This window comes from Coprobacter tertius (genome assembly GCF_024330105.1).
Lineage (GTDB): Bacteria > Bacteroidota > Bacteroidia > Bacteroidales > Coprobacteraceae > Coprobacter > Coprobacter tertius.
The window spans coordinates 403,701-461,371 of sequence record NZ_JANDHW010000001.1; the positions used below are offsets into that span (position 1 = coordinate 403,701).

At 37.4% G+C, this 57,671-nt stretch carries 61 protein-coding genes and 2 tRNA genes (2 of these 63 cut by a window edge); 16 read left to right on the forward strand and 47 right to left on the reverse strand.

Translation table 11 applies throughout. The annotated features are described in order from the left end of the window. A protein-coding gene (locus NMU02_RS01525) for an acetate kinase (RefSeq protein ID WP_255025353.1) crosses the window boundary here: on the forward strand, nt 1-1,077 show its 3' portion. The gene continues 126 nt to the left of window position 1, outside the view; only the last 1,077 of its 1,203 coding nucleotides appear in the window; the start codon falls outside the window, past its left edge; its stop codon occupies nt 1,075-1,077. 176 nt (nt 1,078-1,253) lie between these two features. Here the strand turns inward: NMU02_RS01525 and NMU02_RS01530 are convergent, their stop codons facing one another. From NMU02_RS01530 to NMU02_RS01545, 4 genes are all read right to left on the reverse strand, one after another. Then, nucleotides 1,254-2,168: a magnesium transporter CorA family protein gene (locus NMU02_RS01530; RefSeq protein ID WP_435522002.1), complete on the reverse strand. Its 915-nt coding sequence runs from the start codon at nt 2,166-2,168 to the stop codon at nt 1,254-1,256. 182 nt (nt 2,169-2,350) lie between these two features. Continuing rightward, nucleotides 2,351-3,097, reverse strand: a complete 747-nt coding sequence (locus tag NMU02_RS01535) for a UDP-2,3-diacylglucosamine diphosphatase (RefSeq protein ID WP_255025355.1) — start codon at nt 3,095-3,097, stop codon at nt 2,351-2,353. A gap of 12 nt (nt 3,098-3,109) precedes the next feature. After that, nucleotides 3,110-3,427, reverse strand: a complete 318-nt coding sequence (locus tag NMU02_RS01540) for a metal-sulfur cluster assembly factor (RefSeq protein WP_255025356.1) — start codon at nt 3,425-3,427, stop codon at nt 3,110-3,112. Between the two features lie 155 nt (nt 3,428-3,582). After that, nucleotides 3,583-5,535 (reverse strand): sialate O-acetylesterase, encoded by a 1,953-nt coding sequence (locus NMU02_RS01545; RefSeq protein WP_255025357.1) that lies wholly within the window; start codon nt 5,533-5,535, stop codon nt 3,583-3,585. A gap of 300 nt (nt 5,536-5,835) precedes the next feature. Between NMU02_RS01545 and NMU02_RS01550 the strand changes: the two genes are divergently transcribed. Further along, on the forward strand, nt 5,836-6,501 hold the full coding sequence (locus NMU02_RS01550; RefSeq protein ID WP_255025358.1) for a porin family protein: 666 nt from the start codon (nt 5,836-5,838) through the stop codon (nt 6,499-6,501). 97 nt (nt 6,502-6,598) lie between these two features. Then, nucleotides 6,599-9,061, forward strand: a complete 2,463-nt coding sequence (gene priA / locus NMU02_RS01555; protein ID WP_255025359.1) for a replication restart helicase PriA — start codon at nt 6,599-6,601, stop codon at nt 9,059-9,061. A 90-nt stretch (nt 9,062-9,151) separates the two neighbouring features. Here priA and mdh read toward each other — a convergent pair whose 3' ends face one another. The 7 genes from mdh to NMU02_RS01590 all read right to left on the reverse strand — a co-directional run bounded on the left by mdh (nt 9,152) and on the right by NMU02_RS01590 (nt 18,360). Further along, nucleotides 9,152-10,093 carry a malate dehydrogenase gene (gene mdh / locus NMU02_RS01560; protein ID WP_255025360.1) on the reverse strand — a complete coding sequence of 314 codons (942 nt, stop codon included), beginning with the start codon at nt 10,091-10,093 and terminating at the stop codon, nt 9,152-9,154. Between the two features lie 601 nt (nt 10,094-10,694). Continuing rightward, nucleotides 10,695-11,768, reverse strand: a complete 1,074-nt coding sequence (locus tag NMU02_RS01565) for a TlpA disulfide reductase family protein (protein WP_255025361.1) — start codon at nt 11,766-11,768, stop codon at nt 10,695-10,697. A 27-nt stretch (nt 11,769-11,795) separates the two neighbouring features. After that, nucleotides 11,796-12,275, reverse strand: coding sequence for a 2-C-methyl-D-erythritol 2,4-cyclodiphosphate synthase (gene ispF, locus NMU02_RS01570; RefSeq protein WP_255025362.1), 480 nt, complete (start codon nt 12,273-12,275; stop codon nt 11,796-11,798). 17 nt (nt 12,276-12,292) lie between these two features. Next, nucleotides 12,293-13,504, reverse strand: a complete 1,212-nt coding sequence (porV, locus tag NMU02_RS01575; RefSeq protein WP_255025363.1) for a type IX secretion system outer membrane channel protein PorV — start codon at nt 13,502-13,504, stop codon at nt 12,293-12,295. 75 nt (nt 13,505-13,579) lie between these two features. After that, nucleotides 13,580-17,029: a type IX secretion system sortase PorU gene (gene porU, locus NMU02_RS01580; RefSeq protein WP_255025364.1), complete on the reverse strand. Its 3,450-nt coding sequence runs from the start codon at nt 17,027-17,029 to the stop codon at nt 13,580-13,582. Nucleotides 17,030-17,046: 17 nt separating this feature from the next. Then, on the reverse strand, nt 17,047-17,664 hold the full coding sequence (locus NMU02_RS01585) for a fumarylacetoacetate hydrolase family protein (RefSeq protein WP_255025365.1): 618 nt from the start codon (nt 17,662-17,664) through the stop codon (nt 17,047-17,049). Between the two features lie 45 nt (nt 17,665-17,709). After that, on the reverse strand, nt 17,710-18,360 hold the full coding sequence (locus NMU02_RS01590; RefSeq protein WP_255025366.1) for a redox-sensing transcriptional repressor Rex: 651 nt from the start codon (nt 18,358-18,360) through the stop codon (nt 17,710-17,712). A gap of 152 nt (nt 18,361-18,512) precedes the next feature. Between NMU02_RS01590 and NMU02_RS01595 the strand changes: the two genes are divergently transcribed. Next, nucleotides 18,513-18,860 carry a translation initiation factor gene (locus tag NMU02_RS01595; RefSeq protein ID WP_255025367.1) on the forward strand — a complete coding sequence of 116 codons (348 nt, stop codon included), beginning with the start codon at nt 18,513-18,515 and terminating at the stop codon, nt 18,858-18,860. A gap of 22 nt (nt 18,861-18,882) precedes the next feature. Continuing rightward, a complete protein-coding gene (locus NMU02_RS01600; RefSeq protein ID WP_255025368.1) occupies nt 18,883-22,128 on the forward strand; it encodes a UvrD-helicase domain-containing protein in 3,246 nt (1,081 codons plus the stop codon). Between the two features lie 64 nt (nt 22,129-22,192). On the opposite strand, the gene rpmH is transcribed toward NMU02_RS01600, so the two are convergent. After that, nucleotides 22,193-22,345, reverse strand: coding sequence for a 50S ribosomal protein L34 (gene rpmH / locus NMU02_RS01605; protein ID WP_055097481.1), 153 nt, complete (start codon nt 22,343-22,345; stop codon nt 22,193-22,195). A gap of 322 nt (nt 22,346-22,667) precedes the next feature. Between rpmH and efp the strand changes: the two genes are divergently transcribed. After that, nucleotides 22,668-23,231 (forward strand): elongation factor P, encoded by a 564-nt coding sequence (gene efp / locus NMU02_RS01610; RefSeq protein ID WP_255025369.1) that lies wholly within the window; start codon nt 22,668-22,670, stop codon nt 23,229-23,231. 224 nt (nt 23,232-23,455) lie between these two features. Here efp and NMU02_RS01615 read toward each other — a convergent pair whose 3' ends face one another. After that, on the reverse strand, nt 23,456-23,695 hold the full coding sequence (locus NMU02_RS01615) for a hypothetical protein (RefSeq protein ID WP_255025370.1): 240 nt from the start codon (nt 23,693-23,695) through the stop codon (nt 23,456-23,458). Between the two features lie 278 nt (nt 23,696-23,973). Between NMU02_RS01615 and queC the strand changes: the two genes are divergently transcribed. The 3 genes from queC (at nt 23,974) to radC (ending at nt 26,414) form a co-directional block, all read left to right on the forward strand. After that, complete coding sequence (queC, locus tag NMU02_RS01620; RefSeq protein ID WP_255025371.1) at nt 23,974-24,654, forward strand: 7-cyano-7-deazaguanine synthase QueC; 681 nt, start codon at nt 23,974-23,976, stop codon at nt 24,652-24,654. Nucleotides 24,655-24,743: 89 nt separating this feature from the next. After that, the gene (locus NMU02_RS01625; RefSeq protein WP_255025372.1) at nt 24,744-25,700 is read left to right on the forward strand and encodes a glycosyltransferase family 2 protein; all 957 of its coding nucleotides are present in this window, start codon (nt 24,744-24,746) and stop codon (nt 25,698-25,700) included. A 15-nt stretch (nt 25,701-25,715) separates the two neighbouring features. Then, nucleotides 25,716-26,414: a RadC family protein gene (gene radC, locus NMU02_RS01630; protein WP_255025373.1), complete on the forward strand. Its 699-nt coding sequence runs from the start codon at nt 25,716-25,718 to the stop codon at nt 26,412-26,414. A gap of 66 nt (nt 26,415-26,480) precedes the next feature. Here the strand turns inward: radC and NMU02_RS01635 are convergent, their stop codons facing one another. Then, the gene (locus NMU02_RS01635) at nt 26,481-28,526 is read right to left on the reverse strand and encodes a protein-disulfide reductase DsbD family protein (protein ID WP_255025374.1); all 2,046 of its coding nucleotides are present in this window, start codon (nt 28,524-28,526) and stop codon (nt 26,481-26,483) included. A gap of 150 nt (nt 28,527-28,676) precedes the next feature. Continuing rightward, nucleotides 28,677-29,492 (reverse strand): 7alpha-hydroxysteroid dehydrogenase, encoded by an 816-nt coding sequence (hdhA, locus tag NMU02_RS01640; RefSeq protein ID WP_255025375.1) that lies wholly within the window; start codon nt 29,490-29,492, stop codon nt 28,677-28,679. A gap of 203 nt (nt 29,493-29,695) precedes the next feature. Here hdhA and NMU02_RS01645 point away from each other — a divergent pair, with 203 nt between their 5' ends. Continuing rightward, complete coding sequence (locus NMU02_RS01645) at nt 29,696-30,109, forward strand: pyridoxamine 5'-phosphate oxidase family protein (protein ID WP_255025376.1); 414 nt, start codon at nt 29,696-29,698, stop codon at nt 30,107-30,109. A gap of 6 nt (nt 30,110-30,115) precedes the next feature. Here NMU02_RS01645 and NMU02_RS01650 read toward each other — a convergent pair whose 3' ends face one another. The 17 genes from NMU02_RS01650 to NMU02_RS01725 all read right to left on the reverse strand — a co-directional run bounded on the left by NMU02_RS01650 (nt 30,116) and on the right by NMU02_RS01725 (nt 45,171). Then, nucleotides 30,116-30,580: a TspO/MBR family protein gene (locus tag NMU02_RS01650; RefSeq protein ID WP_255025377.1), complete on the reverse strand. Its 465-nt coding sequence runs from the start codon at nt 30,578-30,580 to the stop codon at nt 30,116-30,118. Nucleotides 30,581-30,713: 133 nt separating this feature from the next. Continuing rightward, entirely contained in the window at nt 30,714-31,631 is a 918-nt protein-coding gene (locus NMU02_RS01655) for a DMT family transporter (RefSeq protein WP_255025378.1), read from the reverse strand. A gap of 66 nt (nt 31,632-31,697) precedes the next feature. Continuing rightward, nucleotides 31,698-32,456, reverse strand: a complete 759-nt coding sequence (locus NMU02_RS01660; protein ID WP_255025379.1) for a TIGR03915 family putative DNA repair protein — start codon at nt 32,454-32,456, stop codon at nt 31,698-31,700. 11 nt (nt 32,457-32,467) lie between these two features. Further along, nucleotides 32,468-33,730, reverse strand: coding sequence for a putative DNA modification/repair radical SAM protein (locus NMU02_RS01665; protein ID WP_255025380.1), 1,263 nt, complete (start codon nt 33,728-33,730; stop codon nt 32,468-32,470). A gap of 113 nt (nt 33,731-33,843) precedes the next feature. Further along, nucleotides 33,844-35,373, reverse strand: a complete 1,530-nt coding sequence (locus tag NMU02_RS01670) for an endonuclease NucS domain-containing protein (protein ID WP_255025381.1) — start codon at nt 35,371-35,373, stop codon at nt 33,844-33,846. An 881-nt stretch (nt 35,374-36,254) separates the two neighbouring features. Further along, nucleotides 36,255-37,970 carry a DUF2326 domain-containing protein gene (locus NMU02_RS01675; RefSeq protein ID WP_255025382.1) on the reverse strand — a complete coding sequence of 572 codons (1,716 nt, stop codon included), beginning with the start codon at nt 37,968-37,970 and terminating at the stop codon, nt 36,255-36,257. Next, nucleotides 37,961-38,200 (reverse strand): ABC-three component system middle component 6, encoded by a 240-nt coding sequence (locus NMU02_RS13700; RefSeq protein WP_353845120.1) that lies wholly within the window; start codon nt 38,198-38,200, stop codon nt 37,961-37,963. Before NMU02_RS13700 ends, NMU02_RS01675 begins: the two co-directional genes overlap by 10 nt. Continuing rightward, on the reverse strand, nt 38,175-39,149 hold the full coding sequence (locus NMU02_RS01680; protein ID WP_255025383.1) for an ABC-three component system protein: 975 nt from the start codon (nt 39,147-39,149) through the stop codon (nt 38,175-38,177). Before NMU02_RS01680 ends, NMU02_RS13700 begins: the two co-directional genes overlap by 26 nt. A gap of 123 nt (nt 39,150-39,272) precedes the next feature. Next, a complete protein-coding gene (locus NMU02_RS01685; protein WP_255025384.1) occupies nt 39,273-40,232 on the reverse strand; it encodes a DUF5712 family protein in 960 nt (319 codons plus the stop codon). 4 nt (nt 40,233-40,236) lie between these two features. Continuing rightward, complete coding sequence (locus NMU02_RS01690) at nt 40,237-40,821, reverse strand: BfmA/BtgA family mobilization protein (protein ID WP_255025385.1); 585 nt, start codon at nt 40,819-40,821, stop codon at nt 40,237-40,239. Nucleotides 40,822-41,105: 284 nt separating this feature from the next. Further along, complete coding sequence (locus NMU02_RS01695) at nt 41,106-41,438, reverse strand: helix-turn-helix domain-containing protein (RefSeq protein WP_255025387.1); 333 nt, start codon at nt 41,436-41,438, stop codon at nt 41,106-41,108. Nucleotides 41,439-41,592: 154 nt separating this feature from the next. Next, nucleotides 41,593-41,973, reverse strand: a complete 381-nt coding sequence (locus NMU02_RS01700; RefSeq protein ID WP_255025451.1) for a hypothetical protein — start codon at nt 41,971-41,973, stop codon at nt 41,593-41,595. 19 nt (nt 41,974-41,992) lie between these two features. Further along, the gene (locus NMU02_RS01705) at nt 41,993-42,220 is read right to left on the reverse strand and encodes a hypothetical protein (RefSeq protein ID WP_022210399.1); all 228 of its coding nucleotides are present in this window, start codon (nt 42,218-42,220) and stop codon (nt 41,993-41,995) included. An 82-nt stretch (nt 42,221-42,302) separates the two neighbouring features. Further along, a complete protein-coding gene (locus NMU02_RS01710) occupies nt 42,303-42,827 on the reverse strand; it encodes a hypothetical protein (protein WP_255025388.1) in 525 nt (174 codons plus the stop codon). After that, nucleotides 42,824-43,546, reverse strand: a complete 723-nt coding sequence (locus NMU02_RS01715; protein ID WP_255025389.1) for a DUF2271 domain-containing protein — start codon at nt 43,544-43,546, stop codon at nt 42,824-42,826. The genes NMU02_RS01710 and NMU02_RS01715 overlap by 4 nt, the downstream gene beginning before the upstream one ends. A 64-nt stretch (nt 43,547-43,610) precedes the next feature. Continuing rightward, entirely contained in the window at nt 43,611-44,567 is a 957-nt protein-coding gene (locus NMU02_RS01720; RefSeq protein ID WP_255025390.1) for an Acg family FMN-binding oxidoreductase, read from the reverse strand. Beyond that, nucleotides 44,557-45,171 (reverse strand): TetR/AcrR family transcriptional regulator, encoded by a 615-nt coding sequence (locus NMU02_RS01725; RefSeq protein ID WP_255025391.1) that lies wholly within the window; start codon nt 45,169-45,171, stop codon nt 44,557-44,559. Before NMU02_RS01725 ends, NMU02_RS01720 begins: the two co-directional genes overlap by 11 nt. 221 nt (nt 45,172-45,392) lie before the next feature. Between NMU02_RS01725 and NMU02_RS01730 the strand changes: the two genes are divergently transcribed. The 5 genes from NMU02_RS01730 (at nt 45,393) to NMU02_RS01750 (ending at nt 47,220) form a co-directional block, all read left to right on the forward strand. Further along, nucleotides 45,393-45,707, forward strand: coding sequence for a helix-turn-helix domain-containing protein (locus tag NMU02_RS01730; protein ID WP_122203690.1), 315 nt, complete (start codon nt 45,393-45,395; stop codon nt 45,705-45,707). After that, complete coding sequence (locus tag NMU02_RS01735) at nt 45,694-45,987, forward strand: DUF3876 domain-containing protein (RefSeq protein WP_255025392.1); 294 nt, start codon at nt 45,694-45,696, stop codon at nt 45,985-45,987. The genes NMU02_RS01730 and NMU02_RS01735 overlap by 14 nt, the downstream gene beginning before the upstream one ends. Nucleotides 45,988-46,064: 77 nt before the next feature. Further along, the gene (locus NMU02_RS01740) at nt 46,065-46,358 is read left to right on the forward strand and encodes a helix-turn-helix domain-containing protein (RefSeq protein WP_255025393.1); all 294 of its coding nucleotides are present in this window, start codon (nt 46,065-46,067) and stop codon (nt 46,356-46,358) included. A gap of 256 nt (nt 46,359-46,614) precedes the next feature. Further along, complete coding sequence (locus tag NMU02_RS01745; RefSeq protein ID WP_255025394.1) at nt 46,615-46,911, forward strand: helix-turn-helix domain-containing protein; 297 nt, start codon at nt 46,615-46,617, stop codon at nt 46,909-46,911. Between the two features lie 6 nt (nt 46,912-46,917). Then, on the forward strand, nt 46,918-47,220 hold the full coding sequence (locus NMU02_RS01750; protein ID WP_255025395.1) for a helix-turn-helix domain-containing protein: 303 nt from the start codon (nt 46,918-46,920) through the stop codon (nt 47,218-47,220). A 65-nt stretch (nt 47,221-47,285) separates the two neighbouring features. Here NMU02_RS01750 and NMU02_RS01755 read toward each other — a convergent pair whose 3' ends face one another. Together NMU02_RS01755 and NMU02_RS01760 are read right to left on the reverse strand one after the other, a co-directional pair. After that, nucleotides 47,286-48,512: a site-specific integrase gene (locus tag NMU02_RS01755; RefSeq protein ID WP_255025398.1), complete on the reverse strand. Its 1,227-nt coding sequence runs from the start codon at nt 48,510-48,512 to the stop codon at nt 47,286-47,288. A gap of 237 nt (nt 48,513-48,749) precedes the next feature. Then, nucleotides 48,750-48,822, reverse strand: a tRNA-Phe gene (locus NMU02_RS01760). Nucleotides 48,823-49,006: 184 nt separating this feature from the next. Here NMU02_RS01760 and NMU02_RS01765 point away from each other — a divergent pair. Beyond that, nucleotides 49,007-49,079 (forward strand) — tRNA-Pro (locus tag NMU02_RS01765). Nucleotides 49,080-49,353: 274 nt separating this feature from the next. Here NMU02_RS01765 and NMU02_RS01770 read toward each other — a convergent pair. The 13 genes from NMU02_RS01770 to NMU02_RS01830 all read right to left on the reverse strand — a co-directional run. Next, a complete protein-coding gene (locus NMU02_RS01770) occupies nt 49,354-49,854 on the reverse strand; it encodes a hypothetical protein (protein WP_255025399.1) in 501 nt (166 codons plus the stop codon). Further along, on the reverse strand, nt 49,844-50,539 hold the full coding sequence (locus tag NMU02_RS01775; RefSeq protein ID WP_255025400.1) for an RHS repeat-associated core domain-containing protein: 696 nt from the start codon (nt 50,537-50,539) through the stop codon (nt 49,844-49,846). Before NMU02_RS01775 ends, NMU02_RS01770 begins: the two co-directional genes overlap by 11 nt. Then, complete coding sequence (locus NMU02_RS01780) at nt 50,536-50,679, reverse strand: hypothetical protein (protein WP_255025401.1); 144 nt, start codon at nt 50,677-50,679, stop codon at nt 50,536-50,538. The genes NMU02_RS01775 and NMU02_RS01780 overlap by 4 nt, the downstream gene beginning before the upstream one ends. A 14-nt stretch (nt 50,680-50,693) precedes the next feature. Beyond that, nucleotides 50,694-51,206: a DUF4738 domain-containing protein gene (locus tag NMU02_RS01785; protein WP_255025402.1), complete on the reverse strand. Its 513-nt coding sequence runs from the start codon at nt 51,204-51,206 to the stop codon at nt 50,694-50,696. Nucleotides 51,207-51,216: 10 nt separating this feature from the next. Further along, nucleotides 51,217-51,720 carry a hypothetical protein gene (locus tag NMU02_RS01790; RefSeq protein WP_255025403.1) on the reverse strand — a complete coding sequence of 168 codons (504 nt, stop codon included), beginning with the start codon at nt 51,718-51,720 and terminating at the stop codon, nt 51,217-51,219. Nucleotides 51,721-51,786: 66 nt separating this feature from the next. Further along, entirely contained in the window at nt 51,787-52,287 is a 501-nt protein-coding gene (locus NMU02_RS01795) for a hypothetical protein (RefSeq protein WP_255025404.1), read from the reverse strand. A 68-nt stretch (nt 52,288-52,355) separates the two neighbouring features. After that, entirely contained in the window at nt 52,356-52,856 is a 501-nt protein-coding gene (locus NMU02_RS01800; protein WP_255025407.1) for a hypothetical protein, read from the reverse strand. Further along, nucleotides 52,846-53,541 (reverse strand): RHS repeat-associated core domain-containing protein, encoded by a 696-nt coding sequence (locus NMU02_RS01805; protein WP_255025408.1) that lies wholly within the window; start codon nt 53,539-53,541, stop codon nt 52,846-52,848. The genes NMU02_RS01800 and NMU02_RS01805 overlap by 11 nt, the downstream gene beginning before the upstream one ends. Nucleotides 53,542-53,722: 181 nt before the next feature. Then, entirely contained in the window at nt 53,723-53,884 is a 162-nt protein-coding gene (locus NMU02_RS01810) for a hypothetical protein (protein WP_255025409.1), read from the reverse strand. A gap of 60 nt (nt 53,885-53,944) precedes the next feature. Next, nucleotides 53,945-54,766 (reverse strand): hypothetical protein, encoded by an 822-nt coding sequence (locus tag NMU02_RS01815; RefSeq protein ID WP_255025411.1) that lies wholly within the window; start codon nt 54,764-54,766, stop codon nt 53,945-53,947. 270 nt (nt 54,767-55,036) lie between these two features. Further along, nucleotides 55,037-55,378 carry a hypothetical protein gene (locus NMU02_RS01820; RefSeq protein ID WP_255025412.1) on the reverse strand — a complete coding sequence of 114 codons (342 nt, stop codon included), beginning with the start codon at nt 55,376-55,378 and terminating at the stop codon, nt 55,037-55,039. Nucleotides 55,379-55,387: 9 nt separating this feature from the next. Continuing rightward, nucleotides 55,388-55,657, reverse strand: a complete 270-nt coding sequence (locus NMU02_RS01825) for a hypothetical protein (protein WP_255025413.1) — start codon at nt 55,655-55,657, stop codon at nt 55,388-55,390. 4 nt (nt 55,658-55,661) lie between these two features. Continuing rightward, nucleotides 55,662-57,671 carry the 3' portion of a hypothetical protein gene (locus NMU02_RS01830; RefSeq protein WP_255025415.1) on the reverse strand. The gene runs 906 nt beyond the window's last position, so the window shows 2,010 of its 2,916 coding nt (coding positions 907-2,916); its start codon lies beyond the right edge, outside the window — the gene reads right to left on this strand; its stop codon occupies nt 55,662-55,664.

Sequence of the window (57,671 nt, forward strand, 5' to 3'; positions counted from 1 at the left end):
TTGACTTTGCCGAATGGAGAAAAGGTTGTTCTCGAAAAGGACATCCCGGAACACACAGTCGGTATAGATTTTATTCTGAGCACCCTCACCAGTGATAAATATGGTTGTATAAGCTCTTTGGAGGAAATAGAGGCTGTAGGTCATCGTGTCGTACATGGTGGTGAGAAGTTCAATCAGTCGGTATTGATTACTCAAGAGGTAAAAGATATGATTGTTGCCTGTATCGATATCGCACCTTTACATAACCCGGCCAATTTGAAAGGGATTGATGCTGTAGAAGCGATTCTTCCTCAGGTTCCCCAAGTTGCTGTATTCGATACGGCTTTCCATCAGACTATGCCTAAATACGCATATATGTATGGTATACCCTATGAATTGTACGAAAAATATGCGATACGACGTTATGGTTTCCATGGTACGAGTCATCGGTATGTTTCGCGCCGTGCTTGCGAATTTTTGGGTGTACCTTATGAGTCTCAAAAAATTATAACTTGTCATATCGGAAACGGTGGTTCCATTACAGCCGTAAAAGATGGTAAATCGGTTGATACTTCTATGGGGTTGACTCCGGTCGAAGGCCTGATGATGGGCACTCGTTCGGGTGATATAGATGCGGGGGCGCTTTCTTATATTATGGAAAAGGAGAACCTGGATGCTGCCGGCCTTTCTAATTTGGTGAATAAAAAAAGCGGTGTACTGGGGGTGTCTGGCGTTTCGTCCGATATGCGTGAGATAGAGGCTGCTGTGGCTAACGGCCACGAGAGGGCTATTTTAGCTTTGAATATGTATGATTATCGTATCCGTAAGTACATAGGGGCATATGCCGCCGCTATGGGAGGTGTGGATATAATCGTATTTACCGGCGGAGTCGGTGAGAACCAGACGAAGACTCGAGAAGTCGCTTGCCAGGGACTCGAATTTATGGGTATTAAAATAGATACGATATTAAATGCAAAAATACGAGGTACCGAGACTATAATCAGTACCCCCGATTCGAGAGTCAAAGTTGTCGTTATTCCTACCGACGAGGAATACATGATTGCTTCGGATACTCAGGAAATTCTTTCGAAATGTTAATAATAAAAACTGCTGGTGAGAAATGAATCACCGTATAGGTTCTATTCTAAGGAAAGAAATTACGCCCTGATACAATTCTGTATCAGGGCGTAGTTCTTTTATGAAGTGTTGTTATAGAGACTTTTATATTTTTGAATTAACCGGATTGTGTATTTACAGGAGGTTTATTATTTTATTCATAATATTTTTCTGAGTTTAAATAACCAGGCACAAGCAGCTGATACAATCAGTGAAATTGATAGGATAATGGCTATTGCATGAGGATTATCTTGTAAAGCATTAGGTACATTCATTCCATAAAAACTGGCTATTAGAGTGGGTATCATCATGATGATCGAGATGAGCGTGAGTTGCTTCATAATATTATTCATATTATTTCCGATAACCGAGGCATAAGCATCCATCATGCCCGAGAGAATATCACTATGTACGTTAGCCGTTTCCAAAGCCTGTTTCATTTCAATTTCGACATCTTCAAGAAGGTCTGAATCGATGCCGGCCCTTCCTTTTATACGTGTAAGTAAGATGGCATTTCCTTTGAGTGCCGTAATGAAATAAACGAAACATTTTTCGATTTTCAATAATGATTGCAGTTCTCTGTTTTTTATGGATTTTTCCAGCTCTTTTTCACAAGATCGTATACAGTTATTCAGTTGTTTCAGGTATTTGAGATACCAGACGGCTGAAGAAAGCAGGAGTTTGAGCACCAGGTCGAATTTATTACTGAATCCGATACCTTTGTGGTTGTTGTATGAGATAAAATCGGCAATCATTTCGGTCTTATAATAACAAAGGGTCGTTATGACATCATCTTTGAAAATTATTCCTAAAGGTATGGTATAAAAAGGTGTATCTTCGTTATTATTCCGTATGGGTATACGTATTATAATCAGTTGCCAGTCATTCTCATATTCTATGCGAGGGCGTTCGTCTACATCTTCGATATCATGAATAAATGAATGGGGTATTTTAAGTTCTTCGGTAAGGTATCTGATGTCTTCTTGAGTTGGTATTTCAACATTTATCCAGCAGTTAGCTACTTGTTTCTCAACAGAGGTGAGACCATTGGTCCCAATAATAAAATTTCTCATTTTCGTTCCTCCCATAATTTTCCGGGCGGAACTCTCTCATGAATTCCTGCCGGAGTTAATAATCGTATGAATGATGATCGTCCATCTTTAAATTTTTATTTTTGCGTTGCAAATTTAAGAAAGTATATCTATCTGGGAGATTTCTATTAAAGAAAAAATAATTAATTTTATTTTTTTGGCTTTTACAAATTTTCAAACTGACATAAAATCATATTCTCACCATCGAAGACAGCATAAGAGTAATGATGTATCCAATCGCCCAGAATAAGAATTCGGCTGGTACGACTCAACATAAGATCGAGCATGATATGACGGTGTCCGAAGATAAAGAAATTTATGCTACTGTCTTTCGATAGGTATTGTTTCGCAAAATTTACGAGATATTCGTCATTTTCTCCGTTATACTCGTGATCGTCGGAAGCTGTAAGGCGACTGTGTGATGACCATCGATGGGCGAAAGATACTGTCCATCTGGGATGTATAGCAGAAAATAATTTTTGACAAATCCGGTTGTGAAAAATCGAGCGTATCAAGCGGAAAGACCGCGATGTTTCTCCCAATCCGTCGCCATGAGCAAGAAAAAACTGTTTCCCTTCGATGATGACGATTTTGGGTGTTTTATGTACGATGACCCCGAGTTCGGAAGGTAGATAATCGAATATCCAGATATCATGATTGCCGATAAACCAGTGAATCTCGATTCCACGATCGGTAAGCTCGGCTATTTTCCCGAAGAAACGGGTAAATCCTCTGGGAACGACGGTTTTATATTCATACCAGTAATCGAGGATATCTCCCATGAGATATATTGCACGAGCGTTTTCTTTAATCGAATCGAGAAATCGTACGACTCTCTTTTCGTTTTCCCGAGGATTTTTGAAAGTACGGGCTCCCAAATGCAGATCCGAAATGAAATAAATATTTTTCATGTGGGAAAAGTTTTAGAGAAATCCGAGTTCCAGTTTTGCTTCTTCACTCATCATATCTTTGTCCCATTGGGGTTCGAAAACAAGTTTTATATCGACGTTTTTTACTTCATCTATACTTTCGACCTTCATCCTTACATCTTCTATGATAAAATCGGCAGCGGGGCAATTGGGTGCAGTAAGAGTCATGTCTATCGTAACATTTTTTTCTTCATCGACATTTACATTATAGATAAGCCCCAAATCGTAAACGTTTACGGGTATTTCGGGATCGTAAACGGTGCGAAGCATTTTTACTATTTTTTCTTCTATTGTCAATTCGGTTGTTTCCATAAAAGTATATTTTCTAAACGAAGATACTTTTTTTATTGGAAAAAGATAGAAGAGAGTATCGAAAAAGTATAACCGTGAAGTAAAATTCATTCCGGTATTTTACTTCACGGTTATATTCTTGCAGTTTTAAAATTTCAGTAATTGTAAATCTTAAATTAATTTGCAGATTCGGTTATTCCTTTCCACTGGTCGGTCCTAAACGGAACGGCGGGAAGCCCTTCTGTATCGAAAAGGTTGATATCGGGGTTATTTCCCCAACCGTATCGAACAGCAACAGGATCGATGACATCATCACTCCAGACAATTACTTTTCCGTTTTTAAGGGTTGCTTTTGCCCAAACGAATTTTTGATCTTTACCTGCGATGGCAAAGCCTTCGATGTATCCGTATTTATTTTTTATCACGAGTTGCGAATCTTGAGTATCGAAGGTAACGATTATTTTATTCCCTTTTTTCTCCATCGAAGAAAAAGTCGGGCCTGTATAATGGATATCTGTTTTTCCGTAATCTTTATTTAAAGCGATCAGGGCTAAACGTCTCCCTACTTCCTGTTTATTTTTAGGATGTATATCACCGGCTTCGCCTATATCTATTATAACGGCTTGTCCGGTATGGGGAGTTGAGAGAGTCATGGATTGAGCTTCGCGTACTTCCGCCCATTGGCTTTCGGAAGGTTCTATGTCTTTAGCCATGAAGTTAGCGAGTTGAACCCAATAGAAGGGAAAGTCATATCCCCATTTTTTACGCCAGTTTTGTATGAGGCTCGGGAATAAAGTCCGGTAGGCATGAGCATTGTCGGCATTCGATTCACCCTGATACCAGATAACCCCTTTTATCGGGAAACCGATAAAAGGATTTATCATTGCATTATACAGTATTGAAGGCATAGAATTGGGGCCGATGCTGGCTTTATAAAATTCTTTATTAGTGAGGGCGGTTCTATACTTCCATGTCCCTGCGAGGGATACTTTTTCGTTATCTCCCGTTTTAATATACAATTGTTGTGGCTCGCTTGTAAATCCGCCATAACTTGTTTCATCGGTAATTCTGACGGTTATATTGTTTTTCCCCGGTTTAAGTACTTCTGCCGGAATGGTATAAATACGATCGGTATTGCATCCGTTAGTCTGTCCTATTTCGGTCGAATTTACCCATGTAACGTCATTATCGTCTATTTTCCCGAGTGAAAGCCGTGCCTGTTTGCCGGCCATATCCTTTGGTAAAATAATATCGTAACTGAACCAAACGACACCGTCGGTACCGGCAAGAGGCGTATTACTCCATTCACCCGGAATCTGCATTTCATCCCAAGCAGAGGTCGCGGTATTATTGTTATACCATTTTTCGGTAAGACCTTTGTCTGCGAGGACCGAATTCTGGTATTCTTTAATTCCTCCTTTTCCCGCTTTGTTAAAATCCATAACGTCTTTAATCTGTTGGGAATCGAAATCCCTTTTTTTATTTTCCGGCACTTGAGCATAAGCATCGGAGCTTATCCAGGTTTCAATGATCGTACCTCCCCAGGAAGAATTTATAACTCCTAAAGGAATGCCGGTTTCACGGTAAATATCCCGGGCAAAAAAATAGGCTACGGCCGAGAAATTACCTGCGGTTTCGGGAGAACATGGTTCCCATTTTGCATTTATGTTGTTCATGGGAACAATTTCCATTTTCTGTGGAACATTATATAATCGAATATTGGGATAGTCGGCACTCTTTATTTCTTCTTTTCCATTCAGGGCAAAACTTACGGGCCATTCCATATTCGATTGGCCACTGCATAACCATATGTCGCCGATCATGATATTCTGTAAAGTAATCGTATTTTTTTTACCTTTTATTTCCAAGGTGAACGGACCTCCGTGAGACATTGCCGGAAGGGTTACCTGCCATTCGCCTTTTGAATTCGCTCGTGTTTTGTATTTTTCTCCTTTAAACGTAATTTCAACCGGTTCTTTTTTATCGGCTGTTCCCCATATCTTAACTGGAGAGTTGCGTTGCATAACCATATTATTGCTGAAAATGCCGGGTAGCTTTATTTGGGCATTAATTAAGGGTGATATGGCAAATGTTAATAAGAAAATTAAGACTGTGAGTTTTATTTTCATGGTATTAGTAATGGATTAGATTGATTTTTTATTCAGATGAATTCAGAAAGCTAAATTAATAATTTATTTTTTTACTGAAAACCGGAGGACGGATATTTTTGTTATTTTATTGAGTCGGTAGTCAGGGAAAATTTATCTACAGACAAAGAATGCGAGTCGTTAAGTATTAAAGAACGGGCTTGGGTGGACATTAAAGTAGAGATTTGTGTTATTTATTTTTAAATGATATATTTGCGTAGATATTATTAACCAAAATAACATCGGAATATAAAAAATATTCCATTGATAAAAGAAAGAATTATGAAAAAACTGACTTCATTTATTATTGTTGCATTATGCCTGCTGATGGCAGTTCCTGCGCAATCTCAGCTAAGATTCGGTGTAAGACTGGGTGCGAATGTTTCTGATATGTCTTTCAATAAAGATGTTTTTAAATCGTCTAACATAGGCAGTTTTACCGGAGGTCTTATGGCCGAATTTATGTTGCCGGTATTTAACCTGGGTATCGACGGTGCGGTTATGTATACCCGTAAAGGAGCTAAATTTATAGCGACTGGAGATAATGCTGGAAATATCGGTAATGCGCTTGAAGCGGATGCTATACAGAGTACAAAGAAACTCGATTATATCGAAATTCCTGTAAATTTGAAATATAAGATCGGATTACCCATAATAAAACCCTATATTTTTGCCGGTCCGAGTTTCTCGTTTTTGGTAGGAAATAAATTGAGTGTCAATCGCCTTGTGGGAGATGAAAATATCGCTAAAGAACTCGATAATGCGCTTTCGAACCGCAAATTCGATGTGGCTATTAATTTGGGTGCAGGTCTTGAGCTTTTCAGCAAGATACAGGTACAGGCACAATATGGCTGGGGATTGAATAATGCGATAAAAATTAAAGAAGAAAATTTTAAGGTAACGGCAAAAAATCGGTATTGGACGATTACGGCAGCTTATCTATTCTGATCTGAAACCTTTATAGTATAAGATAATACGTGGTATATCCCTTTATAAACAGATATACCACGTTCTTTTTGTATATTTGTATTCTAAATTTCGATATATGTCTCGATTTGCCGATGTCATACTTCCTCTTCCTTTGCGCAAGTATTATACTTATCGTATTCCCGAAGATATGGAAACCCGTTTGCAGGCAGGAAGCCGGGTAATCGTACCTTTCGGAAGAAAAAAATATTATACGGCGATTGTAGCGTTTGTGCATCCGTATCCGCCGGCAGATTATGAGACGAAGGAGATTCTCACTTTGTTAGACGATACGCCGGTTTTACGTCGTCCTCAATTGAAATTCTGGGAGTGGATCGCGGAATATTATTTATGCGCTATCGGTGATGTATATAAAGCTGCATTGCCCTCCGGGCTTAAATTAGAAAGTGAAACGGTTGTAAGCCCTAATCCCGATTATATCGAGGATGAAGACAATCGATTGAAAGAACGGGAACGGATACTGCTCGATGGATTGTCTAATTATGAAAAAATATCGGTACAGGATCTTGAAAAGGAAACCGGTCTTCGAAATATATTACCGGTAATTCGTTCTTTGCTCGATAAAGAAGCAATTTATGTCTCGGAAAAGCTGAAAGACGGCTATCGTCCACGAACCGAGAATTTTGTCAAATTATCTTTCGGTCGGGAAAGAAAGGAAGAATTAAAAGAAATTTTCGAAAAGCTTTCTGCTGCCAAAAAACAGCTGAAATTATTGATGGCATACCTTGATATGTCTGGATTTATAAGACCGGGAGAATTAAAAGAAGTGCCCCGAAAAGCTTTATTGAAAAGAGCCGAAGTTTCACCGGCTGTTCTTTCGGCATTGCAGGATAAAGGAATCTTTGTTTCGTATACCCGTGAGGTAAGTCGTTTTACGTTTTCCGATCCTGTTCTGGGTTCATATCCGCTAAACGAAGCACAACGGCAAGCGTTTAATGCCATAATCACTTCATTTTCGGAAAAAGACGTTACTTTGTTGCATGGTGTTACTTCGAGCGGAAAAACAGAAATTTATATACATCTTATCGAGGAAGTCGTAAAAAAAGGAAGACAAGTTTTGTATTTGGTTCCCGAAATCGCTTTAACGACACAATTAACGAGCCGGTTGCAACGGGTATTCGGGAATGCTTTAGCAATATACCATTCTAAATTTTCGGATAACGAACGAGTGGAGATATGGAATAATCTTTTGCGGGATAAAGGTGTAAAAGTGATTTTAGGAGTGCGTTCCTCGGTATTTTTACCCTTTAAGGATTTAGGTTTGGTAATTGTAGATGAAGAGCATGAAAATACTTATAAGCAGCAGGATCCTTCTCCTCGATACCATGCTCGTAATGCGGCGATCGTGTTGGCTTCTATGCATGGTGCGAAAACTCTTTTAGGTACAGCGACACCTTCTATCGAAACATACTATAATGCCCGTCAGGGAAAATACGGGTTGGTAGAGTTGAAAATACGGTATGAAGAAAAAGATTTGCCTGAGATACAGGTTGCCGATACGCAGGAATTACGACGTAAGAAGCAAATGCCCGGTAATTTTTCCCCTTTATTATTGAAAACTGCTTCGGATGCGCTGAGACAAGGAGAACAGGTAATTTTGTTTCAGAACAGAAGAGGTTTTGCACCGATGGTCGAGTGTAAGTTGTGCGCTTGGGTGCCTAAATGTAAAAATTGCGATGTAAGCATGACTTATCATAAACGGTATCATCAGCTTACTTGCCATTATTGCGGGTATACCTACGAATTACCCCGTCAGTGTCCTGCCTGCGGTCATACTTCGATCGAAGTAAGAGGATTCGGGACAGAGCGCATAGAAGAAGATGTTGAGCAATGTTTTCCGGAATATAAGGTGGCCAGAATGGATCTGGATACGACTCGTACCCGAAAAGCTTATGAACAGATAATTGAGGATTTCGAACAGAAAAAGACTCAAATACTTATTGGCACTCAAATGGTAACGAAGGGGTTGGATTTCGATAATGTGAGTGTTGTCGGAATATTGAGTGCCGATACGATGATGAATTTTCCGGATTTTAGAGCTCACGAGCGCGCTTTTCAGTTGATGGCTCAGGTAGCTGGTCGTTCTGGCAGAAAGGGCCGAAAAGGAACGGTAATTTTGCAAACGGCTCAACCCGATCATCCGTTGATAAAGCAGGTATTGAATCATGATTATGAGGGAATGTATTTTACACAGATTGCTGAAAGGGAACAATTTTCTTATCCTCCTTTTTTCAGATTGGTATATATTTATCTGAAACATCGGGATGAAAATTTGCTTGATTCGCTTTCCCGTGCTTATGCCGACCGGTTGAGAAAGCTTTTCGGAAATCGGATATTAGGCCCTGATAATCCTCCAGTCGCCCGTATACAAACTTTATATATTCGCAAAATTGTTCTTAAAATTGAGACACGGGCATCTATGGCGAAAGTAAGAGAATATTTGCTGCTTGCTCAGGATGAAATGCTACATGATGAACGATTCAGGTCGTTGATTTTATATTACGATGTAGATCCGATGTAGATAAAATCTTTTATGATAATCGGATATAAAAATACCCCCTTATACAACAAAATGTATTGAGGGGGTATGTATTTTTAGGCTCTATTAATCTTAGAGAGCATTGATTTCTTTTAATACGCTGTTAGTTTTGTGTACAGCGGTTGCACTTTTTGCAAAAGCGGCTTTTTCTTCTTCATTAAGTTTGAAATCGACGATCTTTTCCCAACCGGTACGTCCTAAAATTACGGGAACTCCGATACAAATGTCCGATTCGCCGTATTCTCCTTCGAGGTAAACGCTACAAGGAACTAGTTTTTTCTGATCGTGAATGATCGATTCTACTACATACGCGGCGGCGGCTCCTGGAGCATACCATGCAGAAGTTCCCAATAAGCCGGTAAGAGTAGCACCGCCAACCATCGTATCGGCAGCGACTTTATTTAAAGTTTCGGTATCGAGTAACTGAGAAGCGGGTATACCTTTATAAGTTGCGAAGCGAGTAAGAGGTATCATGGTAGTATCTCCGTGACCACCGATTACAACGCCTTCTACTTCGTTGGGATTTGCATCGAGAGCCATACTCAGGTAGCATTTGAAACGCGAGCTGTCGAGTGCGCCACCCATTCCGATGATACGGTTTTTGGGTAAGTTAGTCGCTTTTTTAATCAAGTAGGTCATTGTATCCATCGGGTTGCTGACACAAATGATAATGGCGTTGGGGGAATGAGCCAGTACATTTTCTGCAACCGATTTTACGATACCGGCATTTACGCCGATGAGTTCTTCACGAGTCATACCGGGTTTACGGGGAATTCCAGAAGTGATTACGACAACATCCGATCCGGCTGTTTTTGCATAATCGTTAGTAACACCTATTACTTTCGAGTCGAAACCCAGTAATGCGGCTGTCTGCATCATATCCAGTGCTTTACCTTCCGATACGCCTTGTTTTATATCTAATAAAACGATTTCATCGGCAACTTCTTTAAAAGCCATTACATTGGCGCACGTAGCTCCTACGTTACCTGCACCTACGACTGTTACTTTTGACATAATTTGTATTTTTAATTATTGTTGTACAGAACTTTTTTAACTGTCGCAAAGGTACGATTTATTCTAATTGCAGAAAAATTTCCGTATTAAAATTTAGATAAATATTTGCTTCTCTCTTTAACAATCCATAAATGTTTTTTAAATTATAATTTCTTTTTTTATCCACCGGTGTTAATAACTTTAAGTGTCAGATATATAAATGGTTATCTGAATTTTTGAAAAAGAATATCAACAGGCATTGTTTATAAACAGCCCTCTTTTAGTTGATAACTGTTTGTTTATGCTTGTTTCAGTCGCATTTTAGTTTCTTTATGTGATGAAAAGCGGTGTATTGAGTATAGTTTTGTATCGTAATATGTGATAACTGAAGTTTTCAACACATGTTGAAAACTGTAACCTGCAGATTGTTAATTAAATGTTATAACGAATAACTGATTTTAAACAAACGGAAGGTAATGATGATTTTTGGGAACCGCACTATTTAAAATAAACAGTAGGTAAAAGATTGCGGAAAGTTTGAACCGATTGGAATATACAAATAATAAAGAACCGGTTGAAAAATTTTTTCAACCGGTTCTTTATTAAATCGTTACTTCTTCGATTATTTAATTACTGAAGCTACTTTTTCTTCTATTTGGGCGCCTCTTAAATTCCGGGCGACGATTTTCCCGTCGGGTCCGAAAAGAATGATATGAGGAATACCGTTGATTCCGTATAAATCTTTGCCGCTATTTCCGGCATTGACAATCTGAGGCCAGTTCATTTTCATCTCTTTAATTCCATTTTTGCTGTCTTCGGGTTTTTCCCATACGGCTACACTGACTACTTCGAGGCCTTTTTTACCGTATTTTTTATAAACTTCTGCGATATTGGGTATTTCTCTCCGGCACGGACCGCACCACGATGCCCAGAAATCGACCAATGTATATTTCCCTTTTCCTACGTAGTCGGATAAAGAAGATTTCTCGCCTTTTAGATTTTCAGCGGTAAAGTCTACAAACATTTTACCCTCGGCTGTATTTTCAAGTATCTTGTTATTTTCGATAATTTCTACCAGCGGCGGAAATTGTTTTATAATATCGCCTGAAGCGGAATATAACGAATCTATTTTTTCAGTTTCAAGAGCTCCTGCCCATTGTAGCAAAACGAACGCCCCTAAAGCGTCGTTATTATGTTTTTCAAAAACAGGTTTCGAAATATCGGCAAATTTTTTCCCCATTTCTTCCTTCAACAGAGTTTCCTGTTTCGATTTTTCAGCCTTGTCATCGATTTTTTTTATTTCAGCATATGCGTTTTTAATGTATGCATGGATGCTGTCTATTTTTTGAATATATTGCGAAAACTCATTATTTAACGGAGTCCCGGAAGGAGAGGTTGGCTGTTTTAAGTTTATCGATATTTTTCCGTTCTCGAGGATAAGATTTCCAAAAGCGTTTCCGGTTTCGATCGCATATAATGCTGCAGTATCGATACTTCCGGTAAATGTGAATTTACCATTTGTAACTATCGTACTGTCGGTTACCGATTCGTCGTTGATACGGATTAAGTATACTTTTTCTCCATTGTTGAGAGAATCTCCTGTTTGCCCTTCTATCGTGTAAGAAGTAGGTTGAGTGGTACATGCAGCAAATAATGTTGCCGCAAGTGCAAAAGATGAAATGTGTATTTTTTTCATACCGTGAATAAATTAATCTGATTTTTGTTATTTTTTTTCGAGTAATACTACTGCGTATGCTGAGATTCCTTCTTCCCGTCCGGTAAAACCGAGTTTTTCGGTAGTGGTGGCTTTAATAGAAATGTCTTCTTCCTGAATATGCATCACTTCTGCCAGTTTTTCTTTCATAGCCGGTATGTGTGGATTTAGTTTGGGCTGTTCGGCGCATACGGTGATATCGGCATTTCCGATTTCATAACCTTCTTTACGAATAAGATCAACTGTTTTCAGCAGGAGTATTTTACTATCTATGTTTTTGAATTGAGCTGCTGTATCGGGGAAATGAAAACCTATGTCGCGTAGGTTTGCAGCACCTAATAAAGCATCGCATAATGCATGTATAAGTACGTCTGCGTCGGAGTGTCCGGCTAATCCTGTAGAATGTTCGATACGTATTCCGCCCAGCCATAATTCTCTTTCCGGCACTAAACGGTGTACATCGAATCCAAATCCTACTTTAATTTTCATGCTTATTGTTTCGTGGTTTATCTTTTGCGGCGTCCCACTAAGTCCTTAATACCGTCCATATCGAACGATAAGGTGAACCGTAATGTCTGGTCGAGAGGGCTGGTTTGTGCCGTAGCGATCACATAAGCTGCGTCGAGACGAAAGACATTTAGGGCAAAACCTGCACCAAAGGTAAAATATTTACGGTTTCCTTTGTATTTATTTTCATTAAAATATCCGGCGCGGAGGAAAAATTGTTGATTATAGGAATATTCTGCTCCGATAGAAAAATTAATCTCGCGTAATTCTTCTTTGAAGCCACCGGGGGCGTCTGAAAATGATTTAAATATACCTGTAATGGGCGACATGTTTCTGAACCGTTCTTTGGCTGCTTCATAAGCATCCCTGTCGTTGTTATAGTCGGAAAGACGGGGTTGAGTAGGCACCAGTAATTTATTTAGGTCGAAGTTTAATGATAGGGTGTTATAGTCGGCGAGCGGAAAGAGAAAAGAAGTTCCCAAACGCAGGTTGGTAGGTAAAAAAGCACTGTTATTGCCTCCGTCGTACGAAACTTTCGAACCTATATTCGAGATATTGAATCCCCAAGACCACTGGCACTCGCTACGTCCTATGATCGGGTAGAATGTTTGATAACCCGCAATGTCGGCAGCAAAAGCGGCCGCTCCTTTTGAGTCGGATGTTACACCGTCGGAATAATTATATCCCAGGTCGGAATAAATAAAGCGGAACGTAACCCCCATAGAGAACGATTCCGATAATTTACGGGAATAACCCAAGTCGACTGCCATTTCATAAGGATTGATCGAATTCTGAATATTTCCACCGGCATCGGTAATAGGGATAGATCCAAGTGAGAAATATCGCAAAGAGGCGCTTAAAGCTTGTATATCCTGACTTCCGAATTTCCAGTATCCGGCCATATAAGCCAGGTTAATATCGTTAACCAGTTTTCGTAACCAGGGAGTATATGATAGCGATACACCAGCACGGCTGTAAGCGAATGCATATTTTGCGGGGTTCCAAAATTGTGAATTTACATCGGGATCGGTTGCGACACCAAGGTCTCCCATCGAACCGCCTCGGGCATCAGGAGCTATCCCCAAAGATGTTACGCCGGTATTAATGGGATTAAACATGTCGTTTACTGTTTCATTTTTTTGGGCCTGTATCGAGAAAACGGCCGCACACAAGAAACATGCAATACAAAACAGTATTTTAAAATCTTTCATATTGTTATAGCAGATAGTCCCTAATCGGGTAGAGTTAATAATTCCAGTAACTAATTAAACTATTTTTGACCGGCTTTATTGTCCGAGAACGACTATTTTTTTTGATTTGGTAGCTTCTTTTTCCGTATCGGTAGAAATTACTGCACGGTATATGTAAATGCCGGGCGGAACCCTTCGGCCACTGAGGTCGGTAAGATCCCATTCTATTATCGGTGCGGTCCAAAGATCGGATCGTCCTTTATCAGAGTACCACCAGATTTTTCTTCCCATCAGATCACAAATCGTAATTGAAAGTTCTATATTGGCATTCGGCCGATCGGTCGTGATATAGAATCGGGCGATGTCGCGAACGGGATTCTGTTGTGTTTTCAAATCGAAAATTCTGGGTTTCAAACCCGGTTTTACCGTAAATGAAATTTCTTCTTCATTGGAGTTTCCCTCTATGTCCCATACTTTAAACAGAAGAGTATGGTCGCCTGCGGTAAGTTCAGGCATTTGATAAATTACGCTTCCTTTTCCGTATACTTCTGTAGAAGGTTTGAAGTAATTGTTCAGGATGTACTCGGAATCTTCCCGGTTATCTATTTTCAGTGTCATGTTGTGTCCTATTCCTATTCCCGATATATTTATACCCGATGGATCTTTTACTTCGGCAAAAAATACGGGTGTCTCATTAACAATACCTCCGTCTTTTATACCTTCGGTATTCAGATACATATTGATGATTTCCGGGCCTTCGAAATCTTCTTCAGCCGAATCGTCATATTCTCCGATACGGAATGCATTACAAGAACCCTGTGCTTCTCGTCCGTCGGAGGAATTGCTGTAAAGATTCAATAATCCCGGTTCCATTGAATAATTTATTTCCCGGGGCATTTTAAATGTAAATAAGAATTCGCCGTTTTTAATAGAATCGTTTCCTGTGAATAACAGGTTACTACGTTCTTTAAAAGTGAAAGGGGTTCCGCCGTCAGCATTTCCATGAGTAATGATTTCTACTTCCGAATCGAATAGTCGGGGACTGATGATTCCGTTATAATCTGAAAGTTTATTCCCTGTCGAATAATTTCTCACTTCTCCTTTTATAGTAACAGTCGAACGTGCCTTTAGTAGTATCTCGTCTTGTGAGTTTTCGGTAAGAGGCTGTCCGTTTATTTCGGTAACTACGAGTTTGTATTCTGGATAAGTCAGTTTCAAGGCCGGATCACCTAATAATACAAAGTTTAATTTGTTTCGGTCTCTATTTTTAAACATGCATTTCGCCTCTTTCATTATATCGCCCAGGCGAAATCTCGAACCGTCGTTTCGGTGTCTGAACAAGTTGGCTGCCATATATTTATTTATCGTATCGTTACCATTGGTATAAACTACCCGGGTTGTGGTAAACAGAGCAATGCCCCCTCCTTTGGGATTTAAAAAAATTTCTTCACCTCCAGTGGTTGCTTTGTCATCGAATCTGCTGAAATCGCAGGTTGCCGTAATAAATAAAGGAAGTCGTTTCAGGTAAAGCGATTTTATATCCGACATTTCGAGCATTTTTTCTGCGGTCCAACTGGTCGTGTTTCCGTGCCCCGAATAATTTATGAGCAGTAATCCGTCGTTCAGCATATCCATCATTTTCTTTTTCGCGTCGGGATAAGTAGCTCCGTTACTGCTTACTACCCTTTGGTATGCATCGATGTATATCTTATTGCAAAGAAATTCAGGATTGTCGGTTACTATTTCTTTTATTGCATTTTCGGCGAGTTCCATGTGTGCACCATTGTTTCCGTCGTCGGCGACGAAACAAAGGTCGTTTTTCCATGTTCCGTAATCGGTATTGGTTGCGTATGAGATTACTTTATCTACTGCATTTGCCGCTTCAGTCAAAGTACGTACAGGAAAACGTCCTATTCCGAGATCAAGTTTATCGGCAGCAACGTCCCGGCCTTCGGAGTCATCGAGAAATCCGAAATAATCGTCGGTGACATAAGATTGCCTTTCATCGAGGCTATTTTCCGATTGGTAAGTCAGCAGAAACGGATAATTGTAACTTTGCCATTCTTCTGTAATGTGACGGTTATCGTAAGAGCCGTCGCCGAAAAGTAATAAGTACAGCGGTTTCAATGAATCGTTGTCTCCGGCGCGGTCGTAAAACATTTTCATAAACCGGCGTATCGCCGTTGCGTCGGGTGTTCCCGATGAAAATTCGTTATATATAGGTTGGGGGGTAACGACTAATACCGACAGGTTGTCGTGTTGCCGATGAAACTCGGCGAGTCGTTCGGCTTCGTTTTTGAATTCGTTCGGCACGAGAATGACGAGGTCTGCACGTTCGAGACCATGCAGATTCTGGTTTGCAACTTTTCCGACAAACTCCGGGGAAGGATAGGTTCCGGAGGTCCTGAATGCGATATAATCGCGTGTTTCAGGTTGTGTTGTGCAAAAGTTGTAGTAATTTCCTGTTTTTTCACATTCGATAGAAATGGGAGTATGTGGAGTCGTCACATCCCAGATTTTTACATCGTCTGCGTTTCCTGTATTTACCGAAAAGCGTTGTTTTGTATTAAAAATGTTCGTTTTATGGAAAAGAACGCTATTACCGTATAGTTTCAATTCGCGTTGAAAGTTTAAAAGTATGTAATCGAGCCGGGCCATTTTGGCGTTCGATCCTGTAAATGTCACGGTTATATTATCGGGACTGTTTGGGTTGCTTTTAAATTTGGATGTTAAAGAAACAGCAACTCCGTTTTCGTAGGTTATATCAGAGTTCGACGTTTGTCCTCTGATCGATTTTTCGGAAAGTTTTACGCCGTTGTGGTCGATACTGACAATACTGCTGTTATTTGATTTTGCAACAAAAACGGCAGTTATATCTACATCGGTATCTGGTACGATGCCCGGTATATCGAATGTGAAAGTTTGGCGTGCATTGTATTTGAAATCTTCTCCGTAAAAATTCCGCCCCGATTTGCTGATGTTTATCAGTTCTTTTTTATGTAAAGCGTAATCGATATAGCTCGTTATGGTTGAAAGTGAGGCATCGTCGTTTGCCGGCTGTGTTTCTATCGGGATTTCGGGAGAATCATTTTGGGTAAGAAAATAATATCCGGCTGTCGAATAGGGGTTTTTAGTAAAAGTAAAGCCTTTTGATCCGAAAGTCCATTTTTCGGTTCCTTGAGCATAAAATAGGATCCGATTATTTTCTCTGTATACCGGAATTTCGGGGAGGTCGTCGATATAAGGCTTCGTAAAATCTTCAGGCAATATCGCTCCGCCATAACCATATATTTTTACTTTTTCGGGTTGCGAGAACCCCCAATTCTGCAGATCGGTGTATGATATCTGATAGATTCCGCTTTCAGAAATCTTTACTTTTATCCATGTTCCGCTATTGAGAACCGATTCATTGGTATAACGATCGCTATTGTCGGCTTTCCCTGTCGGAGAATAAAACAAAAATACCCATAAGCACATTATAAATTTGAGTACCGTTTTAGCAGTACGCAAATCGAAATAAATACCGGAAAAAGATAAGTAGGGCATCTTGATATTTTATTATGTCATTTTACATAAAAATCGAGCAGTTTTTTGTCCCCTATATATCCCTGCAGATGATCGTTTATCTTTACCGGTCTAACACCGCTCGGTGTTCCGGTGTAAATAAGATCACCGATTTTTAACGTATAAAACCTACTCACATAAGCGATAATATCGTCTATCGAGAAAAGCATATCGCTACTGTTACCTTCTTGTACTTTATCTCCGTTTAATAAGAGCGAAAAAGGGATGTTGCGAATATTGTCTCCTGCCTGAGCTAAAGGAATGAATTTACCGATTACTGCAGAAGAATCGAAACCTTTGGATATTTCCCAGGGTGCGCCCTCTTTGCGCAATTGCGATTGCAGGTCTCTTGCTGTAAAATCGATACCTACCGTAACTTCGTCGTAATACCGGTGAGCAAATTTCGATGCGATATTTTTTCCCAACCGGCATATGTGTACGACAATTTCGGTTTCGTATTCTATCCTATTTGAAAAATCAGGCAGAAAAAATGGTTTTCCGTCTTTTAACAGGGCCGTTTCTGGTTTCAGGAACACAACTGGCTCTTTAGGTAATAACGTACGATCCATCTCTTTATTGTGATCGAGATAGTTCCATCCGATAGCAATGATTTTCATTTTTCCAGATAATTCGGTTAATAACCTCTGTATGGAGTGATAAAATTATTTCTTCATATTATTCAGCCGGTTGAACATAACGGCCAGATGTGCGTAAATAGAAGTATTCTGCACAACGATATGCTTGGGTACTCTGATACGAAAAGGAGTAAAATTCCAAATCGCTTTTATTCCGCCGGCAATCATGTTTTCTGTGGCCTCCTGTGCACGTTCGACGGGTACGGTAAGTATTCCTATATTTACACCGAGAATTTTTTGCATTTTTTCGAATTCAGAAATATGATATACCGGGATACCGTTAATCTGGGTTCCCACAAGTTCTTTCTTTACATCGAATCCGGCTATAACATTCATCCCATATTGAGCCAATCCCGAATCTTGCAAAAGTGCGGCACCCAAACTACCTACACCGAATATACAGGCTTTATGAACATCGGTAAATCCGAGAAAATCCTCGAGAACTTCTACCAGTGAATTTACTTCATATCCGACGCGTGTTTTTCCCGAAATGTTCAGAAAAGAAAGATCTTTGGCGATCTGTGAAGCATCAACGTTGATTTCTTTCGATATTTGGGTGGAAGATACGTATTCATCTCCTTTATCTTTCAACAATTTAACGTAAGCGAGATACCAAGGGAGCCTTCTTAGTGAAGGTTCAGGTAATTTTATGCTTACTTTAGTATTTTCACTGGCCATAGATATGCAATTTTCGGTGTACTTACAAAAGTATGAATTTTTTTCTAATCTTTTCCTTTTGTTTGGTTACATTCGTAATCCGTATTAAATTTGAGGACAAATATACGAATAACCCTGCTTGTGCGTATCACGACAGGTTTAAGAAATGGAATATGGTAAAAAAGAATAACGATTGGAAAGATCGCTTGAATGTGGTATTTTCTACGAATCCCGATTTTAAATATGAGTCGGAAGAACCGGAAGAACCCGATACATTACCTGCAGAGCGACAGCAACTTCGTATTCAGCTCGATAAAAGGCATCGTAACGGTAAATCGGTTACACTGATTACCGGTTTTGTCGGTACTGAAGAAGATCTTAAATCTTTGGCCCGATCATTAAAAACAGCTTGTGGTGTCGGGGGATCATGTAAAGAGGGGGAAATACTTATTCAGGGTGATTTTCGTACTAAAGTATTGGCTTGGTTGCAAAAAGAACATTATCGGGCTCGTATAATTTGAGATAGTTATTCAAAAGACGGATATGCTGAAAATTTATAGGGCATCTGCAGGATCGGGTAAAACTTATAAGCTGGCACTCGAATATTTAAAATTATTATTCGCTTCTCCGGCGGATGATGCATATCGTCGTATTTTGGCTGTTACCTTTACTAATAAAGCGACAGCCGAGATGAAAAGACGTATCGTAAGTCGGCTTTTCGTTTTAGCTCATGATGCTGAACATTCCGAATATTTTGGAGATTTACTATCGGAAACCGGTTTATCTCCAGAAGAATTACAGAAAAAAGCATCTGATGTTTTATATTCTCTCTTGCATGATTATTCTTCTTTTAATATCGATACGATCGATCGTTTTTTTCAGCAGACAACCCGCGCTTTTACCCGGGAGATAGGGTTACAAGGGGGATATAATCTCGAACTGGATAATAATCGAATTTTATCAGAAGCTGTAGATCGGATGCTGTTCGAACTGGATGACGCCCGAAACAGGGATCTTTTGCAATGGTTGTTACGGTTTTCGGAGGAAAAAGTAGAGAATGCTGAGAGTTGGAATATTAGAGGCGATATAGAAACGCTTTCGGGAGAAATATTCAAAGAGTCTTATAAAAGATACGGTGACGAACTGAGGGCTGTCATGGAGGATAAGAAAGCGCTCAGAGAATATATGAAAGAATTGGCGGCGTTACGTTCTCTTTTTGAGAAAACTTTGAAAGAAGTCGGTGATTCTGCTCTTGAAGTTATGCATCGTAATAATTTGTCGCCGACCGATTTTAAGAGAAAAAATACATCTCCTTTCCGTCACTTCGAATCATGGGCTGCCGGTATCGTTAAAGAACCTACTGCTACATTTATGAAGTTACTTCAGAGTGTAGATGAATGGTATACCCGTAACGACGATCCTGAAATTATTTCCTGTATCAGAAATGCGGCTGATGATGGATTGATACAATGTGTGCAGAACGCCGTAGAGTGTTTCGGTTGGTATCCCGAATATCTTACTGCTATCGAAACATCCCGTTATTTTTATACGTTAGGTATTCTGAGCGATATCGACCGGCATGTTCGGGAGTATGAACAGGAACATAATTTGTTGCTGCTTTCGGATACGACTGAATTATTGCATCGGATTATCGACGGAAGTGATACGCCGTTTGTCTATGAAAAAATAGGAACCCGTATAGATAATTTGATGATCGATGAATTTCAGGATACCTCTAATATGCAATGGGCGAATTTCGAGCCTCTTTTTAGAGATAGCCTCGATCGGGGAAACAGTAATTTAATTGTCGGTGATGTAAAACAGAGTATTTATCGTTGGCGTAATTCCGACTGGAAATTGTTGAGTGAAGGATTAAACGGTTCATTCGATGAAAGGCAGCGAACCGATGATTTTCTGGATACGAATTGGCGCAGTTCTGCGGAAATAATCAATTTTAATAATTCGATATTTTCACAATCGGCAGTCATATTACAGAATACTTTGAACGAGCGCATCGAGGAGGTTGCTGTTTCTGCCGGTATAGACAAAAGTTATAGACATAAAATAATCGATGCCTATGAAGATATATGCCAGCATATTTCTCCTGTGAATAAAAATTATCATGGGCATGTGGAATTGCAGTTTATTGATAACGACGACGATGAAATTCCTTGGAAACAAAGAGTTCTCGATGCTATTCCTACTCGGTTGATGAGTTTACAAGATCAGGGAATACAGCTAAAAGATATTGTTTTTCTGGTAAGGGTAAAGAAAGAGGGGCAGATGATAGCTGATAAATTGCTGCAATGTAAAGCAGAAAATACCGATCCTCGTTATCGATACGATATAATATCGGATGAAGCTCTTTATTTAGGGAATGCTCCTGTCGTGAAACTGATTATCGGAGTACTGCGTTTTTTGCAGATGCCCGATTCGGATTTAAATAAGGCATTAGCGGCTTATGAATTAAATGCAGCACGTCCCGGAGTAACGTCTTCAGAGGCATTAGTGTCTTGTTTTGCCGCTATTCCAGGAGAATCTCTACTTGATTTTCTTTGTGATGAGGAGGAAACTCTTTCGTCTATACGTTCTTTACCTCTTTTCGAGTTGTGTGAAAAAATTATCAGTAAATGCCCGGTCAGGACAGAGGGTGATGATGTATATGTACAAGCTTTTCAGGACATGATGTTGTCTTATATCGATAAACATTCGGCCGATTTGGCCTCATTTTTGCAATGGTGGGATGAATGGGGTAAAAAAAAGACGATATCGACCCCCGAATCTCAGAATGCAATACGTATAATGACGATTCATCAGTCGAAAGGTCTTGAGTTCAAGGCTGTTCTCATTCCCTTCTGTGACTGGAGTATCGATAATGATTCAAAACATACTCATATATTGTGGTGCAGGCCCGGAAAACCTCCTTTCAATCGGTTACCGTTGGTGCCGGTACGATATGATACACGGCTTGGAAAAACAATTTATGCCGGAGATTATTTTCGTGAAAAAATGCAGTCGTATATCGATAATCTCAATTTGGCGTATGTCGCTTTTACACGGGCAAAAGAAGAACTCCTTCTTTTTACCCCTTTACCCAAAAATGAAAATAATATTAATTCTGTTTCTGGATTGCTTTATCGGTGTGTGACACGTGCTTTCGATAAGGAAACTGTTCATGACTGTGTCGATCTTACGGCTGGATACGATCCGGAAACAAAACGATATGAGTTGGGATTACCGCATCTGACAGCACCTGATAAAGAAACTGAAATCGAGGAGATGGGAATGCCGGTTTATAAATCGTACGATTTCAGGGAACGTTTACAGTTGCGTTTATATGGGAAAGGATATTTTGGAGATCGACAGGAGAGAAGTTACGGAACTTTGATGCATGAGATTTTAAGTAGGATACGTTATGTCGCAGATTTGGACGATGCTCTTGTACCATATATTCTTTCGGGGCAGATCGGAAAAGAACAGGCTGGGATGCTAAAATCTAAAATTGTGGCGTGGATTTCAACTCCTGAGGTCGTATCCTGGTTTTCTCCTGATGTGAAAGTGTTGAATGAAGTAGAAATATTGCGTTCTGACGGTATTTTTTATCGTCCCGATCGGGTAGTAATCGATAATGGTAAAACCGATGTGATTGATTATAAATTCGGTAATGTAGAGCGTGAGTCTTATAAGATACAAGTTTCTCGTTATGTATCGTTAATACGTGGAATGGGTTTCTCCGAAGTAAGAGGATATATCTGGTATGTCGAAATGAATAAAATAATTCAAGTATAATAAAAAGAAACGCCGTGTAAAATTTTACACGGCGTTTCTTTTAAGCTATTTCTTTAAAAATATCTTATCCGTTGTATTCGTCAGATACAGTTAATTTTTTTCTGCCTTTGGCACGACGGCTGGCTAATACTCTGCGACCGTTAGCGGTAGCCATTCTCGAGCGAAAGCCATGTTTGTTCTTTCTCTTTCTGTTTGAGGGTTGAAATGTTCTCTTCATTACCGTATATTTTAATCGTTATTATTCAAAAATTCGGACTGCAAAAATAGACACTTTTTTTTAATAAACAAACACTTACCCTTTAAAATGCTGAAACTTTTTCATTTTTGTGCTTCTGTAAGAAGATCTTTATAACCCTATAACCCTTACAATTTTCCTTAACTACTCCTGCCGAAAAATGTTTCACCCATACTTTCAATATATTACATTTTTTACTACCTTTGTCGCGCCACGTGTCTTATGCTGGCAATCAATACCTGTCGGAAGGTTTTTCGTTCAGGTGATCAGCGAAAATATATTAAAACAGATAAAGAATATTTTTATGGCAACTACTGCAGATTTCAGAAATGGAATGTGTCTCGATATCGACGGCACTTATTATTTTATTGTAGAATTTTTACATGTAAAACCCGGTAAAGGACCGGCTTTTGTACGTACAAAGCTGAGAAATGTCGTTACCGGACGTATTCTGGATAAAACATGGAATGCAGGTGTAAAAGTGGAGGAAGTTCGTATCGAACGTCGTCCTTATCAGTTCTTATATAAAGATGATATGGGTTATAACTTTATGCATACCGAGACTTACGAACAGGTATCTATCCCGGGAGAAAGTATCGAGGGAGTGCAGTTTTTGAAGGAAGGTGATGTTGTAGAAGCAATGGTACATGCTGCTTCGGATACGATACTTACATGCGAAATGCCCCCGAATGTTGTTCTTGAAGTGACTTATACCGAACCGGGTTTAAAGGGAGATACCGCAACAAATACATTGAAACCCGCGACAGTAGAAACAGGTGCCGAAGTGCGAGTTCCTCTTTTTATAAATGTAGGTGAAAAAATAAAGATCGATACTCGTACGGGCGATTATCTCGAACGAGTAAGATAAAATTTCTTTTCTTAAAACATATTTTTCGGGGATTTTTGTTTCTAACGAAAATCCCTGTTTTTATTATTGTGGCGTGGTTTTGTCGAATGTTTCTGTTTAATCAATTGCTTTTTTTATTCGGCGTGAAAATTACAGAATACTCCAATAAAAACGGATATAATATAATCTGCTTATGGCAGAATAGTCTGCCATAAGCAGATTATATTTTTTACAGGGACTTCCGGTTATTTCTCATCCGGATCTTTTTTTGTTGAATGAATCTTTTGGTTGATAGAATCGGCTACCTGAGAACCGGCTTGTTTAATGACTTCTATTGTTTCCGTTGCCTTTTCTTTTACGGTTTCGACAATATCGCCTGCTTTATCCTTAAGTTGGTCTTTTTTGAGTTTGGCCTGTGCTTTAGTAATGTCGGCCATGTCTTCAAGCTGCTCTTTGGCGTTGCTCACTTTTCTTTCGGCATCCATAATCTATGTTTTTTATTTATTAATGACTATGATTTATTACGTTTATACTATGAAAAAAGTTTGTGAGATTAAGGTTCTTTGTAGCTCTATTCGCAACTTTTATATAACATTTCCCGATTATGCAAAAAGTGTTGTATCTTTGTCGGTAGAAGGAGTATCTTCCGTGTGCTTGAACACCACGTAAAAAACAAGATAATTACTGCCGATTTATATTATGGTCACCTGTTTCGTACTCGGGAAATTTCCTTCCATACAATTCTATTTTAATAATATCGAATATGGAACAGAAAAAAAAAGCATTGGTTTGTTTTTCGGGAGGACAAGATTCTACCACGTGTCTTTATTGGGCGCTTGCTCATTTCGATGAGGTTTATGCAGTCAGTTTCGTATATGGGCAAAAACATTCGTTAGAAGTAGAAATGGCTCATAAGATTGCCGATAAGGCAGGAGTCCCTTTTGAGGTGCTCGATGTATCGCTGATGGCTCAAATGACTGATAATTCGCTGACGAATCCGGCTGTTGTAATGGATGAGGAAAAACCGGATAATACATATCCTAATACATTTGTGCCCGGCCGTAATATGGTATTTCTTACTTTCGCCGCTATTATTGCTTTTCAAAAAGGAATACAAAATTTGGTTACAGGTGTTTCGCAAGCTGATTTTAGCGGATATCCTGATTGCCGGGATACTTTTATACGGTCATTGAATGTCTCTTTGAATTTGGCAATGGATTACCCGTTTACAATACATACGCCGCTGATGTGGCTCGACAAAGAAGCAGTATGGGCGCTTTCTGATGAATTAGGCGTTTTTGATTTGGTGCGTTACGAAACACTGACTTGTTATAATGGTATCCCGGGAGACGGATGCGGGCGTTGTCCGGCTTGTAAATTGAGGCGTAAGGGACTTGAAAATTATTTAAGCACAAAGAAAAAGGGGAGAGTACAAAAGGTCTAATTTGCTAAACTGGCATGATTTTCAGATAGGAAAGATGATTATTCGACATATTTCTTTTACCTTTAACCCGTAAATACAAAATTATTGCTATGCCTTTTTTTTCGGTTATCGTACCGGTTTATAACCGGCCTGATGAGATAAACGAGTTGCTCGAAACCCTTACCCGGCAAACCGATCTCGATTTTGAGGTTATTGTCGTGGAGGATGGTTCTTCACGACGCTGTGAAGATATCGTAAAGTTTTATGATGGGGTACTCGATATTACTTATTATGAAAAAACGAATACCGGACCCGGAGGTACACGCAATTACGGGGCACAACGGGCTAATGGTGAATATTTTGTTTTTTTCGATTCGGACTGCCTGATTCCCGAAGGTTATTTTTCGGCAGTTAAGCATTTCCTGAAAAATAATTATGTCGATTTGTATGGAGGACCGGATCGGGAACACCGTTCTTTTTCTCCGATTCAAAAGGCTATAAATTATTCGATGACGGCTATGTTGACGACTGGAGGAATTCGAGGTAAGAAAACATCGATGGAAAAATTTAATCCTCGTAGTTTCAATATGGGAATATCCAAAAGAGCTTTTGATACGGTAGGTGGTTTTTCAGGGATGAGGGCCGGAGAAGATATCGATATGAGTTTGCGTATCAGAAATGCCGGTTTCGAGAGTGCGCTTATTTCCGAAGCGTTCGTTTATCACAAACGTCGAGTCGATTTCGGTTCGTTTTTTTGCCAGGTGAAAGCGTTTGGGGGAGCACGAATCGATTTATTCCGTAAGTATCCGTACTCATTGAAACCGGTGCATCTTTTGCCGGCTGTATTTGTTCTCGGAACAGTTTTCTTGATCGTTTTTTCTTTTTTTCAGCTTTGGGCATTATTGCCTCTCGGACTTTATTTCTTCGGTATATTTGTTGAATCGTTGTGGATGAACCGGAGTGTTTATATCGCTATACTTTCGATACCTGCTGCTGTCATACAGTTGGGTGGATATGGGATCGGATTTCTGAATGCGGCTTTTAAGAAATTGGTGTTAAATAAATGATTCATTCGTTTTTTTATGAATTGCAAGGAGAAATTAAGTATCTCCCGGTGGGCGGAAGAAGACCGTCCTCGGGAAAAAATGTTATCTAAAGGGATTAAAACATTAACTAATGCCGAGTTGATTGCGATTCTTATCGGGTCGGGAAATATTCGTGAATCGGCAGTCGAGTTGTCTCAACGTATCCTTAACAGTGTAGATGATAGTCTTAATCAATTAGGGAAGCTAAGTGTAAACGATTTGACCGAACCTTTCGACGGAATCGGTCAGGCAAAAGCGATCAGTATAATTGCTGCTCTCGAGTTGGGACGCCGGCGTAAAAGCGAAGAAATCGTACAACGTAAAAAAATAACCTGTAGCGAAGATGCTTATCGATTATTATATGCAAGTTTGGTGGATTTACCTTATGAGGAGTTTTGGGTAATATTTCTGAATCCGGCAAATCGTATATTGTGCACTCAAAAAGTGAGTCAAGGAGGTACGTCCTTTACATCAGTAGATGTAAAGCTGGTTCTGAAACCGGCAATAGAAAAACAAGCCTCTTCTATCGTGTTATGTCATAATCATCCTTCGAATAATCGTCAACCCAGCCAAGCCGACCGTCAACTGACTAAAAAAATAAAAGAAGGAGCCGCACTACTAGACATACGTATTCTCGATCATATCATTGTTTGCGATGACGGTTATTATAGTTTTGCCGATGAAGGGATTATTTGATGATTGGGTATTAAGAAAATGGCGAATTTTACAAGTAAAATTCGCCATTTTCTTATAGTTGCGTTTTTATTCTTTTTCTTTGTAACTTTTTAATCCGCTTTTCAGAAATTGTACATATTTCGGAACATTTTCATTGTATGAATATGAGCCGGCTAACGGTTCTCCTTCGTTATCGAGCAGTACGTAAAAAGGCTGTGCATTGGCACCGAATTTATGACGTTGCAAATAACTCCATTTATCACCAATTGTTTTTAATGTGCGTTGTTTACCATTTTCGGTAACTTTAATCGGTTCTTTCAGAGGAGTCTTATCATCTACCATTAGCGTAATAAGCACATAATCGTTATCTATGATCGATTTTACTGAAGGATCACTCCATACAGCTGCTTCCATTTTACGGCAGTTTACGCAACCGTATCCTGAAAAATCGATCATTACGGGTTTTCCTTTTTCTTTTGCATAAGCCATACCGGCGTCATAATCTTCATATTTGGCATGTACTTCTTGGTCGTATAGATTAAAATCCTGGGTACGCAAGGGGGGAGTAAATGCACTGATCGCTTTTAGCGGGGCTCCCCAAAGACCTGGTAGCATATATACGGCAAAGGAGAATGATATAATTGCCAGAAATAAACGGGGAGTTGAAATATGTTTAAGATCGCTGTCGTGAGGCAATTTCAGTTTTCCCAATAAATATACCCCCAAAAGCATGAATATGACAATCCATAGGGAAACGAAAACTTCCCGGTCGAGTATTCGCCAACCATAGGCCAAATCGGCTACTGATAAGAATTTAAGGGCAAGGGCCAGTTCGAGAAACCCTAATACAACTTTTACCGAGTTTAACCAGCCTCCCGATTTAGGCATCGATTGTAGCCATGATGGAAAGATCGCGAACAAGGAAAAAGGAATAGCTAATGCGACGGCAAATCCAGTCATCCCGATAGCGGGAGCTGTGATGCTACCCGATGATGCTGCTTCTACCAGTAGAGTCCCGATAATGGGGCCGGTACAAGAAAAAGATACCAATGTAAGAGTGAATGCCATAAAAAATATGCTCAATATCCCTGATGTGGAATCGGCTTTACTGTCGAGTTTTGTTGTCCACGATGCCGGCAGAGTGAGCTCGAATGCACCGAAAAAAGAAACGGCGAATAAAACGAGCAATGCAAAGAATATAATATTGAAGACCGCATTGGTCGCCATATCATTTAAGGCACTGGCTCCGAATAGAATTGTAATAATGAGCCCTAAAAGAACATATATAACAATGATCGACAGCCCATAGGTCATAGCGGCTCGTATCGATTTGCGGCGGTCTTTATTTCGTTTTAGGAAGAAACTTACTGTCATCGGTATCATGGGCCATACACAGGGGGTGACCAAAGCGAGCAAGCCGCCTCCGAAACCGGTAAGGAAAATCCAAAATAAACTGGAACTGTTGTGGGATTCATTGCCCTCATATGCATTTAGTTCTTCAATTACAGGGGTCCATAAATCATTATCTGTATTTTGTTTTAAAATGACTGTATTTGTTACATCCGAAGTATCTATTGGAGATGTAGTCGTATCTTTTATATCGGCTTTTTCAGTCGTTTTTGTAGTTTCTTCGGAGGTCTCGGCGATAGCGGGAGTCGCCGTTTTTGATTTAGTCGTTTGAGCTCTTTTTCCTGTAAATGTGAATGATTCGGAAGTCGGCGGTAAACAATTTTTATCGTTACAAAGCATGTAATTAACATCTCCGGTAATAGTAAATACGGGATCGGTAACTTTTATTTTTTGTATAAAAGAAATTTCATTCTCGAACCATGTAAGTTCCATTTCGAAATTAGGGTCGTATTTATGTATCGGTTCTCTCGTAGGAGTTACTTTACCGACCAATTCGGCACCTTTTATTTCCGAAAATGTAAAGGTGGTAGAACTGGGTCCGTTTTCGGGAATGTGCTGACCGTAAAGATGCCATCCTTTATCTAATTTGGCCGTGAAAACAAGTTCTTGTTCATTTTCGCCGGTCTCTTTTACATTAAAACTCCATTTTAATGGATCCAGTATTTGTGCATTTATTAAAATACATAAACTCAGGAACAGAGCAGAGCAGAAAAATCGTTTCATTTTGTATGTGTTGTTGTTAATAAAAAATAGGTATTGAGAAAAATTAGGTGCAAGTTATGTATTTTTATGCTATCGGCCAAATTTATACATAGGTAAACAAATAAGGGTATGATCTCTTCGGTGATTGTTTGATGGAAGATAATATGTATTTTAATGTCTTTCTTGATCGTGTTTCTTAAAAAGATCTATCATATCGAATACGGTTGGGTTGTGTATCGATAAACCACCATCGGCGACGATAGTTTGTCCTGTGACATACCGGGAATCTTCCGAACCTAAAAATGCTACTATAGATGCGATATCTTCCGGTTCTCCCAAATAGTTGGTGGCCGATTCTTTCAAGAAAAGTTCCCGAATGTTATCCGGTAAATATTTTATGGCAGAAGGACTCAGTACGAGCCCGGGAGCAATCGCGTTGCAGCGGATATTTTTTTCTCCCATTTGTGTTGCAACATATTTTGTAAAATTTATTACTCCGGCTTTACTTGCTCCGTATAGAGTACCTCGGAAATCGGCTGTTATACCGCTGATAGAAGCGATGTTTACGAAAACGCCTCCTCCTTGCTTCTCCATATGCGGGATGCAGAGTTGGGTGAGATACATACAGCATCTCAGGTTAAGGTGGAACAGTTCATCGAAATAGGAGATATCCATATCGGCGATATCGAGATCCCGGCTGAGATCGTTTCCTCCGACATTATTTACAAGTAAATCGATATGTTTATATTCTTTTACGACAAAGTCGATGAGCGTTTTGCAACTGTTTAGTTCTACTGCCGAGAAGAAAACGGCTTTTACGTTTGCACCTTCATCCTGTAACTTTTTTTCGAGTTTCAAAGCGCGTTCGTGTGAGAAATCGGCGATAACGACAGTGGCTCCTTCATTTACCAATCTTCTTACACAAGCTTCTCCTATTCCGCTGGCTCCTCCGGTAACAATAGCGGTTTTATTATCAAATCTTTTCATTGTTCATAATTTAAGTTTATCGAAAAAAGGTCTTTTATAGAATATGAAAACTTCTAAAAATAAACATTATGAAAGCTTTTATGTTTAAACTGAGAGATGTTTTAGAGGAGTAAATAAACAACTTTAACGATAAAAGAAAAGGATTTTTCTGATATTTGTCTCGGATAATATTTTATAATAAATAATCTGAACTTTTAAGAAAAATGGCAACACTAAAACAAAAGGCTTCTGAGATTTTAGATCGTTGTAAGGTTGTAAATCTTGCATCTGTGACCTTCGATGGTTATCCTCGACCGGTACCTGTAAGTAAACTCAAAAATGACGGGATAATGCATATTTGGATTTCGACCGGTAGCAATTCTGAAAAAACGAAATATTTTCGTAAAAATAAAAAGGCGGGTTTATCCTTTTTCGAGGAAGGAAATAGTGTTGTTCTTATCGGACAAGTGAAAATTGTAACCGATATCAAAATCAAACGAGAACTTTTTAGTGATTGGATGTTGGCTCATTTTCCTAGAGGAGTTGATGATCCCGAATATTGTATTCTTGAATTTGAGGCCGAAGAAGCCACTTTCTGGATCGATCGAAAGTTTGTTCATCGGCGTACTCGTTTATAGCGGTATTTAATTATTATATAATATATACAGGTTGAGATAGGAGGCAAATGTAACCCATGCTATATAAGGTATAAATAACAAGGAACTGACGCGAAATTCTTTGTAAGTCCTTATTGAGTAATTAATGATGATGATATCGAGAGCCAGAATATCTATAAGTCCCCAAAATGGATTTTTGAAGTAAAAGAAAAGAATACTCCACATAAAATTCAGAAATAATTGTAGGGCGAATAATCCTATAAAATATTTTTTTCTCGTACTATCTGAGTTTATGATAAAACCGATCGAAATTCCCATGCATAAGTATAAAATACTCCATGCTATCGGGAAAACGATATTGGGGGGAGTTAAAGTCGGTTTATTCAGAAATGGATACCAGTGTTCAATCGAATCGGATTGTATAAAAGATGCGCTCACTCCTATTAAAAAGCAGATGATGATTGGAATCAGAAAGCCGGATATTTTTTTCATGTTATGTTTTTTATTTCAAAACAAAAGGTGCTTACTGCCGGTTCGCTACTTTAGCCGATATTAACCTGATAAAAAGGTGTTTTTTCGCAATTATTAAACTTCAAGACTGTATTTGTTTCCTTTTTTTACAGTATTATTTTTTGTAAGTGAGAGCGGCTTTATTTCGTAATGGAAATTTTCGTTCGGCTAGATATACACCAAATAATATGAGTCCGGCACCGAAGAGAGATATAAATGTTAAAGTTTCATTAAGGATAATGGACGATGCTAATAGTGTGACTAAAGGGTTGATATAAATATAATTTGTTGCTTGTATAATTCCTATTTTTTTAACAATTGTGTTCCACATGTAATAACAAAGCATAGAAGCGACAATACCGAGGAATAGTAAATTAAAGATAACACTTATGTTAGTGAAGACAGATAAGTCTGGGAATGGTTGTTGTGTCAGTGCGAAAGGAAGTGCTGTAACAATTCCGTAAAAAAATACTTTTCTCGTGACGAACAGGGTGGGGTAGCGATTTCCTATCTTTTTTAAAATAATACAATAAAATGCCCACATAAGGGCTGCGATAAGAGTTAATATATCGCCTAAAGGATTTATTTTAAGAATAAAGCTTCCGTTGAAAACGACTAAAGAAACTCCGGCAAGGGCAATCAGTGATCCGTAAATAAGGTTAGCGCTTAATCGTTCTTTTCGGTAAAACAGGAAAGAAAGTAATGTTGTTAGTAAGGGTGATGTGCATACGATAAGAGAAACGTTAGAGGCGAAAGTTATGCCTAAGGCCGTATTTTCGGTAATAAAATATAATGATCCTCCACAGAGGCCTGCACCTGCAAATAATAATTCGTCTCTTCCGTTTTTTAAAAATAATTTTGCGGGAGAAATTAGCCATATACCGATGTATGCCAATGTAAAACGACTGATAAAAATTTCGGTAGGCGTAAGACCGTGAGAGATGAGTATTTTGGTAGAAACAAATGTAATTCCCCAAATACTAACTGTGATAATCGCAAGTAGATGATAAAAGAAATTGTTTCTCGGTTGCATTTTCAAGTTTGTAAATGATAGCTTTTTTTAAAGCTGCTGCAAAGGTAAAAAATAAAAAGACTGTTTTTATTTTTCGGTAAGGTATTTCCAGAAACGCCGAGGCATATTCTGTCTGTGAAGTTTCGGGTTTATGCGTTCTTTTATTGTAACAGCTTTAAAGTATCCTTTCCATAAATCTTGAAAAAATAATTCGTTTTCATCGAGTAGGTTTTGGTTTAATTTTGCATCGATAATTTTATTACCTTCTTTAAAAGTTATTTCTGTGACAGTGATTAAATCATAATAATAACCGTATTGGCGTTTTAAGTCGTAAATGAGCCATTGTTGATCGGCAAATCGGTTTTTTAAATGACCTATACTAAGAGGCAGCGCATTATAAAGGGGCGCAACGGGCCCAAAAAACATTCCGTCTGCAGTTTTCTGAAAACGAAGAAACTGATTTATATAATGGCTTTCTTTGGAAACCTTCTGTGCTATTTTTTTTATTTCGAGGACATCGTTATCGGTAAAATTCATAGCGATAGAATAAGGAGTATCGAAAACTTTCCGTACATATCTCAACAATAAGTCTTCGGTTTCCGGTATTTCAGATAGCCAAGTACACATCAACATATTGCATACGATATGAGAAAGTTTTTTTTGTAGCCCTTTCCATACTCTGTCGGCTTTTTTCTTATCGGTGATGACCGTATGAATAGATTCCGTAAATAAAGGTTCGGGCTCGTTTTCTCCAATGAGCCGTTCGGGAAAGGTTTTTCTATCGTATGCGTCGAATACGGCAGAGAGAAAACCTTCGAATGTATTATCGTAACGGAATATCAGCATGCTGCAATTGTTTATTCTGGAAAGGTCAGAGAAAGTTGATGACTGTCGGTTTCTTTTGGGGTGTTTTTAGCCGTCAAAATCTGCCTTACCCGTATAGGCGAAAGTTCTTGTACTGTCTCTACAGGGAGTTCGCGGCAAATGATAAAGTAACGTGCTTTTTTCATGACTACACCCATTTTTTTCAGAACGGAAGAAGAAATTCTTCCATATCGACGCGCATGAATGATGAGTTTAGCCGATTTCACTCCTATACCGGGTACACGTAAAATGAGCGCGTAATCTGCTTTGTCGAGATCGACCGGAAACATTTCGGGATGACGTAAAGCCCAAGATAATTTCGGGTCTATTTCGAGATCGAGCTGAGGAAATGCCTCATCTACGATTTCTTCGGTTTTGAATCCGTAAAACCGAAGAAGCCAATCGGCCTGGTATAATCTATTTTCCCGTACAAGAGGAGCCTGTTTCAGAGACGGGAGCCTGTTGTCGTAACTATTAACTGGAATAAAGCCCGAATAATAAACGCGCTTCATACTGGGACGGCGGTACAATGCGGCCGAAAGCTGCAATATATCTTTATCGCTTTCGTCTGTCGCTCCGATAATCATTTGTGTACTTTGGCCGGCCGGAGCAAATCGAGGGGCATGTCTGAATTTCCGACGTTCTTCTGTGCTGGCCAATATCCCTTCCTGAATGTAACGCATCGGGCGGTAAACGCTGGCATGATCTTTCTCTGGAGCCAGCATTTTAAGATTTTGTTCTTTGGGTATTTCTACGTTTATGCTTAGACGGTCGGCATATAACCCGGCTTCACGAACCAGTTGATTACTTGCACCCGGAATACTTTTCATATGTATGTAACCGTTAAATCGGTATTGAGTGCGTAAGCATTTGATAACACGTACCATGCGTTCCATCGTAAAATCGGGATTATTTACGACTCCTGAGCTTAAAAATAGGCCTTCGATGTAATTTCTACGATAAAATTCTATGGTAAGTTCTACTAATTCTTCAACGGTAAACGTTGCTCGGGGAATATCGTTGCTTCTGCGATTGATACAATAAGCGCAATCATAGATACAAAAGTTTGTCAGCATTATTTTCAGTAGAGAAACGCAGCGTCCGTCTTCGGTAAAACTGTGGCAAATGCCCCATCCAGAGGCACTTCCTACAGAACCCGGCCGGTTTTTTCGGCTTGTACCGCTTGATGCGCATGATACGTCATATTTGGCTGATTCAGCCAATACGGTTAATTTCCCAAATACGCTTTCTTTCATAATGTACAAAGAAATATATTAGCCCAGAAAAAACGTGGCATACCTTTCCTTTTTATTGAATTAAAAGAATAATATATGAAAATTAAAACTTGAATTGACTGAAATATCTTATGCTAATAATTATTAGTCTCTATTGTCGTATGTGTATAGTATTGTAAAAGATTCATTAATGTTGTGTTTTTATTAAAGAAAGCTTTTAATGATACATATTCACCATCTTTATTATACTTTTTGCTATAATCTAATATTCCTCGTTCAATTTTTTGTCCATTTGTTATAATACTGCAGCCATTGAAATAAACTAATTCTAGATTTTTCATTATTTTTTCTTTACCATTTAGGAAAGTTTCTTCGATAAAAACATTTAATGCACTATTCCTGAATAAGTTTGAGAAATATTCTAAATTTGGCGTTTTTCCGTTCCAAACGATAAATCCATTGAATATAAGATCATAAGATTTAAAATTAACGTTTATAGAATAATAAGGCATGTATTTTTCAGTTTTTTCTTCAAAGCATTTAACAAAGGACAAAAGCAACGACAATGGATTGTATATGATGATTGTCATATTAAATTTATCTTTATTCTTTTCCAAGTCATCTAATATATGATCGATATGAAATTCCCACTCAGGCATATCCTGTAATACATTCCGGAACGTATTTCTTATTTCAGCCATTTTATGCTTATTTTCACTCTCAGAGGAGGCAATAAATATTGTTTGATTATATCCGGAAATACCGCTTAGTTCAGTTTTTAAAAAATCGATGTCATATCTGGGATCTGAATTGAAAATTCCTGATTTTTCAGTATTGGTAACTTCCCATTTTGCACTGGTAATCATTTGAGAGAATGTTTCGAATGATATAATTTCTAACATGTCGCAAAATTTATGAAAATCAAAAGTCGAGATAAAAACATCGCATAATGTTGATAGGTCTTCTTCCTGAGAATATATCATCCAATCTTCTTCCTCCAGAGAGGTTACTTTTTTTATTAATTCAAGATATTTCTCAGCAGTATAGGTTTCGAACCCGATTAATATAGCGTATTTATAAATAACAAGCGGGTTTTTATGATTTTCAATTTTTAATAAAACAAAGTTACTGACTCCTCGTTTTTGGATATGTGAACGAACATAAGGATAGATTTTGTCTCTGTCATCTTTATTGTTGTATTCAAGTATTATTTGATAGGGTGCATATTCTCTTGGCTCGTGTGTTGGTATAGGTTTTACTCTTGTTGCTTTTATCGGGATATCGTTTTCGTCTAAATTTAAAATAACACCTTCTATATGATACTTAGATTGAGATACGAATTCGGAGAAAGGTGCTAATAATTCATGCCAATGTACAGATGCAATAATACATCTTATTTCGCTTTCTTTTGCATGATAATTTTGTTTAATAAGTCCGATGTATTTATTTATTTCATTTAAGGTTTCCCGGGCGGCTTTATCAGAATGTTTTATCTCTATAATTACAAAATTTCGTTCTATATCTATTGCAAGAATATCTATAAATCCTTTGCTGCCGTATAAATTATTAAGTTTGTATTCTTTTTGAATTAATTTTAAGTTCGGATCTAATAATTCTAAATGTTCGGCGATGTAATCACGGATGATGTCCTCTTGTTTTTTCATTCTTTTTTATTTAAGAATGTGGTATTTATTTAACTTTTCAAATATATCAATTAAAAGGGATTTAAATAAATATCGAAAGAAAATTATATATACCATAGAAATATATAACTACTTTACATTCCTAAACTGGGTATCTTTTAACAGATTAATATAAGTTTACTGTTAATGAATAAATTTTTTCTTGTAAAGAATAATATTAGAACCAAAAAAATAAAGAAATGAATCCTTCATTGTTATAAATAGAAATGCCTCATTTGATTTAAAAAGGCGTTAAAAATACAAAATCAGACACAGAAAGCAAAGATGAAAAATATTGAATAATAGTGATTTAATGACTTATTCGTGGGACTTTTTCGCTTCTCGTTTTACTCCCACGAATAAGCACGTGAAAGATGCTTTGAAACGCTTTAAAATGGCAGGTAAGATAAAAAAGAAATCCCCAACAATTATTGATTATCAGGGATTTGCATTGATTTTCTTTCTTTTGATGTGGTGCCACCAGCAAGAGAACTATTATCTTCTCTCTGTTGATTATCACCGTTTTATAGTTTCTTCCATTTGGAAATCCACATGATTTAGCACACGATTATGTTTTATCGTTTTGCTCGCTATAAGAACGATTCTATTTTCAAATATCTCATTTTTTTATATATCGCATTGAAGTCTCCTAATGGATTAATCACACTGATATTTAAAACTTTATATTTTTTGCTTCAAGCATATCCCATGAATTTGCTACGTGCTTTTATGATAATTTGCTCATAGGGAGTGCTTGGGACAAAGATAGTTATTTTTTGATACTTTCTCAAATCAATGAAAAACTATAGAAAAATACTTGTATGAATATGTTGCTTATCACTATTTTTATTCGAGAAAAAAGGTTATTGATTTTCTATCCTAAATAACTTATCGTCCTGTGAAAGCTTGACTGCAAAGTATTCCTCTTTATTTAATTCAGCGGGAAGCTTATCTCTAAGTATAGAAGCAACAAATTGAATATCGTTGTTATTAACAATTTCCGCTATTCTTTTCAACTGATTATCATGAACCAATTCTTTTTTATCATTTAGAAGAAAATGAAGACATGATACTTTTTCTTCATCAGCAAACAATGTATAGGCTATATCAAAACAGGATATTTCGCCTTGTTTTTTACCTGAACTGTGATTTACATTGAAAGAACTAAACTTATAAATTTTCTGCCCTTGACGGTTAGTTATAATATTATAAGTTATTGCATATTGTTCTCCGTATAGCTGATTTGAAATTTCCCCAAAGAATTTATTGAATTTTTTTAATTGATTCCTTACGATAGATTCAAAATCCGGGGAAAATAGCTGTTCATCAATTTCCTTTAATTCTGTATTTAGTTTTTTAATATTTGTATCTACTTCAGATATTTGATTAATTATGTTTTCATATTCTCCCTTTTTCTTGAATAAGTCATTTAAATCCTGTATGATATTCTCTAATTCTTCAAATGTATCTGATTGCATAATTTTTTCAGATAGAATTTGTTCTTTATATATAAGAGAAGTAAGTTCTTTATTTTTCTCTTGTATTTTATTTTCTATGAGAGGTAAGTCTTGGGTTATAAACTTAATTTTTTGCACAAGCATCTGATTATGATATGCTACAAGTTCCTCAAATTTTCTTTGTAAGTTGGGAATCAATGAGGCAGCTTGCTCGTATATAGTCCCCAATACTTGTGTATCTATATCTGATTTTTGAGATTCAAAATCTTGCTTTGCATCTAAAATTATATTTTTACGAAGATTCAATGAAGCAATTTCTGAACTTACAGAGTTTACTGAATATTTAACTTCATTCAGTGAATTAATATCTGATTCAAAATCTTCATTGATATTTAAGCTAGATTTCTTTTTATTCAAAGCCTCTATTTGACTGTCAATCCATTCCAGAAGGACTTCATATTCATTACGGGATTGATTTTTTTCCAGTCTTTTCTTATATGTATTTTCCGCTTTTATTTTTTCTAAAATCTGCTGCCTATCATTACCTGAAGTAAAATTACAGCCAAATAAATGTAAATACAGTGTTTCATACTCAGCATCTGACGTATAAGAATCTAGGGTCTTTAGCGTATTGGAAATCCTCAAATCGCTATAACGAATGTTATGAGAAATAACCTGCCTGAATGTTGGTTTATCTTTTTGAAGGTCTGGTAATAATAATTCTGATAGCTTATCTTCAAAGTCTTCTTTAGTGACAAACTCTCCATTTATTTCTCTAATAATTTCTTTTCTTGGCTTTGACAAAAAATTTCTTTTTATAACTACATCCTCATTATCTCTTTCTATGCTATGCCCTAAAGTGAGAGTTATGATGATTTTGTTTTTTATTAAGTAGTCTTTAACAAGTAGATATTCTGTTTTTTTGTTCTCAGGATCAATATAAATATCTTTAGCGTCTCCTCCTAAACAAAAATCGATTAGACGAAGAACGGTAGTCTTTCCAACGTTATTTCCTGTTATTTGCTCTTCACTTTCATCAACAATAAGATTGATTCCCTTATGAAAAGAAATTTCCCTAATGACTTTAGTTGTAGTTGATATTATTAATGATTTTAAGAACATAAACAAACTTCTCCTTTCTTATTTATAATAGCAGCATTCAATAAGTAAAGCCAATCCAAACATAAAATCAGAATTGGGTAACTCATATTCTTTTTCTGTTTGACAAGAATATATAACTCTGTAAGTTCAATACATTTGTATTGTTGTATCAATTCCAATACAACTGCACCATTATAGTAAACACTATTTTCAGGATGGATGTTATCAGGAAGTAGCATAGTTGTAATCATTAGGATTTTTGAAAATCTTGCATCTTATAAAAGCATCTACTACAAGTATGCCAACACACATTTCCATTTCTTCTTGAGGTATCTTCTCAAAGTTAGAACTTTGAAGAATTCTCTCTGAAATATTCGAAATAACAAGGTTAAATAATTCATCGCCACTCGATTCTAATGAATGTTTGTTATACTCGCCCTTTATCGTATTAAGAACTGAGATACTTTTGTTACATCCAGATTTGTCGAATTCGGAATATATCCTATCAACTATATGATGACTATATTTATAGTCGTTTATTATTTCTTTTGATGTATTGAGATTGTTAAAATCTATTTTCCGATCAATCTCAAAACTATTTATGTTAGCATTTAAATCAACTGGGGCTAAATTTTCTTTTGAAAGAATATTGATTACTGATGAGAGATTTGATTCCAGTCTTAAAACATCTGTTTCTCTCCCCAGCTCACTTTTGATTAGTTTATATATTATTTCAAATGTGTTTATATCCAAATTATATATATCTTGCAATATCGACCTTGCATCGTATATATCAGTAGCAGGAATAAAATTAATACCTGTAGGGGGAGTATATGATTGGCTTCTTAAGTTGTTTGCATCTCTAGCGATAGAAATAAATTTAAAGTTAAAACCTGTATAGTTTGTTGAGAACAAAGATGGTTTGCTTAAAGCACTATCAATCTTTGCTTTTGTATTAGTCGCAGATACTTGAATTATAATGTTCTTAGTTCTGTCAATAAGGTCAATCGCTTCTACATTTTGAACCAAAGAATTCAGATTTTCAAGATTCCATGTATATAGTTTGTTAAATAAGTCCCGATAGAAATTTTCAGAATGTAAGTGATAATCGAGAATATTTATCTTCCCCCTTAACTCAACTCGTGTGCAAAGGGTAATGAGCCGTTCCTCAATAAAATTATAATATGTTGCTCTATTCATAGAATCGTATTCTTGTTATTGAATTACAAAGATAGGAATTCTAGCTGAATTATCCTGTAAGTCATTCTAATAAATTTCTTCGAGTCGTTTGTTTGGAAATAACTTCGAGCATACGCACCTTTACTACCTCCTGAGTTTCGGCTTCTTCTTTTTCTTTGGTATCGGCAGTTGCTGTTCGTCAATTCGATTGATATCAGTAGTCGAAGGCAAAATTGAAAAAGCAGAGAATTGTCTTAAATCGGTCGAATTGAAATTTTCTTTATTTTCAATATTGTTTGAAAAGTTGTTTTCCTGTTTATTTGCTATCCTGCTTGCTGCCATCTCAGTTCCCTTTTTTCCTATCTGTATCTTTTCTATCGCCTTTTTCTTTTCACTAGTAAAAATATTTTCGGGAGCTTTCAGTTCGTGTTTCTGCATCTGAAGTTTGTCTTTTAAACTGCCGTTTTTCATAGTGTTGTAGTAATCAAACAATTCTGATAGTTGGCGGTTGTAGTCGAATAGCTTATCAAAACCCTGTTCTGTCTGTTGGAATAGGTTTACACGGTCAAATCCACCTTTGATTACTCCGTTCTTGGTATTCTTGTGATTGGTGAGCGGTGATAACTTCTTTTTGTTGGCTTGATCTTTCCGGCTAACAATCAAATGACAGTGCATATTTAGTTCATTATCTGAACGACTACGGTCGAAATGAATCTTGCCATAGAACTTTATATCAGTTTCAGATAGTCCTTTATTGAAGTTCTTGGCATATTCAGGAATAAACACTTCACGAATATAGCGTTTCATAGCTTCGGCTTGATCCAGTTCTGTGTTACCCATTGCCCGAAGTTCCTTTTCCGATGGGCTGACATGGATAGCGAAAAACTTAGCATCTGTTTTCAGGAGTTGTCCGATATTGCTATCTATATCTTTTATGACCTTTGATTTATAGATATTATCATCTGTCAGATTGAAAAAGCCTTCGGTATAGATACCCTTTTCCATTCGTTCTAAATCTTCATGCTCTAAATAATTAGCTAGCTGTCGGCTACTATTAGTATTATTGTATGTTCCATTTGATGGTGGGGCAAAGTCTATATGCATAATCCTATGTATTTATAAGATTGCTGATTTCGGTTCTCAGATTCTCTTTCCTTTTACTATCCATCACACCGCAAGCAGATAGTTCTGAATAGAGTTGTATCAGTTGAAGTAATTTTTTATAATCTCGTTGGTGTATCTGGTAGAGCGCATTAATCTGTTTGGATTGGTTGTTTATCACATCGGCATGATTACAGAATTGTTCGCTTAACTTTTTAAGTACGGCTGTTTGTCTTTCCTGACTGGCTTCCAGTTGAGAAAGAATAAGAGTTTCCAAAGTCTTGTCGATAGCATCGAAACGCAAAGCGATAGAATTTGTTGCCCGTATCATGGGATTCAGTTGTTCTTCCTCGTAATGACGAATGAAGCGGATAATATCATCCTGTCTCTTATTTATTTTCGCCAGTTCCGATTTTACCGATTCAGGAGCTTCGGATGGATTGATATGTGCCCTATCTATATACCCGAACGCCAACTTTACAACTTCACTCTTTTTCAGTGAATAGCGTTTGCATAGCTTTTCTACCAAAGCTGCCGTTTCCTTGTCTATGGAAATGGTAGTGAATATCGTTTTTCGACTGCTGTTTGGCATGGTAATTACTTTTTTATAGAAACATTAATAGATAAATGCCTGATAATAAGCATTACAAAGAAAAAGCTTATTACCGGTGTCATTACAGCGTGTTCTTGTAACACGCTAAAGCCGAAGGCTTTGCCCCGCAGGGCAAGAGGGAAGAACAGGACTTGTCCAGTTCCCTCTTGCTCAATTTAGGGAAACGAGCAAAGCCGAAAGGCGTAGCTGTTTCTGCTAAATTGGGGTGGTAGCACAAGGAAGGAGCAGTAATGCTTCATTCCTAAATTTGTTCCCTTTTGCTTTCAAGGCTGATTCTCTAATTGATTGCCTTTTTCAAACTGTTTGTAGCTTTGGAAATCGGCACGTTCACGAATGAAAGACCGGATGTCACCAGCACGATAATAAGTTTTCTTTCCGATGGTAAAGAAAGGTAGTACCCCGCTTACCCTATAACGTTGAAGAGTTCGGAAAGATACTTTCAGAAGAAAGGCTAAATCCTGATTATCGAATATCTTTTCATTATCATCTAATACTCTATCGGTATTGATTAGGGATTTTAAGTCTTTCCCTATTTCAGAGAGTTTCTTGGATAGCTTTTCCATCCATTTCTCAAAGTTTTCGTTGTCAATATACATTTTGCTTCATTTTTTAGTGATACATCATGAATGTCAATCGATTGATGATGCAAAAATCGGCAGAATGGAGAATCAGAAAAAGAGGAGTAGTTACCTACTCCCCTAAAATAAAATTCAAGTAGTTGTAAATAAGAGGATTATAAAACCATTTTGTCTAATGTTTATTAGCTCGTTTACGGGCTTCTTTGTTAATTGCATTCTTTAAAGCATCTAATGTTTTGGTCAGATTGAATGGTTTACGCATAAAGATAGCATCCTGTTTATCGTATATACTTCCAAATTTTAAATTGAAAAGGATTTCAAAACCGTGAGCTAAACGAACTAATGGGACGGGCTTTCCGTCTTTTCCGACTACTTCGCCTAAAAAAGATAACCCTATTACTATTTCAGCAATACCAATAATCCCCAAGTCCTTTGACTTAGGGATTACATATAGATCTGATACGAATGTTGGTGAAGTGGGGGAATCAAATGATTCAGGATGCTTAATTATTAGACTTAATAGTTCTAATTCTGCATTGATAATAGCTAGCACTTTATGCAAATAATAATTTTTAAGCGCATTTTTTCCCCTGCTCGCACTGATATAGCTCTTTTAAGGGTGCTATCTCAATACGAGTGAGATTCAGCATCCGAAAGATATTGGAGTTATCTTTTGAACTGCCAATTGTAGCTATGCACCTAATAAATTCGTCATAAGCGTCTTGCATTTCTGTGTCAGTTACTTTTTGTGAGGAATCAGTTAATAAGATGATAATCCTCGTTTTTGATAAATCATTCATAGGCATGAGTGTTTAATAATTAATGAGTATTAATAATCAGACCAAAGTCTGTTACATGTTGCTGAATGATTTCTTTATGTCTTTAAAAGATGAATCCAATTTTTATTGAAATAGCATTATGGCTTAGCTTCTCTGCAAACTCGGCTGTAAACAATGATTGCTTTTGCGTTTTTAGCTGTTCAAGTTTCTGGGATTCATATCCTAAAGCCAAGAATAACTTATTACTTTCGCAGATTGAATACTCTATCCCGACAGACGGATTCAAATAAAAACCTCCATTAGCATTTTTATCCGGTGCAAAACTATATCCAACACCACATTCTATATAGGGAGTGAATTTTCTAGGCTTTATGGTTAAAAATTTTGCATCGACAAATAGCGGCATCAGAATTTTTTCATAAATAGATAATCCTGTACCAATGCCGACCGAGAACCGTTTGTTGATTGCATAATAGCCTAGAACTTGCCATGTAAACGGAGTGGCTGATGACTCGTTCATGTCAATTCCTGTCCCTACACTTGTGGCAAAAGTGAAGCGTTCTGTCTGTTGCGCTGTTGCCATTACAACAGCGCAACTTACTATAATAAGCAGAATAATCTTTTTCATTGGATAATTACAGTTATACGTTTTACGATATGTAAAGCAGTTGTCAGCCCCGATGTATCTTTACTGACTTCTCCGGAACTGCCATTAGGACTACTATGCCCCACCAGATTTGCTTCAAATGATTTTTCGCCTGCCGATAAATCTACATTGGCAGCGTATACGATTGCTGGTTGTCCGCTTCCTTCTTTACCTCCAGAATAGTTAGCTTCTCCTTCTTTGGCTGATTTAGGGAAGGCTTCATTGAAATCAGTGGAATGATTTATTTCTATTTTTACAACGAATGTCTTTAATGCTATTGCCGGACTTAATTTGATATTAAAACTTCCATGTGGGGTTGCTCCTGATATACCATCTGTTAATGGTTCTTTCTTTGTAGGCAAATAAAGTCCATCATCGTATTTAACTCCACGTGAATAGCACCAGTGAGGTAGAGCTTCTTTTCGTCGGTTTCCTCCCGATGCTTGCCAAGATTGAGTGGCGATCTTATGAGTTACATAGACCGTTGAAAGATAATTTCCTTGTGTATCTTCCAACCAGACAGCAATTTGAGGTGGGTTCTTTTTGTTGATACCTAAGAACAAAGGAAAGTCATGCAGCCATTGTTCACCCTGTTCAATGCATACTTTTATATCTCCTTTCTCATACTCAATCAATTCCTGTTGGCAGGAACAAAGGCTGACAAGCCATAAATAAATCAATGTCAATCCCATTTTATTCATATTAGTTTTATTAAATTGTTATTTTATTATTGTTACTAATCGGGAACATAGTAAACAAAAAATATTAGACTAGTAATGTTTCAATCTTTTTACGGGGAGAATAAGGGATTTGCTTTGCGTAACCAATTCTCATTATTAATGTTGGGTGTTCCTTATTGACAGGTAATTTCTCTCGTAAGTCAAATGCTAATACTGCAATTTCGCACGGCTGATTCAAGAAAGCATAAGAAATCCCGATCTCAGTTACTTTTAGCAGAAAGCGTTGGAGTGTTCGCCCCAAGTTAATCCACTCTTTGATTGTATCTTGTTGCGTGGTGCATACAACAAAATGCGAGGAAGAATCTATTTTCTTTCTATCCGATTTGTTTTGCACATTAGGTTTTAAGAATAAGCTAACTATGGGACGTGCTAATATTCTAGGAAGTGGCGGATTTCCGAAAACCAAATAACTTAGCCCGTTATGTGTAGCCTCAACTTGTTTTTTATTAAACCTCATCCACGAAAGCAATTCATTCTTGAAAGCAATATCAGCCATTTGAATTTCATTCCCTTTCATTATGTATTGGGTTATTGTATTTGCAAATGGCGTATTTATTTCAGTAAAGTAGAATTGAATACCATTTTCTTTTGGAATGGATTGAAGTTGTTGTAGAATTCCATCTGATATTTTATTGCCATTATAGATATTGCGGTTTGTCTGTCGTTTCTCAATTTGATGGAATAGGGAATCTTCAATTGTGAGATCATTTTTCGTTAATTCAAGAATAATCGCTTCTATACTGCATTCTATTATATGGGTAGTGTAACCAAAATAACTGGCAGCGATGCATAAGTTTTCAACAGCACAGCCTAAGCTAATAAATAACTCACGATTGTTTCTATCAACGACAGGTAACGCTACATCTAAGTTGGGGAGAACCGTAATAGTACTGTCCGTAATATGAAACTTCCAAGGCTGTGTGTTATGTCCCGAAGGAGCTTTGGAAGCATAATTGGCTATTTGTATGAAATCAGTTTTCATCTTGAAATACCTTATTTATTAAAACTTCAATTCCTTCGTTTATCTGTTCCCATCCTGAATTTTCATTCAGAGGAATGCCATTGTAAACCGGACAAAAATCTTCCAGCATCACCAGATAAGTAATTGATGCTGTCAGCATAGAGGCTATTGCTGCAATTTCCTTTTGGGGATATCCTGTTAGTTCGCTTACTTTCTTTACAAGGTCTATTCCTACTTTTTCCCGTTGCTCTCTTAGCTTTACAATCATATCATTATTGCAAGATAATTCCCAGCGATAAAGCCTTTTCAAAGTAGGATTATTCCTTAATTGCTCAATCTGTCCTTGAAACATACTTTTCACGAATGCAGGTAGTTTTTCACGGCTGGGGTATTCAAGAGGGAAATTGATCCAAAAATCATGTTGCCGTATGTAAGCAGCCATAAGTCCCTCTACCGAACCGAAATAACGGTATATCAATATCTTTGAAACACCTGATTGGGTAGCTATAGCGTTAATGCCGATTTTCTCGAAGCCATCTTCGGCAATCATTTTACCGATAGTATCTAGCAACCGCTTTTCGGTAGCTTCCCGATCTCTTTCTCCTGTTATGCTTTTTCCTTTCATTTTACGCATTGTTACTATTTGGGAACAAATATATGTTACTTATCGGAAACATGCAAATAATCTGCTTGCTAAATTGCGATGGTAGAAAGTTTTTTGCCATCAAGCCAATGCTGAACTTACTATGCCATCCTTAGACAGTTTTGAAAACGGCTCTTAATTCTTCCTTTATTTGCCGATGAAAATAGAATCACACGTTTTATAAACCATTAAAAATTAAAAGTATGGAAGTAGTAACCATCGAAAAAAGAACATTCTCGTATGTCTGTGAGAGGTTCACGGAGTTTGCTAAACGGATAGAGAGTTTGTGCAGCACTCATACGCAGAAAGTAGAAAACTGGCTAGATAGTCAGGAAGTATGCCTGTTGTTAGGCTTTAGTAAACGAACGCTGCAATATTACCGAAGTAGTGGGCGACTGGCTTATTCTCAAATAGGGAGCAAGATTTATTATAAGTCTTCTGATGTTGAAAGAATTATTGCGGATAGTGAAACACAAAATCAATCACCCAAACAAATCACGCCTTATGAAAAGAACTAAAGAAGATTATCCGTCTTTTAACTTGTTTTCCATTGTTGGCACATGGGAAAGCATTAATCTGAATCCTACAGTTATCATCTACCGGAATGACAACGATTATCTTCTCTCTATTATATATGTATCGGAAACCACCAAACAGGCTTCACCCGCTACTTATGAAATACAGAAAGAAGGTAGCCTGTATTTTATAGCTCCTGCTCCTAAACGGATTTACATAGATTATGATCCAGCAAAAGATGTGCTTAGCCTTTCATCATTGGGTGGCTATCTGCGAAACTAATCAATTAGTTAATCATTCAACTGATTAGCTATCCGGCAATCTTGAAATCAATATTTCAATAAAACAATCTTTCAATCATGGAATTAATAAATAAAGATACACCACAAGTCAAAGAATTTATTTCTTCGCTTGATTCAATGCTGAACGGTATTGAATCAATTGTAAAGCACTATAAGCCTCAGCTGAACGGAGAACGTTTTCTTTCCAATCGGGAGGTTTCTAAAAAACTGAATGTCAGTTTACGAACTCTGCAAGAATGGCGAGATACAGGGCTAATCCCCTTTATCCAGATAAAAGGTAAAATCATCTATCGCCAAAGCGATATTGATAAACTGCTCCAAAAGCACTACTTTGAAAGTTGGAAAGAATAGCCTGCCACCCTCGAAAACATTGTTTTTCGGAATTTAATTTGAATCATTGACTTTTCCAGTGAAGTATTTAGTCTGTGCAAGTCTTTAGATAAAAATACGCTCGAATGTTAATGAGAGGAAGATTTTTATCTAAACCGAAGGCATGGACTTGAACAGGCTAAATACGGAACTTACCTTTGTCAATGCTTCATCTTAAGTTCTGGAAAACTTACTTAAAAAAGGATTGAGATAATGAATTTTGAAAAGTAATTTATATATGGATATAGTAGCAATAGAAAGAGTTTCCTTCGATGCTCTAAGAAAGAAGCTGGAACAGATTGTATCATTGGCAGACAATATTTCTTTGTCTTTCTCAGATATATGTATTGAGAAAGAATGGATAGAAGGCAAGACATTGGCAGCTTCCTTAAATATTCCTTTGCGGACATTACAGTCTTTGCGTGAGAACGGCAAACTTTCTTTTTCGACCGTTGGCAAGAAAGTATATTATAAGGTTGCCGAAGTACAAAAACTATTGGATTCAGGTAGAATAAAAGTAACCACTAAAGAATAATTGCTTATGGATTTGTACACGAATGAGGATAGCCAAGAATTATTGCAATCTTTAGATAGGGCTTTACCTTATATAGAATATGCATTGAAGAATAATAAACCCATGTTTGAGGGTGAACGGTATCTGACAAGCGAAGAACTTTGTTCTATACTCAAAATTAGCCGTAGAACTTTACAGTATTATCGGGATGATGGCATTTTCCCTTTTATCCAACTTCCGGGCAAAGTGCTGTTTCGTGAATCGGATATTAGGGAGGTTTTGGAAGATAGGTTTCGTTCTGCCTATAATATAGAAGATTATTCTCTTTAGCTTTTAATATAATGAAGATAGATAAACGGCTACCGTCCGAATGGATTGGGTAGCCGTTTTCATCTTTAGATGGTTTTAGTAGAGAAGCTCTCTCGTACATTCTGCATATCCCGAAGAATACTTTGATCTAATACTTTTGCGTATCGCTGTGTCATTTTTGTATTGGTATGACCGAGCATTTTGGCTACATTTTCCAATGATACATTGTTAGCTAAAGCGACAACAGTCGAAAATGTATGCCGTCCGGTATGTGTGGTTAGATTCTTCTTAATACCGCATAAATCAGCAATTTCTTTCAAGTAACTGTTAAGCTTTTGGTTGCATGGAACGGGTAACAATGTTCCTTTCTTTTTCGCCAGTGGATGCCCTTTGTATTTCTCCAATATGGCTAAAGGTATATCCAAAAGAGGAATGTTGCACATGACTTTAGTTTTCTGTCTTGCTTTCCTAATCCATAAATTCCCTTGATTATCAGATACAAGATGTTCTGCTTTTAATTCAGATACATCTATGAAAGCTAACCCCGTGAAGCATTGGAATAGAAAAATATCACGTACTAAATCTAAACGAGGGACATCAAAAACTTTGTCTTGCATGATTTCTAATTCTTCTTTGGTTAGAAACTCCTTGTGTACTTCCTGCTCGTGGAAACGGATATTGATAAACGGGTCTTTCTCCATCCAATCATTAGCCAATGCCATGTTGGTGATTTTCTTCACTACTTTCATATAACGGATTACCGTATTTTCTTGCAAGTTCTTTTGAGCTTTCAGGAAATGAATATAATCCTGAATGATGGCATGACTTATTTCTTTCATGGGAATATCCTTTAGGTGGTACTTTTTCAAAGCCATCTCTTTGAAATACCGTAAACAAGTATCAAAGCGGGAGATAGTAACTTTGGCGTAGTCCTTGCCAATCAACTCACGGCATTTGTCGTTATGTTCCTGAAAAACTTCAAAGAACATTAGGCGTTTTTCATCCAACCCGAGAAATCTACGTTTTACTTCCATCGGATTGATAAGTTTTCCTGCATCTTCCATTTCCCTATGAATGTCTAACAATCGAAGTTTAACCGATTCAAGATAGCGGTTAATCTCCATTGATGTAGCATCCCTACCAGTACAACGTTCTTTGGCTTGATTCCATTGTGTAGGCATTACATCCCGTTTGAGTTGTAATTCGGTGAGTTGCCCTTCAATTGTAATGCGCAACATGATGGGCGTTTCACCTGATTTCTTTAATTTGGTTTTCCTAATAAAAAAAAGCACATTAAAAGTCTGTCGTTTCATACTCTAAAAATTAATGGTTTAAAGTTACTGAATCGTGCAGAATAGCAAGAATCAAACAATAAGACAATCAGTGACTTATGATACAATTCGTGGTCATTTTTTTCAAGACCCAAATTGGTCACGATTTAGACCAACGGAACTGCATAATTTTGCTAAAAATGTGGGAGTTTTAGGAAAAAGAAAATCCCTGAAATGTTTAATTTTCAGGGATTTACCAAATTTGAAGTCTTTTAAAAGTGGTGCCACCAGGAATCGAACCGGGGACACAAGGATTTTCAGTCCTTTGCTCTACCAACTGAGCTATGGCACCATCGTGCGTTTTGCGAGTGCAAATATAGGATAACTTTTTTATACTGCCTAATTTTTGTTTAATTATTTTTGAAATCATGATTCGTTTATACAGAAGAAGAAAAATAGAATAGTTTGTAAAAATTTTAGGAAGGATTTTTTTGTTTTTAAAACTAATGATTAACTTTGCAGTCGCAAAAGCCAATCGGGGTGTAGCACAGTTGGCAGCGCGCCACGTTCGGGACGTGGAGGTCGGAAGTTCGAGTCTTCTCACCCCGACAGAATCCGTTTAATGCATTGATTGTCAATATATTAAACGGATTTTTCATTTTTGCCGGCACAGATACGGAGCATTGATTGGGGTATGAATATTCCCGTTTTTTCAGAAAGTATGAAAAATGATGAAATATAACCGATATTTATATTTTCTTTGGAAATAAACGGCTCAAAGGTATATCTGCTTAATTGTGTTTTTGTCGTATTACGAACATCATAATTGGAGGATCTGCAATATACAGTGGGGCGTAACTGTTGATATGGAAAATTTATTTTATTATCTTAATTTGAAATATCCCAAATAAAGATACCATTTACATTGATCGTTTTCATCTTTTTTTACCCATTTTCCTTCTGTTGACCATAGGATCCGTTTCACCAGCGCATCGTAATCGTATTTATTATTGTTATAGGCAATTCTTTTTATAATTCGAATATCCTTTATTTTAAGCTTTTCATCTAATAAAACAGTAATCATAGCCGAGGCGTTCAGTTCGTCGTAATTATAATCTTCTCGATTAAAATACATACTATCGCAGTAAGCTGTTAATGAACCATATCCTCCTTTGTAATGAAAAGTATTGCATACATCTTGCCACGAAGAAGAAATAGAGTATTTTACATACATTGTATCTTTTGTCTCATCGAATCTTACAACAGGCAAGCCTTCTACATCGCACATGATTGTTGTTCTAATACTATCCACCTTATCCTGACTAAAAGACGTGAAAATAGAAAATAAGAAGGTAGTCCCTATCAATATACGTTTAAAAATCATATCCTAATCTTTTTGACATTCTTGTTGCTTTTCCATATACATAACTATCTACACCGGGTTGTCTGTGCCCGTAGGGTAATCCCCGCATATATAATATCACGTGTCCAAATTCATGCGCCATTCCTACAGTGCGGTGATTAAGAGTCCCCTTTCCGTTTATAATAACCTGAATACGGTTGTTTGTCGGTCCTTTTCCTGAAACGGAAGTATTTCCGGGGATCAACGTTTGGCCTAAATTTCCCTGAATAGTAAATCCTATCGGATCTCCTGCTGCTATTGATAATTTTTCAGATGTGGGATTTTCACTAGTATGATAATCATAAGGAGCCTGAAAATCTTCCGTAACTATCTTTCCATTCATCCTGTAAGTATTTTTTTCTGAAACAGACAGCTCTACCATTATCGGGTTCACCGATATTTCGTAAATGTCTTTCAAAAAATCATCATTCGAACTCCACGTCTGTTTCGCTATCGACGACGGGTCTAAAACTCCGTTATTAAATTTCATAGTCGTATTTGTTCCTTCTTCCAATCCGTTATAGATCGCCATTAAAATTTCCTGATAATTGTCTCCTGCAAGTGTTAAACTATCACCTCTTAAATCGATATATTTTAAGGGATTATTCCCGCAAAAGGCATACGGACTTATCGAATAATACTTTTCCGCCAACGGATCGGGCGTCATCCAGGCATGTTCCGCTTGGGAGAGTTGCTTTTCTCCGATCTGACGACCTTCTTTGCCTTTATTTCTTCTTCGCTCATTCCCTGTTCTTTCATCGACTGAATAGCACTGTTTAATACAGCCATATAGGTTTCATCATTCATTTCTCGAATAGGTTTTATTCTTCTTCCTCATTTAATTCTATTTCAGTGATGGTTATATTCCCGTCATCAGACACACATAAATTGAAAAAATAACATATATCTGTATCGGGAATACAGATATTCAAATCAAAGGTAACTTTATCTACATCCACATTTTTGATTTCGAAAAACCATAACTGATACTGATTTATATCGTCCTCTTTGGGTATGAGCGATTCAAAAATATATTTGTTTATTTCTTTGTTCGACAATATTGTATCCCCATTATCTTTGCGCTTTAAGTTAAGGATTACTGATCTGTCGGGACATTTTAATAATATGGTATCTCCTTCACTCGTAATTCCTTGCCTGCTAATAATATTATCATTATCTTTTATTAAGTATGATATAAAATAATTCCCAATTATTGTATCCTGTTGTATGGTAGGAAAGCATACAATATTGGTGGATGAACTATTCATCTTATTCTTTCCATGTGACGGAAGAATAAAGAATAGAAAGATCACCCATATAAGTAATTTTTTCATATATATTCTTTTATCTTACATCAAAAACTCCAAGATAAAAATACCATTTACAGTTATTATCTTTATCATATTTGCTCCATCGACTTTCAGTCGAATATAATATTTTTTTTATCAGTAAATCATAATTGTATTTTGAATTATTATAAGCATTTCTTTTTAAAATCCGAATATCTTTTATTTTTAAATTCTTATCAAAAAGAATTGAATATAAGGCTGTAGCATTCAATTCATCATAATTATAGTCTTCTCTATTAAAATAAACACTATCACAATATGCAGACAAAGCTTTATATCCGCCATTGTAATTAAAATCCATACATACATTATATTTTTGTTTGGATTTAGTATAAAAATAAACATTCAAATCATTCCCGATACTGTCACATCTCAAGGTGAGAATGGAATCTACATCATAATAATATTTCGATTTTATTTTATCTGTTTTATTTTGTCCAAAGAAAATAAACGGGGTAAATATTACTATAAATATTATAATTACATTTTTAAAAATCATATCCTGACCTTTTTGACATTCTTGTTACTTTTAAAGTTTTGTTACGAATAAGATTTTTTTGCACGATTATCTTAATTTAAAATATCCCAGATGAAAATACCATTTACAATGATCGTTTTCATCTTTCTTTACCCATTTTCCTTCGGTTGACCAGAGAATCCGCTTCACCAGCGCATCATAATCATACTTGTTATTATTATATGCTATTCGTTTTAAAATTCGTACATCTTTTATTTCAAGGTTCTCGTCGAACAATATAACAAATATTGCCGAAGCATTCAGTTCGTCATAATTATAATCATCTCTGTTATAATATATGCTGTCACAATAGGCCGTGAAAGCCTCATAACCTCCTTTAAAAAGATTTATACACACATCTTGCCAAGAGGGAGGAATAAAATATTTGAAATACACTGTATCTTGTATTTCCTCGGATTTTATAACAGGAAACCCCTCTACAACATCGTACATAATCGAATTTTCTATACTATCTGTCTTATTCTGACTATGCGACCTGAAAACTGGGAATAATAAGATAATTCCTATCAATAAACATTTAAAAATCATATCCTAATCGTTTTGACATTCTTGTTTCTTTTAAAGTTTAGTTACGGGTAAAATTTTTTCGTACACGATTATCTTACTTTAAAATATCCCATATATAAATACCATTTACAATGATCGTTACTATCTTCTTTCTCCCACTTTCCTTCGGTCGACCATAAAATCCGTTTAACCAGCGTATCATAATCGTATTTTGAATTATTATATGTGAGTCTTTTTAAAATGCGAACATCTTTTATTTTAAGGTTCTCATCAAACAAAATTGTATATAAAGCCATCCCGTTCGGTTCCTCATCGATGTCGCTTTCCCGTTTGAAATATAAACTGTCACAATAGGCCAATAATGCTTCATATCCTCCTTTGTAATGAAAAGTGTTATATACATCTTGCCATGAAGAAGAAATAAAGTATTTTAAGTACATTGTATCTTGTGTAAAATCGGCTTTTAAAACAGGTAAACTGTCTACGTCGTACCTTATAGACGAACGAACAATATTCGGTTTATTTTGTCCATACGATAACAGACCAGTCAGTAAAATCATAGGTAATATCAGTAAGCATTTAAAAATCATATCCTAATCTTTTTGACATTCTTGTTGCTTTTCCATATACATAACTATCTACACCGGGTTGTCTGTGCCCGTAGGGTAATCCCCGCATATATAATATCACGTGTCCAAATTCATGCGCCATTCCTACAGTGCGGTGATTAAGAGTGCCCTTTCCGTTTATAATAACCTGAATATGGTTGTTTGTAGGTCCTTTTCCTGAAACGGAAGTATTTCCGGGGATCAACGTTTGGCCTAAATTTCCCTGTATAGTATATCCGATCGGATCACCTTTTGATTTTGAATAATTTTCTGCAATGGGGTCTTGGCTTGTATGGTAGTCATATGGCGCCTGAAATTCTTCCGTTACTATCTTTCCGTTCATTTTGTAAGTATTTTTATTCGAGACAGATAGCTCTACCATCAGTGGGTTCACCGACATTTCGTAAATGTCTTTCAAAAAATCATCATTCGAACTCCACGCTTGTTTCGCTATCAACGACGGGTCTAAAACTCCGTTATTAAATTTCATAGTCGTATTTGTTCCTTCTTCCAATCCGTTATAGATCGCCATTAAAATTTCCTGATAATTGTCTCCTGCAAGTGTTAAACTATCACCTCTTAAATCGATATATTTTAAGGGATTATTCCCGCAAAAGGCATACGGACTTATCGAATAATATTTTTCCGCCAACGGGTCGGGTGTCATCCAGGCACGTTCCGTTTGGGAGAGTTGCTTTTCTCCGATCTGCCGATCTTCCTTATCAAAGAGTTTTACAATGCCGCTTCCGGTATGATGCTCTATACGATAAACGGGAGATCCCTCAGGAAAGTTTTCGATTATGAATACTTTTTCTTCTCCTTTTGCATTATCTCCCAGGGTATAGGTTTTACCGAAGATCGAATAGGGGTCTGCGTTCTCCGTATTCTGGGCGGTCGTAATCGTGGAAATTATTGTCTGCTTTTTTTATTTGTCCCGTCTTTGCCTTTATTTCTTCTTCGCTCATTCCCTGTTCTTTCATCGACTGAATAGCACTGTTTAATACAGCCATATAGGTTTCATCATTCATTTCTCGATAACCGAGCTGTTGCAATCTTTCGTTGCCTTCCCACTATCGGTTGTTTAACGATTCCGCCCGCTGGTCGAATATGTTGCCGTTCGAGGCAAGATAGTCCATTAACGTCAGGTTTAATGCGTTACACCGGTTAATCAGGGCAAAAACGTTCTGGGGGAAATAATCCAAAGATTTTTCTGAACATGATATTACAAAATCGTCATTCTTTTGATATTTACGCATATATCCTAAAGCCAGTTCCGAGAGCAAATAGGCGACTGTTTCCCGGTCGGATAGCGGATTCATATATACCTTATTGCGAATCATTTCATCGGTTATGCCGAAATGTTCGATATAAAAGATTTCCCGGGAAAGCGATTGGGTGGTAAGTTCCACATTCCGCCATTGATTCGGATCTGATTCGTGCCGATGCCGAATAAACAGATGTTGCGGGGCAAGTGTAATATGTGCTTCCGCCGAAATTTCGTCGGCCAAAATTTTATAATACATCGGTAATGACCGGCATTGTCCCGAGTGGGTACGCATTACTTTCGTTACAAAATAATTGGTGAAATTTTCCTGGGCGGCAATGTCGTTGAAGTCATAGGTAAAAGGTTTATTTCCGTTCATCGGATAGGGCCTGACGAAATATTCGAAAATGGCGACATTCTTTCCCGTGGGTATCTGATCTAAGTGATTCACGGTAATAAATTCCCGGATAGAAGATGAAACGGAATCGATTTGTTGGCAGAACTGATCATAATCGGGTTTCCCGTCCAGATAAGCCCATTCGATCAGGAACACCCCACGTTTTACGCTCAGAGGCATTTTCCCTTCGAGCATATCGATAAATTCATGATAGGCTTGGTTAAAATTCATATCTTCACAAACTTCCGGTCTTTTAGATTGTGCATATAAACTCAATGTAAATAAGCAGAATATGAATGATGATAATGTGAATATTCTAATGGCCTGCTTCATGTATCAACAACTTATTACACGAAGTTATAAAAAATATTAAAAAAATCATAGGAAATATGATGTTTTTTTGTTTGGAAGTAATGGAATTATTTGTTTTATATATGCCAAAGTAACAGGCCGGTAAAATTTTACCAGCCTGTTTTTCTTTTTTCATACATACACTCTTGATCAATTCATGAGCGGAAGTCTTTTTTGTTCTCTTTCCGGACATATTGTTTTATAACATCTGAGTCCTTTGAGATGTGTGATTTCGCTTTTCATTTGAGCGACTTCCTGCATAGCCAGTTGTGCCTTTTCGAGCATTTCGAAATAATCTTTGGTAAGTTTATCGCATTTTTTTGTCAGGTATTCATAATCATCTTGTCTCAAATCCAGTTTTTTTTGTTCATTATCCAATACCATACTTTCAGCCGCCGCCAATGCTTTTTTACGTTCAGCACGGAAAAAGATGAACTGAAAAATATTCAGGCCACCGAAAAGTCCGGATAATATGATTCCCCATTCATTCATGACATATTATTAATTTCCGATCGTTTCGGGGGTAATCCAGTTTCTCGATGCGAGCAATTCCGAAAATTCGCTACTGTCGTTGTAATAAGTTTGTGTACCCAGAGGATTGGATGATACCGATCCCTGATATACTAAACTGTTTTCGGTAAGCTCGGGAAAGGCCAGTTCTACGTGTTCGGTATGTACCAGTGCGTACTGTCCGTCGTTTGATTTGCGCCAAGTGGAGGTTTCGAAACCTCTTTTGATAAGTTCTTCTACTTTAATAATCGAAAATCTCATAATTTTATAATTTATAATTTGTAATATCTATCCCGTTACGTTGTTGCATTACTTTTGTATTATGGGAGATTTCATCGTAACTTAATTCGCGGTCATAACAGAGTACTTCGCATATTCCAGCTTTCGCAGGCCATTGTATTCCTATTCCCGAATCGGCGACTATTCCGCTGAGGTTGAAATACCAGTCGGTACGCCGAAAGTCTGACATGATTAGCGCATAAGTGTTTATTTGGTCAAATGAAGCGGCCGTATCGGGCGGGCTTAGTATTCCGTTAACATAGGTTTTTTCGGCATTGGATCGGATTCGGTTGTAACTGGATTCTTTGTAGTTGAACAACGATGTTCGGTTAAACAAGTCTGAAATATTTTCCCTTGCTATGATCGTCGCATAGGAAGTTTGGCGATTTTCATCGACCGGTGGGGTGGAACAGGAAATAAATACACTTCTCGGTATAAAATCGAGGGTTGTCTGTATATGATCGTCTATACCGTCGGTCTGAATACCACCTTTAATATATCCGCTGTTTACTGTATAAGCGAAGTTTTGCAATTGCAAATCATACCGGTTTTCAGATTTGTTTTTAATCGTATCTCTGTCTGAATCGCTATTGGTTTTATCGCCGAAATAATAGTGACAACGTGAACCTTCTATAAAATCTAATTTTTGGCTTACCCTGCAAGTACACTTACTGTATGCTCCTTCAGCATATATGTAGGTCGTGTTGTCGTAGGTTTTCGGAATACTGTTATAACTGGACGGAATAACGGTTTTTTCTGTCGGATTCAGTAGTTCGTAATATAATGTTACCGGATTATCGGTCAGGTACGCATTGATTTTAGCTGCAATCTGTTCATTCGTGTCCGATTGTTCTCTACCTATCCGTTCGTCCTTGAGCCTGATATAATATACTCCGTCGATTGTATCGTGGCTCCAAAGCATTTCTTTAGGATTCAGGTATTGGGCGACGCCGCATTCGAGTTTATCTGAGAATCCCAAAGAGTTCATTTTCGAGGTCAGTCCGTTTTCGTTATTTCGATCGACATTTATAATTCCCGAAACATAGCCGGGTACATTCTTTCCGACATCGTATAATGAATCGATTTTAGTAATGTTCAATTCAGCGGTTCTTTTTATCAGTTTCCATATCCCGTTTTCATATAACAACTCGTCGGCGGTTCCCGAAGGTAGGCTTCGCAAAGTAATATTTTCGAATGTAACGGTATTCTTTGCAGCTCCCTCTCCGATCCCTTCACTTGCATTTATTTCCAACGTTCCGTTGATTCTGTTTACCAGAGAAACGGGTGTATCCAAACTCGGGATATACTGTTGAGTAGTTTCTCCAAATATTTCTAACCGGGTTATATGGTTTCCGTAAAGGGTGTTCCAAATAGGGAATAATCTCCCAGAGGCATAAGTTACGGGCAGTACCTCCGTATTATCTCCGATTCCGTTACGTTGTTGGAGTACTTTTACATTGTGTTTGATTTCGTCTTCGGATAATTCTCTTTCATATGCGATAAATTCGTGCAGTATGTAATCAGAGTAATTTCCGCCCGGATAATATGAGCCGAGATACAGCTTATTCGGTACTTGTGTATCTCGACTGATTACGGTAGATATAACACGTTTGCGGCCGGCTTCTTCGGCTGATGACGTGATCGTTCCGAGTAATGCCGCCGTTTCTACAGAAACGGGTACTTCATTATCATATACTTTTTCGTACCCTTGTGTAACGAGCCTGCTTTTAAAAGTAGGAGATTCACCCCATAACATCCCGATTTCCCGTTCTTCACCATTATTTACCGCATTGAAGTTTCCGAATTGGTAGGTGTTTTTATTTTCTTTAGGCAGAATATCGGATATTGCCAATTGAACGGTTTTGTATATCCCGGTTTTATTGGGAGAACAGTAGTCGTTGATCCCGTCGAATTTTAATCCTCCCGGTATATATCCGCTTTCGGGGGTATAATTAAATCCGTACAACGTAAGGGTGTTTCCGTTTCCCGAGAGGTC

Bases quoted from the DNA above. Each gene is read 5' to 3' on its own strand.
- porU (WP_255025364.1), bottom strand. From the start codon at position 17,029: ATGCCCTACTTATCTTTTTCCGGTATTTATTTCGATTTGCGTACTGCT.
- NMU02_RS01780 (WP_255025401.1), bottom strand. From the start codon at position 50,679: ATGAATGATGAAACCTATATGGCTGTATTAAACAGTGCTATTCAGTCG.
- NMU02_RS01565 (WP_255025361.1), bottom strand. From the start codon at position 11,768: ATGAAAAAAATACACATTTCATCTTTTGCACTTGCGGCAACATTATTT.
- NMU02_RS01685 (WP_255025384.1), bottom strand. From the start codon at position 40,232: ATGCATATAGACTTTGCCCCACCATCAAATGGAACATACAATAATACT.
- NMU02_RS01705 (WP_022210399.1), bottom strand. From the start codon at position 42,220: ATGAATGATTTATCAAAAACGAGGATTATCATCTTATTAACTGATTCC.
- NMU02_RS01675 (WP_255025382.1), bottom strand. From the start codon at position 37,970: ATGTTCTTAAAATCATTAATAATATCAACTACAACTAAAGTCATTAGG.
- NMU02_RS01755 (WP_255025398.1), bottom strand. From the start codon at position 48,512: ATGAAACGACAGACTTTTAATGTGCTTTTTTTTATTAGGAAAACCAAA.
- NMU02_RS01720 (WP_255025390.1), bottom strand. From the start codon at position 44,567: ATGAAAACTGATTTCATACAAATAGCCAATTATGCTTCCAAAGCTCCT.
- NMU02_RS01655 (WP_255025378.1), bottom strand. From the start codon at position 31,631: ATGCAACCGAGAAACAATTTCTTTTATCATCTACTTGCGATTATCACA.
- efp (WP_255025369.1), top strand. From the start codon at position 22,668: ATGGCAACTACTGCAGATTTCAGAAATGGAATGTGTCTCGATATCGAC.
- NMU02_RS01710 (WP_255025388.1), bottom strand. From the start codon at position 42,827: ATGAAAAAGATTATTCTGCTTATTATAGTAAGTTGCGCTGTTGTAATG.
- NMU02_RS01660 (WP_255025379.1), bottom strand. From the start codon at position 32,456: ATGCTGATATTCCGTTACGATAATACATTCGAAGGTTTTCTCTCTGCC.
- NMU02_RS01590 (WP_255025366.1), bottom strand. From the start codon at position 18,360: ATGGCCAGTGAAAATACTAAAGTAAGCATAAAATTACCTGAACCTTCA.
- NMU02_RS01730 (WP_122203690.1), top strand. From the start codon at position 45,393: ATGGAAGTAGTAACCATCGAAAAAAGAACATTCTCGTATGTCTGTGAG.
- NMU02_RS01715 (WP_255025389.1), bottom strand. From the start codon at position 43,546: ATGAATAAAATGGGATTGACATTGATTTATTTATGGCTTGTCAGCCTT.
- NMU02_RS01540 (WP_255025356.1), bottom strand. From the start codon at position 3,427: ATGGAAACAACCGAATTGACAATAGAAGAAAAAATAGTAAAAATGCTT.
- NMU02_RS13700 (WP_353845120.1), bottom strand. From the start codon at position 38,200: ATGATTACAACTATGCTACTTCCTGATAACATCCATCCTGAAAATAGT.
- NMU02_RS01625 (WP_255025372.1), top strand. From the start codon at position 24,744: ATGCCTTTTTTTTCGGTTATCGTACCGGTTTATAACCGGCCTGATGAG.
- NMU02_RS01645 (WP_255025376.1), top strand. From the start codon at position 29,696: ATGGCAACACTAAAACAAAAGGCTTCTGAGATTTTAGATCGTTGTAAG.
- porV (WP_255025363.1), bottom strand. From the start codon at position 13,504: ATGAAAGATTTTAAAATACTGTTTTGTATTGCATGTTTCTTGTGTGCG.
- queC (WP_255025371.1), top strand. From the start codon at position 23,974: ATGGAACAGAAAAAAAAAGCATTGGTTTGTTTTTCGGGAGGACAAGAT.
- NMU02_RS01670 (WP_255025381.1), bottom strand. From the start codon at position 35,373: ATGAAAAAACAAGAGGACATCATCCGTGATTACATCGCCGAACATTTA.
- NMU02_RS01825 (WP_255025413.1), bottom strand. From the start codon at position 55,657: ATGAGATTTTCGATTATTAAAGTAGAAGAACTTATCAAAAGAGGTTTC.
- NMU02_RS01820 (WP_255025412.1), bottom strand. From the start codon at position 55,378: ATGAATGAATGGGGAATCATATTATCCGGACTTTTCGGTGGCCTGAAT.
- NMU02_RS01680 (WP_255025383.1), bottom strand. From the start codon at position 39,149: ATGAATAGAGCAACATATTATAATTTTATTGAGGAACGGCTCATTACC.
- rpmH (WP_055097481.1), bottom strand. From the start codon at position 22,345: ATGAAGAGAACATTTCAACCCTCAAACAGAAAGAGAAAGAACAAACAT.
- NMU02_RS01745 (WP_255025394.1), top strand. From the start codon at position 46,615: ATGGATATAGTAGCAATAGAAAGAGTTTCCTTCGATGCTCTAAGAAAG.
- NMU02_RS01665 (WP_255025380.1), bottom strand. From the start codon at position 33,730: ATGAAAGAAAGCGTATTTGGGAAATTAACCGTATTGGCTGAATCAGCC.
- NMU02_RS01750 (WP_255025395.1), top strand. From the start codon at position 46,918: ATGGATTTGTACACGAATGAGGATAGCCAAGAATTATTGCAATCTTTA.
- NMU02_RS01600 (WP_255025368.1), top strand. From the start codon at position 18,883: ATGCTGAAAATTTATAGGGCATCTGCAGGATCGGGTAAAACTTATAAG.
- NMU02_RS01770 (WP_255025399.1), bottom strand. From the start codon at position 49,854: ATGATTTTTAAACGTATATTGATAGGGACTACCTTCTTATTTTCTATT.
- NMU02_RS01795 (WP_255025404.1), bottom strand. From the start codon at position 52,287: ATGATTTTTAAATGTTTATTGATAGGAATTATCTTATTATTCCCAGTT.
- radC (WP_255025373.1), top strand. From the start codon at position 25,716: ATGAATTGCAAGGAGAAATTAAGTATCTCCCGGTGGGCGGAAGAAGAC.
- NMU02_RS01615 (WP_255025370.1), bottom strand. From the start codon at position 23,695: ATGGATGCCGAAAGAAAAGTGAGCAACGCCAAAGAGCAGCTTGAAGAC.
- NMU02_RS01740 (WP_255025393.1), top strand. From the start codon at position 46,065: ATGGAATTAATAAATAAAGATACACCACAAGTCAAAGAATTTATTTCT.
- NMU02_RS01800 (WP_255025407.1), bottom strand. From the start codon at position 52,856: ATGATTTTTAAATGCTTACTGATATTACCTATGATTTTACTGACTGGT.
- hdhA (WP_255025375.1), bottom strand. From the start codon at position 29,492: ATGAAAAGATTTGATAATAAAACCGCTATTGTTACCGGAGGAGCCAGC.
- NMU02_RS01810 (WP_255025409.1), bottom strand. From the start codon at position 53,884: ATGGCTGTATTAAACAGTGCTATTCAGTCGATGAAAGAACAGGGAATG.
- NMU02_RS01775 (WP_255025400.1), bottom strand. From the start codon at position 50,539: ATGACGCCCGATCCGTTGGCGGAAAAGTATTATTCGATAAGTCCGTAT.
- NMU02_RS01635 (WP_255025374.1), bottom strand. From the start codon at position 28,526: ATGAAACGATTTTTCTGCTCTGCTCTGTTCCTGAGTTTATGTATTTTA.
- NMU02_RS01735 (WP_255025392.1), top strand. From the start codon at position 45,694: ATGAAAAGAACTAAAGAAGATTATCCGTCTTTTAACTTGTTTTCCATT.
- mdh (WP_255025360.1), bottom strand. From the start codon at position 10,093: ATGTCAAAAGTAACAGTCGTAGGTGCAGGTAACGTAGGAGCTACGTGC.
- NMU02_RS01650 (WP_255025377.1), bottom strand. From the start codon at position 30,580: ATGAAAAAAATATCCGGCTTTCTGATTCCAATCATCATCTGCTTTTTA.
- NMU02_RS01530 (WP_435522002.1), bottom strand. From the start codon at position 2,168: ATGAGAAATTTTATTATTGGGACCAATGGTCTCACCTCTGTTGAGAAA.
- NMU02_RS01785 (WP_255025402.1), bottom strand. From the start codon at position 51,206: ATGAAAAAATTACTTATATGGGTGATCTTTCTATTCTTTATTCTTCCG.
- NMU02_RS01690 (WP_255025385.1), bottom strand. From the start codon at position 40,821: ATGCCAAACAGCAGTCGAAAAACGATATTCACTACCATTTCCATAGAC.
- NMU02_RS01805 (WP_255025408.1), bottom strand. From the start codon at position 53,541: ATGACACCCGACCCGTTGGCGGAAAAATATTATTCGATAAGTCCGTAT.
- NMU02_RS01545 (WP_255025357.1), bottom strand. From the start codon at position 5,535: ATGAAAATAAAACTCACAGTCTTAATTTTCTTATTAACATTTGCCATA.
- NMU02_RS01695 (WP_255025387.1), bottom strand. From the start codon at position 41,438: ATGTATATTGACAACGAAAACTTTGAGAAATGGATGGAAAAGCTATCC.
- NMU02_RS01790 (WP_255025403.1), bottom strand. From the start codon at position 51,720: ATGATTTTTAAAAATGTAATTATAATATTTATAGTAATATTTACCCCG.
- priA (WP_255025359.1), top strand. From the start codon at position 6,599: ATGTCTCGATTTGCCGATGTCATACTTCCTCTTCCTTTGCGCAAGTAT.
- NMU02_RS01535 (WP_255025355.1), bottom strand. From the start codon at position 3,097: ATGAAAAATATTTATTTCATTTCGGATCTGCATTTGGGAGCCCGTACT.
- NMU02_RS01815 (WP_255025411.1), bottom strand. From the start codon at position 54,766: ATGAATTTTAACCAAGCCTATCATGAATTTATCGATATGCTCGAAGGG.
- NMU02_RS01595 (WP_255025367.1), top strand. From the start codon at position 18,513: ATGGTAAAAAAGAATAACGATTGGAAAGATCGCTTGAATGTGGTATTT.
- ispF (WP_255025362.1), bottom strand. From the start codon at position 12,275: ATGAAAATTAAAGTAGGATTTGGATTCGATGTACACCGTTTAGTGCCG.
- NMU02_RS01725 (WP_255025391.1), bottom strand. From the start codon at position 45,171: ATGAAAGGAAAAAGCATAACAGGAGAAAGAGATCGGGAAGCTACCGAA.
- NMU02_RS01585 (WP_255025365.1), bottom strand. From the start codon at position 17,664: ATGAAAATCATTGCTATCGGATGGAACTATCTCGATCACAATAAAGAG.
- NMU02_RS01550 (WP_255025358.1), top strand. From the start codon at position 5,836: ATGAAAAAACTGACTTCATTTATTATTGTTGCATTATGCCTGCTGATG.